This window comes from Azoarcus sp. TTM-91 (assembly GCF_012911025.1).
In the GTDB taxonomy this organism is placed as follows: domain Bacteria; phylum Pseudomonadota; class Gammaproteobacteria; order Burkholderiales; family Rhodocyclaceae; genus Azoarcus.
Window position 1 is genome coordinate 1 of sequence record NZ_WUEI01000022.1, and the last position, 56,545, is coordinate 56,545.

52 protein-coding genes, 2 tRNA genes and 2 pseudogenes (1 of these 56 cut by a window edge) are annotated in these 56,545 nt (G+C 62.9%); 23 read left to right on the forward strand and 33 right to left on the reverse strand.

Annotation, left to right across the window (positions count from 1 at the left end; all coding sequences use genetic code 11):
- Positions 1-141: 141 nt before the first annotated feature.
- Positions 142-1,203 (reverse strand): tRNA epoxyqueuosine(34) reductase QueG, encoded by a 1,062-nt coding sequence (gene queG / locus GRF61_RS08690; RefSeq protein WP_348982368.1) that lies wholly within the window; start codon positions 1,201-1,203, stop codon positions 142-144.
- Positions 1,204-1,224: 21 nt separating this feature from the next.
- On the opposite strand from queG, the gene tsaE reads away from it, so the two are divergent.
- The 7 genes from tsaE to ispH are packed head-to-tail and all read left to right on the forward strand — an operon-like array spanning position 1,225 to position 8,752.
- Entirely contained in the window at positions 1,225-1,758 is a 534-nt protein-coding gene (gene tsaE, locus GRF61_RS08695; RefSeq protein WP_169150274.1) for a tRNA (adenosine(37)-N6)-threonylcarbamoyltransferase complex ATPase subunit type 1 TsaE, read from the forward strand.
- Complete coding sequence (locus tag GRF61_RS08700; RefSeq protein ID WP_169150275.1) at positions 1,698-3,038, forward strand: N-acetylmuramoyl-L-alanine amidase; 1,341 nt, start codon at positions 1,698-1,700, stop codon at positions 3,036-3,038. Before tsaE ends, GRF61_RS08700 begins: the two co-directional genes overlap by 61 nt.
- 47 nt (positions 3,039-3,085) lie before the next feature.
- Positions 3,086-4,021: a bifunctional riboflavin kinase/FAD synthetase gene (locus tag GRF61_RS08705; protein ID WP_169150276.1), complete on the forward strand. Its 936-nt coding sequence runs from the start codon at positions 3,086-3,088 to the stop codon at positions 4,019-4,021.
- Between the two features lie 21 nt (positions 4,022-4,042).
- Entirely contained in the window at positions 4,043-6,844 is a 2,802-nt protein-coding gene (ileS, locus tag GRF61_RS08710; protein ID WP_169150277.1) for an isoleucine--tRNA ligase, read from the forward strand.
- Between the two features lie 10 nt (positions 6,845-6,854).
- Positions 6,855-7,355 carry a signal peptidase II gene (gene lspA / locus GRF61_RS08715; protein WP_211165846.1) on the forward strand — a complete coding sequence of 167 codons (501 nt, stop codon included), beginning with the start codon at positions 6,855-6,857 and terminating at the stop codon, positions 7,353-7,355.
- Positions 7,352-7,780: an FKBP-type peptidyl-prolyl cis-trans isomerase gene (locus tag GRF61_RS08720; protein WP_169150279.1), complete on the forward strand. Its 429-nt coding sequence runs from the start codon at positions 7,352-7,354 to the stop codon at positions 7,778-7,780. Before lspA ends, GRF61_RS08720 begins: the two co-directional genes overlap by 4 nt.
- A 33-nt stretch (positions 7,781-7,813) precedes the next feature.
- Positions 7,814-8,752, forward strand: a complete 939-nt coding sequence (gene ispH, locus GRF61_RS08725) for a 4-hydroxy-3-methylbut-2-enyl diphosphate reductase (RefSeq protein ID WP_169150280.1) — start codon at positions 7,814-7,816, stop codon at positions 8,750-8,752.
- A gap of 87 nt (positions 8,753-8,839) precedes the next feature.
- On the opposite strand, the gene GRF61_RS08730 is transcribed toward ispH, so the two are convergent.
- Complete coding sequence (locus tag GRF61_RS08730; protein WP_169150281.1) at positions 8,840-9,949, reverse strand: aromatic ring-hydroxylating dioxygenase subunit alpha; 1,110 nt, start codon at positions 9,947-9,949, stop codon at positions 8,840-8,842.
- A gap of 130 nt (positions 9,950-10,079) precedes the next feature.
- Between GRF61_RS08730 and GRF61_RS08735 the strand changes: the two genes are divergently transcribed.
- The 4 genes from GRF61_RS08735 (at position 10,080) to folE2 (ending at position 13,994) form a co-directional block, all read left to right on the forward strand.
- Positions 10,080-10,322, forward strand: coding sequence for an exodeoxyribonuclease VII small subunit (locus tag GRF61_RS08735; protein WP_169150282.1), 243 nt, complete (start codon positions 10,080-10,082; stop codon positions 10,320-10,322).
- A complete protein-coding gene (locus tag GRF61_RS08740; protein ID WP_211165843.1) occupies positions 10,319-11,215 on the forward strand; it encodes a farnesyl diphosphate synthase in 897 nt (298 codons plus the stop codon). Before GRF61_RS08735 ends, GRF61_RS08740 begins: the two co-directional genes overlap by 4 nt.
- A gap of 35 nt (positions 11,216-11,250) precedes the next feature.
- Positions 11,251-13,110, forward strand: coding sequence for a 1-deoxy-D-xylulose-5-phosphate synthase (gene dxs, locus GRF61_RS08745; protein WP_169150284.1), 1,860 nt, complete (start codon positions 11,251-11,253; stop codon positions 13,108-13,110).
- Positions 13,111-13,184: 74 nt separating this feature from the next.
- Positions 13,185-13,994 (forward strand): GTP cyclohydrolase FolE2, encoded by an 810-nt coding sequence (gene folE2, locus GRF61_RS08750; protein WP_169150285.1) that lies wholly within the window; start codon positions 13,185-13,187, stop codon positions 13,992-13,994.
- A 200-nt stretch (positions 13,995-14,194) separates the two neighbouring features.
- On the opposite strand, the gene GRF61_RS08755 is transcribed toward folE2, so the two are convergent.
- A tRNA-Arg gene (locus GRF61_RS08755) sits at positions 14,195-14,271 on the reverse strand.
- Positions 14,272-14,327: 56 nt separating this feature from the next.
- Positions 14,328-14,420, reverse strand: a tRNA-Ser gene (locus tag GRF61_RS08760).
- A gap of 157 nt (positions 14,421-14,577) precedes the next feature.
- Between GRF61_RS08760 and mltF the strand changes: the two genes are divergently transcribed.
- Positions 14,578-15,972: a membrane-bound lytic murein transglycosylase MltF gene (gene mltF, locus GRF61_RS08765; protein WP_169150286.1), complete on the forward strand. Its 1,395-nt coding sequence runs from the start codon at positions 14,578-14,580 to the stop codon at positions 15,970-15,972.
- A gap of 23 nt (positions 15,973-15,995) precedes the next feature.
- Here mltF and serS read toward each other — a convergent pair whose 3' ends face one another.
- On the reverse strand, positions 15,996-17,288 hold the full coding sequence (serS, locus tag GRF61_RS08770; RefSeq protein WP_169150287.1) for a serine--tRNA ligase: 1,293 nt from the start codon (positions 17,286-17,288) through the stop codon (positions 15,996-15,998).
- 262 nt (positions 17,289-17,550) lie between these two features.
- On the opposite strand from serS, the gene GRF61_RS08775 reads away from it, so the two are divergent.
- Complete coding sequence (locus tag GRF61_RS08775; RefSeq protein WP_169150288.1) at positions 17,551-17,814, forward strand: hypothetical protein; 264 nt, start codon at positions 17,551-17,553, stop codon at positions 17,812-17,814.
- A gap of 25 nt (positions 17,815-17,839) precedes the next feature.
- On the opposite strand, the gene GRF61_RS08780 is transcribed toward GRF61_RS08775, so the two are convergent.
- The 4 genes from GRF61_RS08780 to GRF61_RS08795 form a co-directional block, all read right to left on the reverse strand.
- Positions 17,840-19,162, reverse strand: coding sequence for a replication-associated recombination protein A (locus GRF61_RS08780; RefSeq protein WP_169150289.1), 1,323 nt, complete (start codon positions 19,160-19,162; stop codon positions 17,840-17,842).
- 3 nt (positions 19,163-19,165) lie between these two features.
- A complete protein-coding gene (lolA, locus tag GRF61_RS08785) occupies positions 19,166-19,813 on the reverse strand; it encodes an outer membrane lipoprotein chaperone LolA (RefSeq protein WP_248281166.1) in 648 nt (215 codons plus the stop codon).
- Positions 19,810-22,098: a DNA translocase FtsK gene (locus GRF61_RS08790; RefSeq protein WP_169150290.1), complete on the reverse strand. Its 2,289-nt coding sequence runs from the start codon at positions 22,096-22,098 to the stop codon at positions 19,810-19,812. Before GRF61_RS08790 ends, lolA begins: the two co-directional genes overlap by 4 nt.
- A gap of 120 nt (positions 22,099-22,218) precedes the next feature.
- Positions 22,219-22,890 carry a cyclic nucleotide-binding domain-containing protein gene (locus tag GRF61_RS08795; protein WP_133592156.1) on the reverse strand — a complete coding sequence of 224 codons (672 nt, stop codon included), beginning with the start codon at positions 22,888-22,890 and terminating at the stop codon, positions 22,219-22,221.
- Between the two features lie 223 nt (positions 22,891-23,113).
- Here GRF61_RS08795 and trxB point away from each other — a divergent pair, with 223 nt between their 5' ends.
- Both trxB and GRF61_RS08805 read left to right on the forward strand, forming a co-directional pair.
- Positions 23,114-24,067 (forward strand): thioredoxin-disulfide reductase, encoded by a 954-nt coding sequence (gene trxB / locus GRF61_RS08800; RefSeq protein WP_169150291.1) that lies wholly within the window; start codon positions 23,114-23,116, stop codon positions 24,065-24,067.
- Positions 24,068-24,279: 212 nt separating this feature from the next.
- A complete protein-coding gene (locus GRF61_RS08805) occupies positions 24,280-25,125 on the forward strand; it encodes a Smr/MutS family protein (RefSeq protein ID WP_248281167.1) in 846 nt (281 codons plus the stop codon).
- A gap of 45 nt (positions 25,126-25,170) precedes the next feature.
- On the opposite strand, the gene GRF61_RS08810 is transcribed toward GRF61_RS08805, so the two are convergent.
- Positions 25,171-25,509, reverse strand: a complete 339-nt coding sequence (locus GRF61_RS08810; RefSeq protein ID WP_169150293.1) for a P-II family nitrogen regulator — start codon at positions 25,507-25,509, stop codon at positions 25,171-25,173.
- A 61-nt stretch (positions 25,510-25,570) separates the two neighbouring features.
- Positions 25,571-27,187 carry an NAD+ synthase gene (locus GRF61_RS08815; RefSeq protein ID WP_211165844.1) on the reverse strand — a complete coding sequence of 539 codons (1,617 nt, stop codon included), beginning with the start codon at positions 27,185-27,187 and terminating at the stop codon, positions 25,571-25,573.
- Between the two features lie 100 nt (positions 27,188-27,287).
- Between GRF61_RS08815 and GRF61_RS08820 the strand changes: the two genes are divergently transcribed.
- Positions 27,288-28,424, forward strand: a complete 1,137-nt coding sequence (locus GRF61_RS08820) for a GNAT family N-acetyltransferase (RefSeq protein ID WP_169150294.1) — start codon at positions 27,288-27,290, stop codon at positions 28,422-28,424.
- An 86-nt stretch (positions 28,425-28,510) separates the two neighbouring features.
- Here the strand turns inward: GRF61_RS08820 and ppa are convergent, their stop codons facing one another.
- The gene (ppa, locus tag GRF61_RS08825) at positions 28,511-29,038 is read right to left on the reverse strand and encodes an inorganic diphosphatase (protein ID WP_133592145.1); all 528 of its coding nucleotides are present in this window, start codon (positions 29,036-29,038) and stop codon (positions 28,511-28,513) included.
- 246 nt (positions 29,039-29,284) lie between these two features.
- Between ppa and GRF61_RS08830 the strand changes: the two genes are divergently transcribed.
- Positions 29,285-32,164, forward strand: a complete 2,880-nt coding sequence (locus GRF61_RS08830; protein ID WP_169150295.1) for an EAL domain-containing protein — start codon at positions 29,285-29,287, stop codon at positions 32,162-32,164.
- Positions 32,165-32,186: 22 nt separating this feature from the next.
- On the opposite strand, the gene GRF61_RS08835 is transcribed toward GRF61_RS08830, so the two are convergent.
- The gene (locus GRF61_RS08835) at positions 32,187-32,399 is read right to left on the reverse strand and encodes a heavy metal-associated domain-containing protein (RefSeq protein WP_169150296.1); all 213 of its coding nucleotides are present in this window, start codon (positions 32,397-32,399) and stop codon (positions 32,187-32,189) included.
- Between the two features lie 26 nt (positions 32,400-32,425).
- Positions 32,426-34,858, reverse strand: a complete 2,433-nt coding sequence (locus GRF61_RS08840) for a heavy metal translocating P-type ATPase (protein ID WP_248281168.1) — start codon at positions 34,856-34,858, stop codon at positions 32,426-32,428.
- 73 nt (positions 34,859-34,931) lie between these two features.
- Here GRF61_RS08840 and GRF61_RS08845 point away from each other — a divergent pair, with 73 nt between their 5' ends.
- On the forward strand, positions 34,932-35,336 hold the full coding sequence (locus GRF61_RS08845; RefSeq protein ID WP_169150297.1) for a MerR family transcriptional regulator: 405 nt from the start codon (positions 34,932-34,934) through the stop codon (positions 35,334-35,336).
- A gap of 9 nt (positions 35,337-35,345) precedes the next feature.
- Here the strand turns inward: GRF61_RS08845 and GRF61_RS08850 are convergent, their stop codons facing one another.
- Positions 35,346-36,059 carry a sulfite exporter TauE/SafE family protein gene (locus GRF61_RS08850; RefSeq protein WP_169150298.1) on the reverse strand — a complete coding sequence of 238 codons (714 nt, stop codon included), beginning with the start codon at positions 36,057-36,059 and terminating at the stop codon, positions 35,346-35,348.
- 70 nt (positions 36,060-36,129) lie between these two features.
- Complete coding sequence (hemN, locus tag GRF61_RS08855) at positions 36,130-37,518, reverse strand: oxygen-independent coproporphyrinogen III oxidase (protein WP_169150299.1); 1,389 nt, start codon at positions 37,516-37,518, stop codon at positions 36,130-36,132.
- A 118-nt stretch (positions 37,519-37,636) separates the two neighbouring features.
- On the opposite strand from hemN, the gene fnr reads away from it, so the two are divergent.
- The gene (gene fnr / locus GRF61_RS08860) at positions 37,637-38,377 is read left to right on the forward strand and encodes a fumarate/nitrate reduction transcriptional regulator Fnr (RefSeq protein WP_169150300.1); all 741 of its coding nucleotides are present in this window, start codon (positions 37,637-37,639) and stop codon (positions 38,375-38,377) included.
- 35 nt (positions 38,378-38,412) lie between these two features.
- On the opposite strand, the gene GRF61_RS08865 is transcribed toward fnr, so the two are convergent.
- Positions 38,413-38,808 carry a SirB2 family protein gene (locus tag GRF61_RS08865; protein WP_348982369.1) on the reverse strand — a complete coding sequence of 132 codons (396 nt, stop codon included), beginning with the start codon at positions 38,806-38,808 and terminating at the stop codon, positions 38,413-38,415.
- Positions 38,809-38,832: 24 nt separating this feature from the next.
- A pseudogene (locus GRF61_RS08870) lies at positions 38,833-39,000 on the reverse strand (ISAs1 family transposase); the annotation flags it as partial.
- 70 nt (positions 39,001-39,070) lie between these two features.
- Here GRF61_RS08870 and GRF61_RS08875 point away from each other — a divergent pair.
- Positions 39,071-39,468: pseudogene (locus GRF61_RS08875) on the forward strand (transposase); the annotation flags it as partial.
- A 40-nt stretch (positions 39,469-39,508) separates the two neighbouring features.
- On the opposite strand, the gene GRF61_RS08880 reads toward GRF61_RS08875, so the two are convergent.
- Together GRF61_RS08880 and GRF61_RS08885 are read right to left on the reverse strand one after the other, a co-directional pair.
- Positions 39,509-40,596, reverse strand: a protein-coding gene (locus GRF61_RS08880; protein WP_169150302.1) for an IS3 family transposase whose coding sequence is annotated in 2 segments (ribosomal slippage) — positions 39,509-40,329 and positions 40,329-40,596 — 1,089 coding nt in all. Because the reading frame shifts where the segments join, the coding sequence is not laid out codon by codon here.
- A 132-nt stretch (positions 40,597-40,728) separates the two neighbouring features.
- Complete coding sequence (locus GRF61_RS08885; protein WP_169150324.1) at positions 40,729-42,366, reverse strand: alpha/beta fold hydrolase; 1,638 nt, start codon at positions 42,364-42,366, stop codon at positions 40,729-40,731.
- Positions 42,367-42,725: 359 nt separating this feature from the next.
- Here GRF61_RS08885 and GRF61_RS08890 point away from each other — a divergent pair, with 359 nt between their 5' ends.
- On the forward strand, positions 42,726-43,169 hold the full coding sequence (locus GRF61_RS08890) for a universal stress protein (protein WP_169150303.1): 444 nt from the start codon (positions 42,726-42,728) through the stop codon (positions 43,167-43,169).
- Positions 43,170-43,329: 160 nt separating this feature from the next.
- Here the strand turns inward: GRF61_RS08890 and GRF61_RS08895 are convergent, their stop codons facing one another.
- The 12 genes from GRF61_RS08895 to GRF61_RS08950 all read right to left on the reverse strand — a co-directional run bounded on the left by GRF61_RS08895 (position 43,330) and on the right by GRF61_RS08950 (position 53,995).
- Positions 43,330-43,575, reverse strand: coding sequence for a hypothetical protein (locus GRF61_RS08895; RefSeq protein ID WP_169150304.1), 246 nt, complete (start codon positions 43,573-43,575; stop codon positions 43,330-43,332).
- A 24-nt stretch (positions 43,576-43,599) separates the two neighbouring features.
- On the reverse strand, positions 43,600-43,749 hold the full coding sequence (locus GRF61_RS08900) for a DUF3149 domain-containing protein (RefSeq protein WP_169150305.1): 150 nt from the start codon (positions 43,747-43,749) through the stop codon (positions 43,600-43,602).
- A gap of 24 nt (positions 43,750-43,773) precedes the next feature.
- Positions 43,774-44,286 (reverse strand): FixH family protein, encoded by a 513-nt coding sequence (locus GRF61_RS08905; RefSeq protein WP_169150306.1) that lies wholly within the window; start codon positions 44,284-44,286, stop codon positions 43,774-43,776.
- A gap of 3 nt (positions 44,287-44,289) precedes the next feature.
- Positions 44,290-45,720, reverse strand: a complete 1,431-nt coding sequence (gene ccoG / locus GRF61_RS08910) for a cytochrome c oxidase accessory protein CcoG (protein ID WP_169150307.1) — start codon at positions 45,718-45,720, stop codon at positions 44,290-44,292.
- A gap of 76 nt (positions 45,721-45,796) precedes the next feature.
- Complete coding sequence (gene ccoP, locus GRF61_RS08915; RefSeq protein ID WP_169150308.1) at positions 45,797-46,693, reverse strand: cytochrome-c oxidase, cbb3-type subunit III; 897 nt, start codon at positions 46,691-46,693, stop codon at positions 45,797-45,799.
- On the reverse strand, positions 46,686-46,877 hold the full coding sequence (locus tag GRF61_RS08920) for a cbb3-type cytochrome c oxidase subunit 3 (protein ID WP_348982370.1): 192 nt from the start codon (positions 46,875-46,877) through the stop codon (positions 46,686-46,688). The genes ccoP and GRF61_RS08920 overlap by 8 nt, the downstream gene beginning before the upstream one ends.
- Before the next feature lie 22 nt (positions 46,878-46,899).
- Entirely contained in the window at positions 46,900-47,538 is a 639-nt protein-coding gene (ccoO, locus tag GRF61_RS08925; RefSeq protein ID WP_169150309.1) for a cytochrome-c oxidase, cbb3-type subunit II, read from the reverse strand.
- A 15-nt stretch (positions 47,539-47,553) separates the two neighbouring features.
- The gene (ccoN, locus tag GRF61_RS08930; RefSeq protein WP_169150310.1) at positions 47,554-48,972 is read right to left on the reverse strand and encodes a cytochrome-c oxidase, cbb3-type subunit I; all 1,419 of its coding nucleotides are present in this window, start codon (positions 48,970-48,972) and stop codon (positions 47,554-47,556) included.
- A gap of 380 nt (positions 48,973-49,352) precedes the next feature.
- Positions 49,353-49,583, reverse strand: a complete 231-nt coding sequence (gene ccoS, locus GRF61_RS08935; RefSeq protein ID WP_169150311.1) for a cbb3-type cytochrome oxidase assembly protein CcoS — start codon at positions 49,581-49,583, stop codon at positions 49,353-49,355.
- Between the two features lie 15 nt (positions 49,584-49,598).
- Positions 49,599-52,070: a heavy metal translocating P-type ATPase gene (locus GRF61_RS08940; protein ID WP_169150312.1), complete on the reverse strand. Its 2,472-nt coding sequence runs from the start codon at positions 52,068-52,070 to the stop codon at positions 49,599-49,601.
- Positions 52,071-52,189: 119 nt separating this feature from the next.
- The gene (locus GRF61_RS08945) at positions 52,190-52,957 is read right to left on the reverse strand and encodes a 3-hydroxyacyl-CoA dehydrogenase (RefSeq protein ID WP_169150313.1); all 768 of its coding nucleotides are present in this window, start codon (positions 52,955-52,957) and stop codon (positions 52,190-52,192) included.
- 126 nt (positions 52,958-53,083) lie between these two features.
- Positions 53,084-53,995 carry a LysR substrate-binding domain-containing protein gene (locus tag GRF61_RS08950; RefSeq protein ID WP_282447159.1) on the reverse strand — a complete coding sequence of 304 codons (912 nt, stop codon included), beginning with the start codon at positions 53,993-53,995 and terminating at the stop codon, positions 53,084-53,086.
- A 200-nt stretch (positions 53,996-54,195) separates the two neighbouring features.
- Between GRF61_RS08950 and GRF61_RS08955 the strand changes: the two genes are divergently transcribed.
- Together GRF61_RS08955 and fghA are read left to right on the forward strand one after the other, a co-directional pair.
- Positions 54,196-55,308, forward strand: coding sequence for an S-(hydroxymethyl)glutathione dehydrogenase/class III alcohol dehydrogenase (locus tag GRF61_RS08955; RefSeq protein WP_169150314.1), 1,113 nt, complete (start codon positions 54,196-54,198; stop codon positions 55,306-55,308).
- 8 nt (positions 55,309-55,316) lie between these two features.
- On the forward strand, positions 55,317-56,180 hold the full coding sequence (gene fghA / locus GRF61_RS08960) for an S-formylglutathione hydrolase (RefSeq protein ID WP_169150315.1): 864 nt from the start codon (positions 55,317-55,319) through the stop codon (positions 56,178-56,180).
- Positions 56,181-56,279: 99 nt separating this feature from the next.
- On the opposite strand, the gene GRF61_RS08965 is transcribed toward fghA, so the two are convergent.
- Positions 56,280-56,545 carry the 3' portion of an acetylornithine transaminase gene (locus GRF61_RS08965; protein ID WP_169150316.1) on the reverse strand. 916 nt of this gene lie beyond the right edge of the window, so only the last 266 of its 1,182 coding nucleotides appear in the window; the start codon falls outside the window, past its right edge; the stop codon is at positions 56,280-56,282.

Genomic DNA, 56,545 nt, shown 5'->3' on the forward strand with positions numbered 1-56,545 from the left:
TGCGTTTTTTATTTTTCACTTAAAAACCGCAGAACGCCTTGCTTCCCAAGCCCTTCAGCCCCGCCGCATTTCGCTGCAGCGCTGAAGAGGTGCGCATTATAGACACCGCTCACATAACGTCAACCCTAAAAACCAAAACTTTTACTTCGACTCAATGAGGCGCGCCAAGGCCCATTCCACATGCTCTCGAACCAACTGCGACGCATGGTCAGCGCGAGATTGCAGCGCGGCAATCAGCTCGGGTGAAGGCTGGGCATTGCCCAGGGCGACCGCAATGTTCCTCAGCCAGGAGATATAGCCGATTCGTCGAATGGGACTGCCGGCCATTCTTTCGTTGAAATCCGCTTCGGACCACATGAACAGTTCGCAGAGCTCAGCTCCATCCAAACCATGCCGGGGCAAAAAATCTGGCACTGCAGTCGGCTTAGCAAAGCGATTCCACGGACAGACCAACTGACAGTCATCACACCCATATATGCGATTGCCTATCAAGGGCCTCAGCGACTCCGGAATCGTTCCTTTTAGCTCTATCGTCAAATAGGAGATGCAGCGCCGGGCATCGAGACGATATGGTCCGATGATCGCCCCTGTCGGACAGGCTCCGATGCAGGCGCTACAGCTTCCACAATGAGGCGAGACCTCACAGGTCAGCGGCAGGGGAAGATCCGTGAAGATCTCTCCCAAGAAGAAATAGGAGCCAACGGAGCGATCCAGCAGCAGCGTGTGCTTGCCCCTCCATCCGAGACCAGTCTTGGCGGCAAGCGCCACCTCCATGACGGGAGCTGAATCGGTGAACACTCGGTAGCCATGAGGCGCGCACTCATGGATACGCTCCGCCAGGGCCTGCAAGCGAGCACGGAGCACCTTGTGATAGTCCCGGCCCAGCGCATAGCGAGATACATAGGCGAGCTTCGCATCTGCCAGTACCTCGTCCGGCTCCCGCCCCCCCGGCCAGTAGTTAAGCCGGGCCGTGATGATGCGTACCGTACCTGGCAGCAACTCCGCGGGCCGCGCCCGCATCAGCCCATGGCGGGCCATATAATCCATCTCCCCATGGAAGCCGGCAGCGAGCCATCGCAGCAGACCATCCTCCTGATCGGCGAGATCAACGCCCGCCACGCCAATGGATTCAAAGCCCAGCTCGGCACCCCAGCCCTGGATCTTCTTATATAGATCCGCCAGCTGGCCGCTGTCGGCAGCCACGTCTTTCTCCACGAGGTTTTCATGCTCAACACCATTCACCCCAGTGATGATAGCGGCGGCGCTTCAGTGACGCTCGCCCTTCAAGACGAGCCCGACACCCTCGCCTTGGGCGAAGCCATAGGCCGCAGCCTCGAGCCGGGATTGCAACTCTGGCTGCAAGGTAACTTGGGAGCGGGAAAAACCACGCTGACGCGCGGCATGCTCCGAGGGCTTGGTCATACGCAGAAAGTCAAGAGCCCCACCTATACCTTGATTGAACCTTACCTGGTTTCTAGATTAGACTTTTATCACTTTGATTTTTATCGCTTCGATTCGCCGGGCGAATACTTGGAGGCAGGCCTTGACGAATACTTCGCCGGACAAGGCGTTTGTGTGGTCGAGTGGCCAGACAAAGCCAGGCCTCACCTGCCGCAGCCAGATGTCGAGATCCATCTGTCCCTCGCCGGAGAGGGACGGCAAGCAACCGTCACAGCCAAGACCGCAACGGGGCACGCATGCCTGAACCGACTGGTGGAGCAATTGAATACGCCGGGCAGCGCCACCCGACCGGCCTGAGCCGACGCGACCTCCTCAAGCTCGCGGGCGCGTCGCTGGCCCTTCTGGTCAGCCCGAGCGGCTACGCGGCCGCCAACCTCCTTGCCGTCCGCGTCTGGCCAGCAGAGGAATACACCCGGATTACCCTGGAAGGCAGCACCGAACTCCGGTTCACCCATCTCCTGGTCAAGGATCCCGAGCGCCTGGTTGTTGATCTGGAAGGCGTTGAGCTGAACAGCGTTCTCCAGTCACTGCCTTCCAAAGTTCTGGAGTCTGATCCTTATATCCGGCTCATCCGCGCCGGCCAGAACCGGCCAGGGGTGGTCCGCATCGTTGTCGAGCTCAAGGCAGGCATCAATCCGCAGGTATTCACCCTCAAGCCGGTGGGCGATTACGGACACCGCCTGGTGTTGGACCTGTATCCAACCGAGCCGGTCGACCCGCTGCTCGCGCTCATCCGCAGCCCCTCCCCGATGGATGCGGCGGCGGGTGACGCCTCGGGCTCCACTAAAGCATCGGCCGCCGCCCCCCCGGCAACCGAGCCTCCCCAGACACGCGCCCCCCGGAATGCACCCAAGGTCGACCGCCTGTTCACTGTCGTCCTTGACCCCGGGCACGGCGGAGAAGACCCCGGCGCGATCGGTAGCCGTGGCAGCCATGAAAAACAGGTGACGCTCAATATTGCCCACCGGCTCAAGCGCAAGATCGATGCAATTCCGAACATGCGCGCCGTGCTGACCCGGGATGGTGACTACTTTGTGCCGCTCTACCAAAGGGTGGACAAGGCCCGCCGGGTACAGGCCGACCTCTTCGTCTCCATACACGCGGATGCCTTCGTACGCCCCGAAGCGCGGGGCAGCTCGGTCTTCGTACTTTCGGAGCGTGGTGCGACCAGTTCGGCTGCACGCTGGCTGGCGCAGAAGGAGAACGACGCCGACCTCATCGGCGGCGTGAACCTTGCCAAACAGGACGGACACCTTGCGCGCACGCTGCTGGACCTGTCACAGACGGCTACGATCAACGACAGCCTCAAGCTCGGCAAAGCCGTCCTTTCGGAATTGGGCGACATCAACACCCTGCACAAGGCCCAGGTTGAGCAGGCAGGATTCGCCGTGCTGAAGGCACCGGACATCCCCTCCATCCTGGTCGAGACCGCCTTCATCAGCAATCCGGAGGAAGAGCGACGCCTCAACGATGACGCTTATCAGGACAAGATGGCCGACGCCATCCTCCGCGGCATTCGCCGGTATGCAAGCGACAATCCGCCTGCGTCCCGCACCCGGGTCGCCCAGTTGGACTGAACCGGCCTCCGCCTTTCTCGCTATAATTACTGCTTTTTTGGGCAGTTATGCAGGTCTTTCGCGGGATTCCCGAACGGGCGGACCAGCCCTCGGTGCTCACCATCGGCAACTTCGACGGCGTTCACCGAGGCCATCAGGCCCTGCTCTCACTGCTCACCGAAAAAGCCCATGTCTTGGGGCTGCCGGCGGCCGTGCTTACGTTCGAGCCGCATCCGCGGGAGTATTTTTCGGCGGCGGACGCGCCTGCCCGCCTCTCCTCCCTGCGTGAAAAGCTGCTCCTGCTCGCCGCCAGTGGCGTCGAGCGCGCCTATGTCTGTCGCTTCAATGCCGCCTTCGCCGCGCTTTCCGCGGAGAACTTCATCGAAGACATCCTCGTCCGGGGGCTCGGGGTGCGCCATTTGTATATTGGCGACGATTTCCGCTTCGGTGCCCGCCGCCGCGGCGACTTCGCCATGCTGCAGGCAGCCGGCCGGGCGCATGGTTTCGGCGTGGAGTCCATGGCAACGCTGGATGTCGCCGGAGAGCGCGTTTCCAGTTCGGCGGTGCGTGCGGCGTTGGCCAAGGGCGAACTCGATCACGCTGCGGGGCTGCTTGGCCGGCCCTACAGCATCGCCGGCCGGGTCGCGCATGGGGACAAGCTGGGCCGCCAGTTGGGCTATCCCACCGCGAACATTCAACTGAAGCATCGCCGCCCTGCCCTGTCCGGAGTTTTCGCCGTCAGCGTCGAAGGACTGCTTGCCAGTCGCTCCGTCCAGGGCGTCGCCAACATCGGCACCCGGCCGACGGTGGATGGAAGCGGCCGGCCGCGGCTGGAAGTCCATCTGTTCGACTGGCAGCAGGAATGCTATGGCGCTCATCTGCGGGTGCATTTCCTGCACAAGCTCCGGCAGGAGCAGCGCTTCGAGTCCTTCGACGCCCTCACTGCCCAGATCCGTCGCGATGCCGACGATGCACGAGCCTGGCACGCCGCCCATACGAATTAGTCCGGAATTGAAGAAGACACCATGGCCGATTACCGCAAGACCCTGAACCTGCCCGACACCCCCTTCCCGATGCGCGGCGACCTGCCGAAGCGGGAGCCGGGCTGGATCGCCCAGTGGCAGCAGAAGCAGCTCTACGAGAAGATCCGCGCCGCCTCCGCCGGCCGGCCCAAGTTCGTGCTGCACGATGGCCCGCCCTACGCCAACGGTAATCTGCACCTGGGCCATGCGCTGAACAAGATCCTCAAGGACATCATCGTCCGCTCCAAGACGCTGGCGGGCTTCGACGCGCCTTACGTGCCGGGCTGGGACTGCCACGGCCTGCCGATCGAGCACAAGGTGGAAGTCACCCACGGCAAGAACCTGCCGGCGGGCAAGGTCCGCGAGTTGTGCCGCGCCTACGCGGCCGAGCAGGTGGACATCCAGAAGAAGGAGTTCATCCGGCTGGGCGTGCTGGGCGACTGGGACAATCCGTATCTGACGATGAACTTCGCCAACGAGGCGAACGAAATCCGCGCCCTGGCCGAGATGGTCAAGGCCGGCTATGTATTCAAGGGCCTGAAGCCAGTGAACTGGTGTTTCGACTGCGGCTCCGCGCTGGCGGAAGCCGAGGTCGAATACGCGGACAAGCCCTCTCCGGCGGTGGACGTCGGCTTCGTCTGCGCCGAGCCCCAGCGCCTTGCCGATGCCTTCGGCCTCGGGCCGCTCGCCAAGCCCGCCCTGGCCGTCATCTGGACGACCACGCCCTGGACCATCCCCGCCAACCAGGCGCTAAACATGCACCCGGAGATCGACTACGCGCTGGTCGATGTCGGCGAGCGCTACCTCATCCTGGCGCAGGACCTGGTTTCCTCCTGCCTGCAGCGCTACGGTCTGGATGGACGCATCGTGGCGACCACCAAGGGCGCAGCGCTGGATCACCTCTCCTTCCAGCACCCGTTCTACGACCGCCAGTCGCCGGTCTTCCTCGGCGACTATGTCACCCTGGACGCCGGCACCGGCATCGTGCACAGCGCCCCCGCCTACGGCCTGGAAGACTTCCAGTCCTGCCGCGCCAACGGCATGAGCAGCGATGACATCCTCACCCCGGTGATGGGCGATGGCCGCTACGCCTCCGACCTGCCGTTCTTCGGCGGCCTGAACATCTGGAAGGCCAACCCGGCGGTGATCGAGAAGCTGCGCGAAGTCGGCAGCCTGTTGGCCGACGCCAAGATCACCCACAGCTACATGCACTGCTGGCGCCACAAGACGCCGCTGATCTACCGCGCCACCGCGCAGTGGTTCGTCGGCATGGACAAGCAGGTCGCGGACGGCTCCACCCTGCGCGAACGGGCGCTGCGCGGCGTCGAGGCAACGCGCTTCTTCCCCGCGTGGGGCCAGTCGCGCCTGCACGCCATGATCGCCAACCGACCCGACTGGTGCATCTCCCGCCAGCGCAACTGGGGCGTGCCCATCCCCTTCTTCCTGCACAAGGAGACCGGCGAACTGCACCCGCGTACCGCGGAGTTGATGGAACAGGTCGCCCTGCGGGTGGAAAAGGAAGGCATCGAAGCCTGGTTCAAGCTGGACGCCAAGGAACTGCTGGGTGACGAGGCCGCCGCCTACGACAAGATCAGCGACACGCTGGACGTCTGGTTTGACTCCGGCACCACCCATTGGCACGTGCTGCGCGGCTCGCATTCCGACGGCCATGTGCAAGGCCCGCGCGCCGATCTCTACCTGGAAGGCTCGGACCAGCACCGCGGCTGGTTCCACTCCTCCCTGCTCACCGGCTGCGCCATCGACGGCCACCCGCCCTACCAGGCGCTGCTGACGCACGGCTTCACGGTGGACCAGCAGGGCCGCAAGATGTCCAAGTCCCTCGGCAACACCATCCTGCCGCAGGAAGTGTCCGAAAAGATGGGTGCCGAAATCCTGCGCCTGTGGGTAGCCTCCACCGACTATTCCGGCGAACTCTCCATCAGCAAGGAGATCCTGGACCGCGTGGTCGAGGTCTACCGCCGCGTGCGCAACACCCTGCGCTTCCTGCTCGCCAACACCGCCGACTTCGACATCGCCAAGGATGCGGTCGCGGTCGAGGAGTGGCTGGACATCGACCGCTACGCCCTCGCCCTCACCCGCAAGATGGCGACGCAGGCCGAGGCCGACTACGCCCGCTTCGAGTTCCACCGCATCGTGCAGGCGCTACAGGTGTTCTGCGCCGAAGATCTGGGCGCCTTCTACCTCGACATCCTCAAGGACCGTCTCTACACCACCAAGGCGGACTCCAAGGCGCGCCGCGCTGCGCAGACCGCGCTGTGGCACATCACCCAGACGCTAGTGAAGCTGATGGCGCCCATCCTCTCCTTCACCGCTGAGGAAGCCTGGGCCGTCCTCAACCCGGAGGCGAAGGACGACAGCGTGATGCTGCACACCTTCCACGCCCTGCCGGCGCAGGAAGCCGAGGCCGGGCTGGCGGCGCGCTGGGAGTTGATCCGCGCCGCCCGTTCCGATGGACTGAAGGAAATCGAAGCCCTGCGCACCGCCGGGCGGGTCGGCTCTTCCCTGCAGGCCGAACTGGAGTTGAAGCTGGCCGCCGACAAGTTCGCCGCGCTGGCCAGCCTGGAGGGCGACCTGCGCTTCGTCACCATGACCTCCGCCGCGGTGTTGAGCCAGGTGGGCAGCGCGGAGGAAGAGCGCATCGTCGCCACGCCAAGCGCCAAGGCCAAGTGCGAACGCTGCTGGCATTACACCGACGACGTCGGCTCCCACGCCGACCACCCGACGCTGTGCACTCGCTGCCACAGCAATCTGTTCGGCGAAGGCGAGCAGCGTGGCCACGCCTGAGGCAACGCCTTTGCGGGCACTCGCGCCCTGGCTGATCGCGGCGATTGTCGTCGCCGCGCTGGATCAGCTGACCAAGCAGCTGGTGCTGGCGAACCTGGACTACGGCCAGGCCATCCCGGTCACCAGCTTCTTTGACCTGGTACTGGTCTACAACCCGGGGGCCGCCTTCAGCTTCCTGGCGGAGCATTCCGGCTGGCAGCGCTGGTTTTTCACGGCGCTGGCGGTAGTGATTTGCGGATGGCTGCTGCGGCTGATGTACCAGCACCGCGCCGAGAAGCTGCTGCCGCTGGCCTTCGCGATGATCATCGGCGGCGCAGTCGGCAATGTCATCGACCGGCTGATCCACAGCGCGGTGGTCGACTTCCTCTATTTCCACGCCGGCCGCTACGGCTGGCCGGCCTTCAACCTCGCCGATTCGGCGATCACCGTCGGCGTCGTCCTGATGCTGTGGGGCCAGTTCCGCCACGACCGGCGCAACGCCCCCGACCCGACCGCGGAGAACCCCTCGTGAGCAACATCGTCGAAGCCAACAGCCTGGTCACCTTGCACTACCGCATCGCACTGCCGAACGGCCAGCCGCTGATCAGCACCTTCGAAGCCACGCCCGCCACCCTGCAGCTCGGCGCCAGCGAGATGCTGCCGGCCATGGAGCAGCTCATCATTGGCCTGGGTGTCGGCAGCCGGCAGGTCTTCGAGCTGGAGCCCGAGCAAGGCTTCGGCCCGCACCGCGCGGAGTTGGTCGAGCGGGTGAAGCGGGAGCATATGCCGGACGAGGCCATCGAGCCGATGAGCATCATGGAGTTCACCGCCCCCGATGGCTCGCGTTATTCAGGCCTCGTCCGCGAGATCGACGAGCAGTCTGCACTGATCGACTTCAACCATCCGCTCGCCGGCAAAGCCATCCGCTTCGAGGTGGAAGTGATCGGCATCCTGTAAGCCCACCGGCTACAGGGCAACAGAGAGAGCAGCATGACGGAAAACGAAATCCTCCTGGCCACGCCGCGCGGCTTCTGCGCCGGCGTGGAGCGCGCGATCGAAATCGTGGAGCGGGCGCTGACCCGCTTCGGCGCGCCCATCTATGTCCGCCACGAAGTGGTGCACAACAAGTTCGTGGTCGACGACCTGCGCGCCAAGGGCGCCATCTTCGTCGAGGAATTGGACGAGGTACCCACGGGTAACACGGTCATCTTCAGTGCCCACGGCGTGTCGCTGGCGGTGCGCGAAGAAGCGGAGCAGCGCGGCCTGCGGGTGTTCGATGCGACCTGTCCGCTGGTCACCAAAGTGCATATCGAAGTCGGCCGCATGCGGGAACAGGGCCGCGAGCTGATCATGATCGGCCACAAGGGGCATCCGGAGGTGGAAGGCACCATGGGCCAGGTCAAGGATGGCGTGCACCTGGTGGAGTCGCCCGCCGACGTCGCCGGGCTGCAGGTGGCGGATCCGGACAAGCTGGCCTATGTCACCCAGACCACGCTGTCGGTGGATGATGCGGCCACCATCGTCACCGCGCTGCGCGAGCGCTTCCCCAACATCATCGGCCCGAAGAAGGACGACATCTGCTACGCCACCCAGAACCGGCAGGACGCGGTGAAGTTCATGACGCCGCATGTGGACGTGGTGTTCGTCGTGGGCTCGCGCAACAGTTCCAACTCGAACCGCCTGCGTGAAGTGGCCGAACTGCGTGGCGTGCCAGCCTACCTGGTCGACAACGCCGAAGGCATCGACCCGGCCTGGGTGAGCGGCAAACGCCGCATCGGCGTCACCGCGGGCGCCAGCGCACCTGAGATCCTGGTGGAGCGGGTGATAGAGCGGCTGAAAGTGCTGGGCGGCGGCAGCGTGCGCCCGCTGGATGGCGTACCTGAGAAGGTTACCTTCCCGCTGCCGAAGGAACTGCAGACACCACGCTGAGCGTGGTCTTTGATCTCCGCCAAATAAAAACGCCGACTGTCTGCACAGTCGGCGTTTTTCATTTCAAGCCTGCCTGCAATGCAAGCCTCAGGCGCCGTCCAGGCCCGGCGCCATCAGGCGGCGGTAGAACTCGTGGAAGTGCTGCATGCCATCCTCGAAGGGAGACTGGTAAGGCCCCACCTCGCTGCGACCTTCCTTCATCAGCGCCAGCCGGCCGCGATCCATGCGCTCGGCGATGTCGTCGTCCTCGATCGCGGTTTCCATGTAGGCGGCCTGTTCCGCCTCCACGAATTCGCGTTCGAACTCGACGATGTCTTCCGGATAGTAGAACTCGACCACATTGGTGGTCTTGTTCACATCGGTCGGGATCAGCGTGCTGACCACCAGCACATGGGGATACCACTCCACCATGATATTCGGATAGTAAGTCAGCCAGATCGCGCCATGCTGCGGCCGCTTCTCGCCGTAATACTCCTGTACCGCCTTGTGCCACTTGCCGTAGGTGGCCGACCCCGGCTTCGCCAGCGAGGTGATGCCCACGCGCTGCACCGAATACCAGTCCCCGAACTGCCAGGTCAGGTCATCGCAGGTCACGAAGTTGCCCAGGCCCGGGTGGTAAGGCACAACGTGGTAGTCCTCGAGATACACCTCGATGAAGGTCTTCCAGTTGTAGTTGCACTCGTGGATCTCGACGCGGTCCAGCTTGTATCCGGAAAAGTCGAGCTCCTGAGCAACCTGCATCCCGGCCAGGTCGGCGTTCGCCGAGCGTGGCCCCTTGAACAGCAGGCCGTGCCAGTTCTCCAGCTTGTCCCGCTTCAGATTCAGGCAGGGATTCGACGGAAAATGCGGCGCTCCGATCAGGCTGCCCTGGTTGTCGTAGGTCCAGCGGTGAATCGGACAAACCACATGCTCGGTGCTGCCACTGCCTTGCAGCATGATGGCCTGGCGATGGCGGCATATGTTCGACAGCTGATGCACGCCATCGCCGGTGTGGAAGAGCAGCTTCGAATGGTCCAGCCATTCCAGGGAGCGGTAGTTTCCGACCTCAGGCACCATCAGCTCATGGCCGACGTACCCCGGACCGGCATCGAAGAGGAGTTTCTTCTCCAATTCGAAGACCTTCTCGTCGAAGTACCAGGACACCGGCAGTTGGGAAACAGCCGGGGCCAATTGAGCAGTGGAAGCGATATCGGACATCCCCGAACCTCCTATGCGGGACCAGAAATCCGGAAAAATAAACGGGTTAGTTTAAGCTAGACGCTGTTTGACCGCCAGACGCGCGATCGGTTATTTTCCCGTTTTTCCCCGCTTGCCTTTTATAGATCCAATGCCCAAGCCGGCGTCATCGCCCTCGTCGTTCGAAGCCGCCGTCTCCGAACTCGAAACCATCGTGCAGGACATGGAGTCCGGCAATCTCCCGCTGGAGCAAGCGCTGGAGTGCTACCAGAAGGGAGTCGGGCTGCTGAAGTACTGCCAGGAAACGCTGAACAAGGCGGAGCAACGGATACGCCAGCTCGAAGGAGACAAGCTGGTGGATTTCGGCCAGAGCGGCACTCAGGGGGATGCATGAACATGAGCAACTTCCAGACCTGGATGCAGTCGGTGCAGCAGCGGATGGAAAGCGCATTGGCCGACCTCCTGCCGGACGCCGCACTCGCCCCTGACCGCCTGCATGCCGCGATGCGCTATGCGGTGCTCGGCGGCGGCAAGCGGGTGCGCCCCCTTCTGGTTCACGCCGCCGGCGAGCTGGCAGGAGCCTCACCGCAAAGACTGGATCGCATCGGCTGCGCGGTGGAGTTGATCCACGCCTATTCACTCGTCCACGACGATCTGCCCTGTATGGACGACGACGTGCTGCGGCGCGGCAAGCCCACCGTGCATGTCGAGTACGACGAAGCCACCGCCCTGTTGGTCGGCGACGCCCTGCAAACGCTGGCCTTCCAGGTGCTCGCCGACGCCCCGCTCGCTGACAGCCACGCCACACAACTCAGCATGGTGACGCTGCTTGCCCAGGCGTCTGGCTCGCGCGGCATGGCCGGCGGCCAGGCAATCGACCTTGCAGCAGTCGGACAGCAATTGAGCCGGGCTGAACTGGAATTCATGCACATCCACAAGACGGGGGCGCTGATCCGCGCTTCCGTCCTGCTCGGCGCCCAGGCCGGCACGCCCTTGCCCACCGCAGAAATCGAACAGCTGGACCATTACGCCAAGCTCATCGGCCTGCTCTTCCAGGTGGTAGACGACATCCTCGACGCCGAAGCCGACACCGCCACGCTGGGCAAGACCGCCGGCAAGGATGCCGACAACGACAAGCCCACGTACGTGAGCCTGCTCGGCCTCGGCGAAGCCAAGCAACTGGCCGAAGACATGCTCGCCGAAGCTCGTGAGACGCTGGCCCCCATGGGTGGCCGCAGCGCGCGCCTCGAAGCGCTTGCCGACTACATCGTGCACCGCGCCTTCTGAACTCGAACATCACCCCATTTCTGCCGGACCGCTCAATGCCCTATCCGAACCTGGACCGCATCGCTTCTCCCGCCGATCTGCGCGCCCTGGAGCGGCGCGAGCTCGGTTCCATTGCCGAGGAATTGCGCGCTTTCCTGATCGAGTCCGTCTCCAAGACCGGCGGTCACCTGTCGTCCAATCTGGGCACGGTGGAACTCACCATCGCGCTGCACTACGTTTTCGATACCCCAGCCGACCGCATCGTCTGGGACGTCGGCCACCAGACCTACGGCCACAAGATCCTCACCGGCCGCCGCGAAGCAATGAGCGGGCTGCGCCACTGGGGCGGCATTTCGGGTTTCCCGCGCCGCTGCGAGAGCGAATACGACACCTTCGGCACCGCGCACTCTTCCACCTCCATCTCGGCCGCGCTGGGCATGGCGGTAGCGGCGCGGGATCGCGCCGATGACAGCCATGCCATCGCGGTCATCGGCGATGGCGCTATGTCGGCCGGGATGGCTTTCGAGGCGCTCAACAACGCCGGCGACATGGAAGGGATCAACCTGCTGGTGATCCTCAACGACAATGAAATGTCGATCTCGCCGCCGGTCGGCGCGCTGACCAAGATCCTCGCCCGCCTGATGTCCGGCTCCACCTACAACGCCGCCCGCCGCGTCGGCGAGAGGGTGCTGGGCGTGGCGCCGCCGGTGGCCGATTTCGCGCGCAAGGTCGAAGAACACGTGAAGGGCATGATCACGCCCGGCACGCTGTTCGAGGAATTCGGCTTCCGCTACTACGGCCCCATCGATGGCCACGACCTCGACACCCTCATCCCCACGTTGCAGAACCTCCGGAAGCTCAAGGGCCCGCAGTTCCTGCACGTAATCACCCGCAAGGGCCAGGGCTACAAGCTCGCCGAAGCGGATCCCATCCTCTACCACGGCGTCTCCAAGTTCGACCACACCGCCGGCATCCAGCCAGCGAAGAGCAGCGGCAAGCTCACCTACACCCAGGTATTCGGCGATTGGTTGTGCGACATGGCTGCGCGCGACCCCAGCGTCGTCGCCATCACCCCGGCAATGCGGGAAGGCTCCGGCCTGGTGCGCTTCGCCCAGGAGTACCCGGACCGCTACTACGACGTGGGCATCGCCGAGCAGCACGCACTGACCTTCGCCGCCGGCCTCGCCTGCGAAGGTCTCAAGCCGGTGGTGGCGATCTACTCCACTTTCCTGCAGCGCGCCTACGACCAACTGGTCCACGACATCGCCCTGCAGAACCTCCCGGTAGTGCTGGCGATAGACCGCGGCGGCCTGGTCGGCGCCGATGGCGCTACCCACCACGGCGCGTTCGACCTCTCCTATCTCGCCTGTCTGCCCAACCTCGTCATCATGGCGCCTGCCGACGAGAATGAATGCCGGCAGATGCTCTATACCGCTGTTCGCCATGACGGCCCCACGGCGGTCCGTTATCCGCGCGGCAGCGGGGCCGGCGTCGTTCCGGAACAGGAGATGACCGCTCTGCCCATCGGCAAGGGCGAAGTCCGCCGCAATGGCAGCAAGATCGCGTTGCTGGCCTTCGGCTCCATGCTGAGTGTTGCGCTGGAGGTCGGCGAAGCACTGGATGCCACCGTCGCCAACATGCGCTTCGTCAAACCGCTGGATGAGGCACTGATCGCCGAGCTCGCGCGCACGCACGATCTACTGGTCACGCTGGAAGAAAATGCGGTCATCGGCGGCGCGGGCTCCGAGGTTTCCCGCGCACTCGATGCCCTGCCACAACGGCCGCGGCAACTGCGCCTGGGCCTGCCGGATCGTTTCATCGACCACGGCGATCAGGCCCAGCTGCTCGCCTCCATTGGCCTGGACAAGGCCGGCATCCTCAGCGCGATTGAGGATGCCTATCCGAGCAATAGTTGAGTGGTTTTGTCGGGAATGCTAGCATCCCGACCACTATCGGTGCCTTTCAGCCGAATACAACAGAGAACAGCCCCATGAATGCCCCACACGCGGCACACGCCATTCCAGACGTCCAGAACCTGGCCGACAGCCGCCAGATCGCCATCAACAAGGTCGGCATCAAATCCATCCGCCACCCGGTGAAGGTGAAAGACAAGAATGGCGGCGTGCAACACACCGTCGCCGTCTTCAACATGTACGTCGGCCTGCCCCACAATTTCAAGGGCACCCATATGTCGCGCTTCGTCGAGATACTGAACAGCGACGAACGCGAGATCTCGGTCGAGTCCTTCGAGCCAATGCTGCGCGAGATGGTGAAGCGCCTGGAGGCAGAGACGGGCCATGTGGAGATGACCTTCCCCTACTTCATCAACAAGGCGGCGCCGGTATCCGGCGTGCAGAGCCTGATGGACTACGAAGTCACCTTTACCGGCGAAATCCACGAAGGCGGGCGTTATGAGTTCAAGATGAAAGTCGTGGTGCCGGTCACCAGCCTCTGCCCCTGCTCCAAGAAAATCTCCGCCTACGGCGCCCATAATCAGCGCTCCCATGTGACCGTGACGGCGACGCTGAACGATCACCTGTGGATCGAAGAGATGGTCCAGTTGGTCGAGAGCCAAGCATCCTGCGAACTTTATGGGCTGTTGAAGCGTCCCGACGAGAAGTACGTCACCGAGCGCGCTTACGACAATCCGAAGTTCGTCGAGGACATGGTGCGTGACGTGGCAGGCCTGGTGCATGCGGAAGCCCGCATCGACGCCTATGCCGTGGAATCCGAGAACTTCGAGTCCATCCACAATCATTCAGCATACGCATTGATTGAGCGAGACAAGCGGCAAGGCTGATTTCACCCGCGTAAATATGAGAAAAGCGGTGGACCCCAAAAGGCCACCGCTTTTTTGCTTTCCCATGCAAAGCGCAAACTGGCCCATTGCAAACTCGCTACCGACGGTGGCTGAGGCTGCGTGAGACGGACTCAATTCAAGCTTCTCGAACCCGAAAAACGAAAAACCCAGATGATTTCTCATCTGGGTTCTGAATTTTTTGGCGCGCCCGGAAGGATTCGAACCTCCGACCCCCTGGTTCGTAGCCAGGTACTCTATCCAACTGAGCTACGGGCGCTCCGTACTGCAGAGAAGAAAAATTATAGCAGCTTTTTTTTCTTCGTCAAATTTTTTTGGCGGAGAGGGTGGGATTCGAACCCACGTGCCAAGTTTCCCTGACCATCCGATTTCGAGTCGGCGCCGTTATGACCGCTTCGGTACCTCTCCGCGCTTCCTTGCAGGCTAGCCGCCGTAAAGGAGCGCGCATTATACGCACAAGGGCCGAGCTCTGCACCAGCACTTTTTCGCCGCCAGCCTCCGGCCGGGATTGGGCAATTGCCCTTCCCGTCGCCATCACGCAGAATCCGCCAGCCTTGAACCCACAATGCTCACCTTGCGCATCCTCCTGCTGGCGCTTTTCGCCTTCATTCTGTCGGGCTGCTCGCCCAACAAGCCCCCTCGCATCGCGGATTTCCGCAGCCTGGGCGAGTTGCGCGTGGCTACCCGCCTGGATGCAATTTCCTATCGCATGGATGAGGATGGGCGCCCTTCGGGATTCGAACATGACCTGCTCGAACGCCTGGGAGCGGAGTTGGGGGTACCAGTGCGTTTCGTCGTCTATCCGGATGCGACGCGCGCTCTGGATGCCGTGCTCAATGGCGAGGCACACCTGGCCGCGGCCGGCCTGGGCCTGAATGATCGCTTTCCCCTGAAATGGTCGGCTCCCCTGCGAGAGGTGGACTACGTGCTGGCGGGCCGCATCGATGCCCCCGAGATCGAAAAGGAAAGCGAACTGGCCGGGCGTGCCATTACCGTGCGCCGGGGGGCCTTGTCTGCCGACACGGTGGAGCAGATCCAGAAGCGGGTGCCCAACTTGACCATGCACCTGCAAGCCAAAGTGGATGATCAGACCCTGCTGGCTCAGTTGGCCGAAGGCAAGCACGACCTGATAGCGACAGACCGGGTCCATTTCGCACTCGCCGCCCAGATCTACCCTGCGCTGACCGTCGCCTACGACCTGCCGCTGAAGAGTCACATTGCCTGGGCCCTGCCAATGGAGCCCAATGATCCACTCGCGAATGAGGTCCAGATCTTCCTGGAAGAAGCGCGCGAGAGCGCACTCCTCTCCCGCATCGCCGATCGCTACTTCGGCCACGTCCGCCGCCTCGACGAGGCCGATATAAGCACCTTCTTCAGCCGCATCCAGGAACGGCTGCCTGCGCTGCGCCCACACTTCCATGATGCGCAGGCAAAGACGGGGATCGACTGGCGCTACCTCGCCGCGCTGGCCTACCAGGAGTCTCACTGGGATCCCTATGCCATTTCACCCACTGGCGTGCGTGGTTTGATGATGCTGACGGCGGACACCGCGGATCGGCTGGGAGTCAGCGACCGGCTGGATGCCCGCCAGAGCATCCTGGGCGGAGCGCGCTACTTTTCCATGCTCAAGGAGCAGTTGCCGGACGACATCGAGGATCCCGACAGGCAATGGCTGGCAACGGCCGCCTATAACCTGGGGATGGGACACTTGAACGGCGCGCGCGCGATTGCACGTGGCATGGGGCGAGACAACGCCTCTTGGTGGGACATGAAGGCCGTGCTGCCGCTGCTGTCACGCCCTCAATACGCTGCTCGCCTCAAGGCCGGGGCGGCCCGGGGGGGAGAAGCGGTGATCATGACGGAGAACATCCGCAATTTCTACGACATCCTGGTGCGGCTGGAGCCGGCTTACGAACCGCCCCTGACGCCGCCCAGGCTGCGGCTGAGCCAGCGCCCCTGAGCGCCAGCCCGCGCCGCTGAGCCTCAGCGTCGAGGTTCGAGCACCTCCAGCCCGCCCAGATAAGGCTGCAACGCCTTGGGCACGGCCACCGAGCCATCGGCGCGCTGATAGTTCTCCAGTACCGCCACCAAGGTACGCCCCACGGCCAGCCCTGAACCGTTGAGGGTGTGCACCAGTTCGTTCTTGCCCTGGGCGTTCTTGAAGCGCGCCTGCATGCGGCGCGCCTGGAAAGCCTCGCAGTTCGAGCAGCTGGAAATCTCGCGGTAGGTGCCTTGCGCCGGCAACCACACCTCCAGATCGTACGTCTTGGCGGCAGAAAAACCCATGTCGCCAGTGCACAGGGAAACGACGCGATAAGGTAGCTCCAGCCGCTGCAGTACCGCTTCGGCGTGGCCGACCATTTCCTCCAGCGCCTCGTAACTGCGCTCTGGATGGACGATCTGCACCATTTCGACTTTATCGAACTGATGCTGACGGATCATCCCGCGGGTGTCGCGGCCGGCGCTGCCCGCTTCCGAGCGGAAGCAAGGGCTGTGGGCGGTCAGCTTGATGGGCAGGGCCTCGGCGGCGAGCACCTGCTCACGCACGCTGTTCGTCAGCGAAATCTCCGAAGTCGAAATCAGGTACTGCTCCCGCACCTCGTCGTCGCCGCCGCGCAGCACCCAGAACATGTCCTCCTTGAACTTGGGTAGTTGCCCGGTACCTTCCAGTACCTCACGGTTAACGATGTAGGGGGTGTAGCACTCGGTGTAGCCATGTTCGCCGGTCTGAAGGTCGAGCATGAACTGGGCAAGCGCACGATGCAGGCGTGCGACCGGCCCGCGCATGAAGGTGAAGCGTGCACCGGAAAGCTTGGCACCGGTTTCGAAATCCAATCCGAGCGGACCGCCCAGGTCAACATGGTCCCGCACTTCAAAGTCATACACGCCGGGTGTACCCCAGCGCCGCACTTCCACATTGCCGCTTTCGTCTTCGCCCAATGGCACGCTCTCGTGCGGCAGGTTGGGCAGGCCGGCGGAAAAAGCGTTGATCTTCTCCAGCAGCACGGGCAGGGCTTGCTCACAAGCCTTCAACTCGTCCCCCAGCTTGCCGACTTCGGCCATCACCGCGCTGGCATCCTCACCCTTGGACTTCAGCATGCCGATCTGCTTGGACAGGCTGTTGCGCTGCGATTGCAGTTCCTGGGTACGGGTCTGCAGATGCTTGCGCTCGTCCTCGAGCGCAGTGAAGGCCTGAACGTCCAGCGCGAGGCCGCGTGTGGCCAGGCGGGCGGCGACTGTGTCCAGCTGGCCGCGGAGAAGTTGGATATCGAGCATTTAGTATTTCCTGAAACGTTTTTGCAATCAGTACCTTGGCGGGGGAAGCTGAAGCCCGTCCTGGGCTATATCCCGCAAGCGCCGGAGGGGAAAATCAAAAACTGCTCCGGCACCATTTTTCCGCAGCGCAAAAATAATCAATCGTATCAATTGCTTATTGATCAATTTCTCGGCGCTTTCCCTTGCTATTCCTCCCAGACGAAGTACCCTTCAGAGGGGACCACCAAGCCTCGCAGAAGGCAATTCGTAGGAGGAGTAGAGCATGCTATCTATTCGAGACTGCCTAGACTACTGCGACCTCACAGAGGATGAAGTGTCGCTGATCGCCGAACACACGGGCATTCCCGACGTTACCGCCGCCCAGATGGCTTGCGGCCTGGTGCAGACGCGCGAGGGCGTTCTGCTGTTGACCACCTACATGCTGGATCTCGTCGAGCAAGCCACCGAGCGCGGTGAATTCGAAAAGGCCGAGCATGCGAAGCTGCTGTGCGCACGATTCATGGCGGATCATCCGCTGACCCACTGAGTGAGTCCCGATCCCGGCGCGCCGCTCACCGAGCGCCGGGGTCTTCACCGGCCTCCTCGTCCAACTTCCTGAGACGGGCCAGTTTCTCCGCAATCTGCTGTTCCAGTCCGCGCGGCACCGGCTGATACCAGCCCGGTGGGGCCATGCCGTCCGGCAGATAGCTCTCGCCTGCGGCATAGGCATCCGGCTCGTCGTGCGCATAGCGATAGGCTTTGCCATAGCCAAGGTTCTTCATCAGCTTGGTCGGTGCGTTGCGCAGGTGCAGCGGAACCGGCCGCGAGCCGTCCTTGGAAACGAACTGGCGAGCGGCGTTATAGGCCTTGTATACCGCGTTCGACTTGGCCGCGCAGGCGAGGAAAATCGTCGCCTGCGCCAGGGCCAGTTCCCCTTCGGGCGAGCCCAGGCGCTCATAGGTGGAGCAGGCATTGAGGGTAATCTCAAGTGCACGAGGATCGGCCAGGCCGATGTCCTCCACCGCCATGCGCACCAGGCGCCGGCCGAGGTAGAGCGCATCCGCGCCGCCATCGAGCATGCGGCACAGCCAGTACAAGGCAGCGTCCGGATTGGAGCCGCGCACCGACTTGTGCAGCGCCGAAATCTGGTCGTAGAAGGCTTCTCCACCTTTGTCGAAGCGGCGCAGATTGCGTGACAGCGCCTCGTCGACGAATGTGGCCGTCACCGGCGCCACCTTGGCCGTTTCCGCCGCCACCTGAACCTGCTCGATCAGGTTCATCAATCGCCGCGCATCGCCGTCGGCAAAACCGATGAGCCGATCGCGCGCATCCTCATCGAAGCCGAGGCCGGGACAGGCATCGGCACGGGCGCGCTCGAACAGCGCCGCCATTGGCTGCTCACCGAGCGGCTCCAGTACGTAAACCGATGCCCGCGACAGCAGCGCCGAGTTCACTTCAAAGGACGGATTTTCGGTGGTCGCGCCGATGAAAGTCACCAGCCCCTGTTCGACGAAGGGCAGGAAAGCATCCTGCTGCGCCTTGTTGAACCGGTGAACTTCATCCACGAACAGGATGGTGTGGCGGCCTCGCGATTTTGCCGCCTGTGCCTGCTGGATGGCCTCGCGGATTTCCTTGACGCCGGAAAACACCGCGGAGAGCGCGACGAACTCGGCATCGAAACCCTGCGCCATGAGGCGCGCCAGCGTGGTCTTGCCGACCCCTGGCGGCCCCCACAGAATCATCGAATGCGGCTTGCCGGATTCGAAGGCCAGCCGCAGCGGCTTGCCCGGCCCCAACAGGTGTGCCTGTCCGGCTACCTCGTCCAGGCTCTGGGGCCGCATGCGTTCGGCCAGCGGGACGCGCGGCGGCTCCAGCGCCTCGAACAGGTCAGCCACCGCTCAGCGTCCGCCCTTGCTGGTATCGTCACCGATAACGTCTGCACCGGTCGGTGGAGTGAAGCGGAAGCGGCCGGCATCCACCGGCGGGTTGAGGACGAAGCGCGGAAAGAGCACCGTAGTCGTCTGGCCAAAGTTGTCGCGCATCTCCATCCGCTTCACTTGGGCACCAGCCAGGCCGATGCGCATCGCCTCGAAGCCACTGCCTTCCTGCCTGGGGCGCGCCTCTACCCAAGCCAGCCCCTCACTGTCGCCCCCTTCGGCGAGTTCGAAGTTCTGCTCCAGATCCCCACTGCCGAACAGGATGGCTGCCGGCGTCGCCCCCAGCGCGTCGCCGATGCGCTTCACCGTTACCTGATTGAGGTCACGATCCCAGATCCACAGCCGTTCACCATCGCCCACCAGTAGTTGCTGATAAGGCATCTGGTACTCCCAGCGGAACTTGCCCGGCCGGGAGAAGGCGAAGCTGCCGGCGGCCTGCTGCGGCTTGCGGCCAGACTTGGCGAGCACCGTCTGCTCGAACTCGCCCTCGGCACTGCGGGTTGCCTTCACGAACTGGCGCAGTTGCTCCACGCCGCCAGCCGCCCAGGACGCCGGGCCAGCCAGCAGCAGGCCCATCGCCATCACTGCGCCAGCAAAGACGCGCTTCATTCCGTCTCCTTCGCCGGGACCACGACTTCCCGGTTGCCATTGCTTCCCATGGAAGAAACCAGACCGGAGCGCTCCATCTGCTCGATCAGTCGCGCCGCCCGGTTGTAGCCGATGCGCAGATGCCGCTGGACCAGCGAGATCGAGGGCCGCCGCGTCTTCAGTACCACTTCGACGGCCTGATCGTAGAGCGGGTCGGCTTCGCCATCTTCCCCACCCTCGCCGCCACCGGCCGCCTCCAGATCGTCCTCCGCCGCGGCGAGGATGCCCTCGACGTAATCCGGTGGCCCCACGCGCTTGAGATGCTCCACCACCTTGTGCACTTCCTCGTCGGCGACGAAGGCGCCATGCACCCGCACCGGCAGGCCGGTTCCCGGCGCCAGGTAGAGCATGTCGCCCATGCCCAGCAGCGCTTCGGCGCCCATCTGGTCAAGGATGGTGCGCGAGTCGATCTTGCTCGACACCTGGAAAGCGATACGGGTCGGCACGTTGGCCTTGATCAGGCCGGTGATGACATCCACCGAGGGGCGTTGGGTGGCCAGGATCAGGTGGATGCCGGCGGCCCGCGCCTTTTGCGCCAGACGGGCGATCAGTTCTTCCACCTTCTTGCCCACCACCATCATCAGATCGGCGAGTTCGTCGATCACCACCACGATGTAGGGCAGGGTCTCCAGCGGCTCGGGGTTCTCCGGGCTGATCGAGAAGGGGTTTGTGAGCGGCTTCTCCGCCTTGCGCGCTTCGGTCACCGCTTTGTTGAAGCCGGCAAGGTTGCGCACGCCCACCGCCGCCATCAGTTTGTAGCGTTTCTCCATCTCGGCCACGCACCAGTTCAGCGCGTTGGCTGCGTGCTTCATGTCGGTGACCACCGGCGCCAGCAGGTGCGGAATGCCTTCGTAGATGGACAGTTCCAGCATCTTGGGGTCGACCATGATCAGCCGCACCCGCTCCGGTTCACTCTTGTACAGCAGCGACAGGATCATGGCATTGATGCCGACCGACTTGCCCGAACCGGTGGTACCCGCCACCAGCAGGTGCGGCATTTTCGCCAGATCAGCCACCACCGGCTGACCACCGATGTCCTTGCCCAACACAACGGTGAGCGGTGAGGCCATGTCGTGGTAGGCCTTGGAGCCGATGATCTCCGACAGGCGTACCGTCTGCCGCTTCGGGTTCGGCAGCTCCAGCGCCATGCACGACTTGCCCGGCACCGTCTCCACCACCCGCACCGACACCATGGACAGCGCGCGCGCCAGGTCCTTGGCCAGATTCATCACCTGGCTGCCCTTCACCCCGGTCGCCGGATCAATCTCGTAGCGGGTGATCACCGGCCCCGGATAGGCGGCCAGCACCTTCACCTCGACGCCGAAGTCGCCCAGCTTGGTCTCGATCAGCCGTGAGGTGAACTCCAGCGACTCGGCCGAAGGCGGCTCGCCATTGCCGCTGGGCGGATCAAGCAGCGCCAGCGGTGGAATCGCGCCCTCGGGCGCATCGGCGAACAGCGTTTGCTGACGCTCCTTCTCCACTTTCTCGGACTTCTGGATGACCGGCGTGGCTGGCTCGATGCGCAGCGGCGCAGGCTGTGCCTTCTCGGTCTTGCGCCGGCGGGTTTCAACCACCGCCTCCCGCTTTTGGGCGATCTCCTTGCCGGCCTGGCGATCCTGCCAGTTGCCAAAACCCGCCCGCGCGCGCAGCAGCGACTGTTCCAGCCAGAAACCCAGCCCCTCCACCACCGCCAGCCAGGACACGCCGGTGAACAAGGAAATGCCGCAAGCGAGCAGGGTCAGCAGCAGCAGGGTGCCGCCGGTGAAGCCGAAGGCGCCCTGCACCATCTGCCCCAGTTCCATGCCCAGCAATCCGCCGGGAGCCAGCGGCACCGCGGCGCCATGGCTATGAAAGCGCAGGGCCTCCAGCGCGCTGCTGGTCAACAGCACGACCAGGAAACCCGCGAGCACGATGAAGAAGGAGCGGCGATCCAGCGTCAGCTGGTTCTTCAGCCGGCGGAATCCCCACATCAGCCCGTAGCCGAGAAAGATCACCCACCACCACGCGGAAACGCCGAAGAGATAGAGCAGCAGATCGGCAAGCCAGGCGCCGAAGCGGCCGCCCGGATTGGCGACGCGCTCGACCTGCGCCGCATGCGACCAGCCGGGATCGGCCTTGGTATAACCGAGCAGCACCATGCCGACGTACAAGGACATCACGCCCAGGATGAGCCAGCGCGCCTCCTGCAGCAGCAGCGAGATCTTCTCCGGCAAGGGCTGGGAACGGGACGAGGAACGGAACAACATCAGGAGAGCCGGAGGGGAAACGACAGCGGGGGATTATATTCGATCGCTCTCCGCCGCCGTCCGGCCTTTGCCCTTGGTCACAAAGCGGGCTGTCGCCAAGGGCGGTTTCGTGCTTGAGCGTCAGACATCATTGAGGCGGCCGCGCAGCACCACGCCTTGGGCCGTCTCCTCGATCAGGCCCTGCTGGCCGAGGTCCTTCATCACCCGGCTCACCATCTCGCGGGAGGCGCCTATCATCTTGGCGATGTCCTGCTTGGATATCTTGCGCACCACCACCGCTTCGCCGTTCACATCCTCCGACATGTCCAGCAGCAGGCGGGCGACGCGGCCATAGACGTCCATCAGGGCCAGGCTCTCGATCTTGCGATCGGCGTTGCGCAGCCGCTCTGCCAGGTTGCCCATGATGCGCCAGGCGACCTCGAAGTTGTCCTGCATGATCTGACGGAAGTCCTGCTTGGCGATCATCACCAGGTCCGCCGGTACCACGGCGATCACCGAGGCCGAGCGCGGCTGCTCGCCGAACATGCCCATCTCGCCGAACAGTTCGCCCTGGCCAAGGATGGAAAGAATGACCTCGCGGCCATCCTCGTCGCTCACCACCACCTTGAGGCTGCCGGTAAGAACGAAATAGACGTAATCGGTTCGGTCGCCCGCCCGCACGACGGCCTGCCCGCGTGGAATGCGCCTCATCATGGCGACACGCGCGACTGCGGCCAGAACATCGTCCGTCAGTCCGTGGAACAGCGGGAAGGTCTTCAATGCGATGGTGGAAACAGCGGTCGGCTGGCTCATGAAGGCTCCTGCGGTCGGTTAGCACAAGATGCACTTTGGCATCGAGGCAAATGTCACGGAAGTATAGACGAATATCCTGTTACATCCGTGATCTCCCTGATGTATCTAATCCTCTTTAGCAGCAACCGGCAGCGATTGAACCTGCCTATCGGCGCCATTGGGCGGGCAATTCAAGGGCTCGCTATAATTCCGGCCATCCCCCAATCCGTCTCGGACAAGGCTCATGACCACAAAGCACGCCCGTTTGCTCATTCTCGGTTCCGGCCCCGCCGGCTATACCGCCGCGGTATACGCCGCGCGCGCCAACCTGGCACCGGTACTCATCACCGGCCTGGCCCAGGGCGGCCAGCTGATGACGACGACCGAGGTGGACAACTGGCCTGCCGACGCGGACGGCGTCATGGGGCCGGACTTGATGACCCGCTTCCAGAAACACGCCGAGCGCTTCAACACCGAGATGATTTTCGACCACATCCACACGGTGAAGCTGGGCGAGCGGCCCTTCCGCCTGGTCGGCGACAGCGGCGAATACACCTGCGACGCGCTCATCATCGCCACTGGTGCCACCGCCAAGTACCTTGGCCTGCCGTCTGAGGAGAAATTCGCTGGCCGCGGCGTGTCCGCCTGCGCCACCTGCGACGGTTTCTTCTACCGCAACCAGGACGTCGCGGTCATTGGCGGCGGCAACACCGCGGTCGAGGAAGCGCTGTACCTGGCCAACATCGCCAAGAAGGTCACCTTGGTCCATCGCCGCGAGAAGTTCCGCGCCGAGAAAATCATGATCGACAAGCTGATGGCGCGGGTAGCCGAAGGCAAGATCGAACTGGTGCTGGACTCGACGCTGGGCGAGGTACTGGGCGACAGCTCCGGCGTGACCGGCATGCGGGTCAAGAACCTGAAGAGCGGCACTACCCAGGACATCGCCCTCCAGGGCGTGTTCATCGCCATCGGCCACAAGCCCAACACCGACATCTTCGAGGGTCAGCTGGAGATGGAGAACGGCTATATCGTCACCCACGGCGGCCGTAGCGGAAACGCGACCCAGACCAGCGTGACCGGCGTGTTCGCCGCCGGCGACGTGCAGGATCATGTCTACCGTCAGGCGGTCACCTCTGCCGGTACCGGCTGCATGGCGGCGCTGGATGCAGAGCGCTACCTGGACACCCTGGACGTCTGACCATGCCGCGCCGTCGCCAGGCCGCCTCCCCGCCTGCGGCGGCGCCCCGCACCAAAACGTCCGAGAGCCCCTTCCACGCCCTGTCCGGGCTCAGGCTGGACAGCAAACCCAAAGCTGGATCGACTCCGGTCCGGGCCAGTAGGCCAGCGCTCCCCTCTCCCACGGCAGGCACGGCCGCATCCGATGACGAGGAAGCGCTGTTCCGGCAGGCCATGCAGGGCGCCCGTCCGCTGGACCGAAACGACAGGGTGGAGCTGGAACGCCCTCGCCCCGCCCCCATCCCCCGCGCCAAGTCCACGACCGAAGAGGCGGACGAAGCCACTTCGCCCCGCCAGGCGCCGCTGGATCCGCTCTATGCCGCCTATGCGGACGTCACCCCGCTACGCGACAGCGGCAGGGTCGAGCTCGGGCCCGCCCCTCGCCGCGCCACGGTGGAAGCGGAGAAGCAGCACGCGATGCGCGCCAAAACGGGTGAAACCTCCTCCCTCATCCTGCCGCCTGAGCACAGCTCGATGGATGACCTCGAGTTGTTCCGCTACATGGCGCGCGACGCCCAGCCGGTGGACACCCGCAACCGGGTGGAACTGGAACGCACACCGCCCCTGCCGGCGCCGGTGAAACGGGAAGCAGACGAACGCGCCGCACTGGACGAATCCCTGAACACGCCGCTCAGCTTCGAGGACCGGCTGGACATGGGCGACGAAGCCGCCTTCCTGCGCCCCGGCCTGCCACGCCGCGTGCTGTCCGACCTCAGGCGCGGGCGCTGGGTGCTGCAGGGAGAGATCGACCTGCACGGCTACACCCGGGACGAAGCGCGTGCAGCCCTGGCCCAGTTCCTGACCCACAGCCTGCAGCAGGGGCGACGCTGCGTTCGGGTAATACACGGCAAGGGCCTGGGGTCGCCCGGACGTGTCTCCATCCTGAAACAGCTCTCCCGCGGCTGGCTGGCACAACGGGAAGAAATCCTCGCCTTCTGCCAGGCGGGGCCGCACGACGGCGGCAGCGGTGCCCTGCTGGTGCTGATGCGGGCTCAGAACGGTACGCCACCCCGGAAATGAAAGCGGCCCGCAAGGGGCCGCATGTCTTCCAGAGCCGTGGGAAGCTCAGATCGCCGCTTCGTCGGTCTCGCCGGTGCGGATGCGCACCACTTGCTCCACCGCGCTGACGAAGATCTTGCCATCGCCGATCTTGCCGGTGCGGGCCGCCTTGATGATGGCCTCCACCGCCTGCTCGGCGATGTCATCGGTCACCACGACCTCGATCTTGATCTTGGGCAGGAAATCAACGACGTATTCCGCGCCACGGTAAAGCTCGGTGTGCCCCTTCTGCCGGCCGAAACCCTTCACCTCGGTCACCGTCAGGCCGGCGATGCCCACCTCGGAAAGCGCCTCGCGCACCTCGTCGAGTTTGAACGGTTTGACGATGGCTTCAATCTTCTTCATCTCGGGTCTCCTTGTTCGGGATGGCATGCCGGCCTGTGCCCGGCACTGCGTCCTCTGTCATTCAAAACTCGTCTTGATAGCGGGATGTTATCGGATAACGCCAATCCCTGCCGAAGCCCCGCTGCGTCACCCGGATACCCACCGGCGCCTGGCGGCGCTTGTATTCGTTGCGCTTCAGCATGGCGACGGTCCGGCGGACCTCGGCTGCCTCGTAGCCGCGGGCGATGATCTCGCGTGGCGACTCATCGCGCTCCATATAGGCTTCGATGATGGCGTCCAACACCTCGTATGGAGGCAGGCTATCCTGGTCCTTCTGGCCCGGCTTGAGCTCAGCGGAGGGCGGACGGTCGATGATGTTCTTCGGGATCACCGGGCTGACGGTGTTCCGCCAGGCCGAGAGGCGATAGACGAAGGTCTTGTACAGATCCTTCAACACCGCGAAGCCACCTGCCATGTCGCCATACAGGGTTGCATAGCCGGTGGCCATTTCGCTCTTGTTGCCAGTGGTCAGCACGATGGCGCCGGTCTTGTTCGACAGCGCCATCAGGATCATGCCGCGGATGCGGCTTTGTAGGTTCTCTTCGGTGGTGTCTTCCGCCAGGCCGGCGAACTGGGGCGCCAACATCTCGCCGAATACCCTCATCGCCGGTTCGATGGCGATTTCGTCGTAGCGCACGCCCAGGCGTCTCACCATCTCGCGCGAGTCGTCCAGGCTCATCTGCGCGGTGTAGGGCGAAGGCATCATCACTGCGCGCACCCGCTCCGCCCCCAGCGCATCCACCGCAATCGCCAGCGTCAACGCCGAGTCTATGCCGCCGGAGAGGCCGATCAGCGCGCCGGGAAAACGGTTCTTGCCCAGGTAGTCCCGCACGCCCAGCTTCAGCGCCTCGTAAACCTCGGACTCCAGCGGGCCAGGCTCCGCCTTGCCACCGCCTTGCCAGTTGCCTGCTTCCAGCCGCAGGAATGCCAGGCCTTCGGTAAAAGCAGGCGCCTGGTAGGAGAGTTGCCCGTCGCGGTCCAGCGCAAAGGATGCGCCGTCGAATACCAGTTCGTCCTGACCACCCACCAGGTTGCAATACAGCGCCGGCAACCGGGTTTCCTCGACGCGCTCGCGCAGCACCTGCTGGCGCAGCGCCAGTTTCTTCATGTGATACGGCGAAGCATTGAGCGACAGCAGCACCTCTGCCCCCGCCGCCCGCGCCAGCACTGCCGGGCCGGGGGCCCAGATGTCCTCGCAGATCAACACGCCCACCCGCACACCCTTCAGTTCGAAGACACAGGGCGCGGAGCCGGGTTCGAAGTAACGCTCTTCGTCGAACACCTCCACATTGGGCAACAACTGCTTGTGGTAAGTCGCGAGCAAACGTCCATCCAGGAATACGGAAGCGGCGTTGTAGCGCATGCCTTCCCGCTCCTGCGGGTGGCCAAGCACCAGGCCGATACCGGTCGTGGCCGCGGCAACGCGCGCCATCTCCCGCTCGCAGGCCCGATAGAAATCGGGCCGGAGCAGCAGGTCTTCCGGCGGATAGCCGGATAGCGCGAGTTCGGGAGTCAGCAGCAGATCGGCGCCGGCGGCTTTCGCCTCGGTCAGCGCGGCGATGAGGCGATCCGCGTTGGCCACCAAGTCGCCAACGGTGAAATTGAACTGGGCAACAGCGATGGAAAGCGTGGTATTCATGGCCTCAACTATACCGCTTCATGATGAGCGCCGCGCCTTGGCCGCATGCCCGGGATGACGCAGCCGCGCCCTTTCAAGCCCCCGGCCAGAGAAGACCACGATGCCCTTTGCGGATGGATTTCACCTGCTCTCCAGCCTCGACCAAGTACCCGCCCGAGACTGGAACGCCCTTGCCGGCAGCCAGGCCTGCCTCTCCCACGCCTACCTGCACACCCTGGAAGCCACCGGTTGCGCCAACGCGGAAACCGGCTGGACACCCCGCCACGCGACGCTGTGGCGGGACGGCACGCCCCTGGCCGCCTTGCCCTTGTATGCCAAGCAGCACTCCTACGGCGAATACGTGTTCGACTGGGCCTGGGCAGACGCCTACCGGCGCCACGGGCTGGACTACTATCCCAAGTGGTTGTCCGCCGTGCCCTTCACTCCCATCCCCGGCGCCCGGCTGCTCGGCCAGAGCGCCGACAGCCGCCAGCAGTTGCTCGCGGCCACGCTGGAGATGGCGCGTCAAAGCCGGCTTTCCTCCCTGCACCTGCTCTTCCCCACCGAGGAGGAGGCGGCGTGGATGCGCGACGCCGGACTGCTGATCCGCCACGGCGTGCAGTTCCACTGGCGCAATGCCGGCTACCGCGATTTCGACGATTTCCTCGCCAGCCTCAATCACGACAAGCGCAAGAAAATCCGCCAGGAACGCCGCCGCGCCGGCGAGCATGGCCTGGCCCTGCGCTGGCTGGACGGCCGCATGGCGAACGCCGAAGACTGGGCCTTCTTCTACCGCTGCTACGCCACCACCTACGCACTGCACCGCTCGACGCCCTATCTCAGCCCGGCTTTCTTCACCCGGCTGGCCGACAGCCAGCCGAGCCAGGTCCGCCTGCTGCTGGCCGAGCGCAATGGCGAGCGGGTCGCAGGCGCCTTCTTCCTGTGTGACGAAGAGGCCCTCTACGGCCGTTACTGGGGGGCGACCGAGCATCTGCCCTTCCTGCACTTCGAGCTCTGCTACTACCAGGCAATCGAGTACGCCATCGGCCAGGGCCTCTCGCGCTTCGAGGGTGGCGCCCAAGGCGAACACAAGCTGGCGCGAGGACTAGAACCGGTTCCCACTCGCTCAGCGCACTGGATCGCCGACCCGCGCTTCCGCGACGCGGTCGATCGCTTCCTCGCCCAAGAGACCGAAGGCATGCGCTTCTACCTGGACGAGTTGTCGGAGCGCACCCCTTTTCGGCGCGAAAACAGCTGAAACCCAGCCGAAAAAGAACAGGGGCCCGCCAAAGCGGGCCCCGCGGTGCCGCAGCCTCCCGGCCGCAGGCACATCACCAGCCGAGCTTACTTGGCGGCCTTGGCGATGCCGTCCAGGATCTCCTGGCGCGCTTCGTCCAGCGAACCCCAGCCGACGACCTTAACCCACTTGCCCGGCTCCAGGTCCTTGTAGTGCTCGAAGAAATGCACCGTCTGCTTCATCAGCAGCTCGGGCAGGTCGTCGATGCTCTGCACCTTGTCGTACAGCGGGGTCAGCTTGGACACCGGTACCGCCACCACCTTGGCGTCAACACCGGACTCGTCTTCCATCTTCAGCACGCCCACCGGACGGCAGCGGATGACCACCCCGGGCAGCAGCGGGAAAGGCGTCACCACCAGCACGTCCACCGGGTCACCGTCGCCGGCCACGGTGTGGGGCACGTAGCCGTAGTTCAGCGGATAGCGCATGGAAGTGCCCATGAAACGGTCAACGAAGACCGCGCCACTGTCCTTGTCCACCTCGAACTTGATCGGATCCGCCTGCGCCGGAATCTCGATGATCACGTTGATGTCGTTCGGCACGTCTTTGCCAGCCTTCACGAGGTCGAAGCCCATATACCCTCCCATGGAAAAAGTGGCCCGGATTATAAGAGCAAATCCCACGCCTCACCTGTCTCGCCAGAGCACGGTCCGCCCCTTGGTTCCGGCCGCCCTACTTCCATCGCCGCAGGCGGTCCCGCCACCCATCCTTCCTACTCACTGTGAATCGGGTCACGAAGCGCTCGCAAACGGCTGGCTTGCATATATCAAAAGTCTTATTCTGCACGACCACTTCCCTCCGCCGGCTGCGCCGCCTCCAAATTGCTCCTCAGCCGCCTGTTCCGCCTCAACGAACGCAGCCTGCCCCACCTGTTGACGGCGGGCATGCTGTGCCTGGTCGTCGCGATGGCGGGCACGATAGGCATTCTCTCCATCCTCCACGACAGCAGGGAGCTGGAGACCCGCCTTGCCAGCCAGGAGGAAGAAACGCTGGCCGCCCACGAGGCCCACCTGCGCGATGAACTTGCCGCACTCGCGAACTATCTGGAGTTCCAACGCGCCAGCCGCGAAGAAAAGGCCAAGACCGCGCTGCGCGAACATGTGGATCAGGTGACCGACATGGTCGAACGCCTGTACGCGCGGGAGAAGGACCGCCTTCCGCCCGACCGGCTGCGCGCCCTCATTGTCGAAGCCTTGCGGCCGATGCGCTTCCTCCACGGCCGCGGCTACTACTTCATCGACGATCTCCAGGGCAATTGCGTGCTGCTGCCGACCGACCCGGCGCGGGAAGGCAGCTCGCTGTGGAACAACCGCGACGACACCGGCCGCTACATCATGCGGGGGCTGGTGGACGCGACCAAGAACCCCGAAGGCCGCGGCTACTCCCGCTACCGCTGGTACCGGCCCGACCGCCCGAACGAGATGGCGGACAAGCTGGCCTACGTACGCCGCTTCGAACCCCTGGGCTGGGTGATAGGCGCCGGCGAATATCTGCACGAGGTCGAGGCCGACCTGCAGCGTGAGGCATTGGCCCGCATCGCGGCGCTGCGCTTCCATCCGGACGGGGTGGTCGGCGTGCTGACGCTGGCAGGCGACGTTCTGCTCGAACCCCGCCTGCCCACCGAGCAGAGCGGGCTGCGGCCCGCGGCCCTCGGCCCCGCTGCCGACTGGACCAAGCAGGCCCTCGACATCGCCCGGCACGGCGGTGGCAAGCTGGAGTTGGTGCAGAGCACCGCCCACGGCAGCCAGCGCCGCCTGGCCTATGTCAGCCAGCATGAACCCTGGGGCTGGTACTTGGTGGCCAGCATCGGCCTGAATGAACTGGACGGCATCCTGGAGCGCGAGCGCGTGGCCTTGCAGCAGAGCGCCCACCAACGGCTGCGGCTGGCGCTGATCGCGCTCGGCCTGTGTACCGCCACCACGCTGCTGCTCGGGGTATTGCTATCGCGCTGGCTGTCCGGGCGCTTCGCCATGTATCACAACGAGCTGGCCCTCAGCAGCGCGGCGCTGCGGGAGAGCAACCGCCAGCTGCAACTCTCCTCACGGGTATTCGAATCCGGCAACGAGGCAATGATGGTGCTGGATGAGCGCTTCCGCTTCCTGTCGGTCAATCCCGCCTTCCTCCGGCTTACCGGCAACCAGCCCGAACTGGCCGGCCCCGGCACCTGCGCTGCGGACCTCATCAGCGTCGGCGACCAGGGCCTCGCCCCGGTGCAGCGCGCCCTGGCCCAGGCCGGCGCCTGGAATGGCGAAGCCACCCTGCGCTTGGGCATGCAGAGCAAGCTGCCGGTCCAGTTGTCGATCAACGCGGTCGCCAATGAAGAAGGCCAGATCGCCCATTACGTCGGCGCGCTGGCAGACATCAGCGCCCGCAAAGAAGCCGAGGCCCGGTTGCGCCGTCTGGCCGAGTTCGACCCGCTGACCGAGTTGCCCAACCGCGCCCTGCTGCGGCAGCGGATGGACGAGGCCATCGAAGCCGCCCGCCAGGACGGCACACCGGCGGCCCTGCTGTTCATCGATCTTGACCGCTTCAAGAACGTGAACGACTCCCTTGGCCACGGCGTGGGCGACGCCCTGCTGCAGCAAGTCGCCGCCCGGCTGCGCACCCTCGCTGGCGACGGCGACACCGTGGGCCGCTCCGGCGGCGACGAGTTCATCCTGGTGCTGCGCCATACCGGCGCAGCAACCGAAATCGCCAGCCACGCCGAGCGCATCGTCCGCCAGTTCGCCGCGCCCTTCCTGATCGGCCGCTACGAGCTCTCGGTCACCCCCAGCATAGGCATCGCCGTGTGGCCGCAGGACGGCGAAGACGCAGAAACGCTGCTGCGCAACGCGGATGCGGCGATGTATCACGCCAAGTCCGCCGGCCGTAACACCTACAAGTTCTTCACCGCGGAGATGAACCTCCAGGTCAGGGAGCGGTTGGAGCTGGAAAATCTGCTGCGCCAGGCGGAAGCGCGCCAGGAGCTCTCCGTGCACTACCAGCCCCAGGTAGATCTCGCCAGTGGCCGCTTGATCGGCTGCGAAGCGTTGCTGCGCTGGCACGCAGGCGAACGGGGCAACATCCCGCCCGGCCGCTTCATCCCGGTGGCGGAAGATACCGGCCTCATCGTTCCCATCGGCCGCTGGATCCTGAAAACCGCCTGTGCCCAGGCCCAGGCCTGGCGACAGGCGGGGCTGGGCGACCTCCAGGTGGCCGTGAACGCCTCGGCGATACAACTGCATCACGGCGACTTCGTCGAGACGGTGGCAACTGTGCTGGCGGAAACCGGCCTGCCGGCTGAACTGCTGGAAATCGAACTGACGGAAAGCACCCTAATGACCGACGCCGACAGCGCGGCCGCCACACTCAGAGCCCTGAAGGTGCTGGGTGTGGGCCTTGCCATCGACGACTTCGGCACCGGCTACTCCAGCCTCGCCTACCTGAAGCGCTTCCAGCTGGACCGGCTGAAGATAGACCGCTCCTTCATCAACGATCTGCCCGCCGACAAAGACGATGCCAACATCACCCGCACCATCGTCGGCATCGCCCGTAACCTCGGCCTGAGCGTGCTGGCCGAAGGGGTGGAAACCCCGGCGCAGCAGCAGTTCCTGCTGGAGCATGGCTGCGACGAAGGTCAGGGTTACCTGTTCTCCCGCCCCTTGCCGGCCGGGGACATGGAGGCCCTGCTGCGGGCGACCGGTACCCGCGGCAGCGCCTAGCCCGCTGAGGGCAGGGAAAAGGTCAGGCGCTGGCAGCCTCGAAGCCAGCGTCGTCCACCGCCTGGCACAGGTTCTCCACCGAGACCTTGGCCGGATCGAACGCCACCTTGGCCTCTCCGGCCTCCAGCGACACCTCAGCCCGCTCCACCCCCGGCAGCGCCTGCAGCACGCCAGTCACGTTACGTACGCAGCCGCCACAGCTCATACCGGCGATCTTGATCGTCACTTCACTCATTGCACCACTCCTTCTGGATAAAGAAATCAGGCCCGGGGCCGCCAGCGACGCAGCAACAAGGAATTGCTCACCACGGAAACCGAACTCATCGCCATGGCGGCGCCGGCAATCACCGGATTCAGCAGTCCCAGCACCGCCAGCGGGATGCCCACCACGTTGTAGATGAAGGCGAAGAACAAGTTCAGCCGGATGCGCCGCAGTGTCGCCCGCGACAGCGAGATCGCATCCGCTACGCCAGCAAGGCTGTTACGCACCAGCGTGATGTCGGCCGCCTCCACCGCAATGTCGGCGCCCACGCCCACCGCGAAGGACACGTCCGCCGCTACCAGCGCAGGCGCATCGTTGATGCCATCACCCGCCATGCCGACCCGCTCGCCGCCGTGCTTCAGTGCCTCGACTGCCGCCGCCTTGTCGCCCGGCAGCACATTGGCTTGCCATTCTTCGACGCCGGCTTCGGCGGCGATTGCCCGCGCGGTAGCTTCATGGTCGCCAGTCAGCATCACCACCCGCAGGCCAAGCTCGCGCAGACGCCTCACCGCGGCCGCCGAATCCGGCCTCAGACGGTCGGCGACACCGATCACCCCGGCGCAGGCGCCATCCACCGCCACCGCCACCAGGGTCTGCCCCCGGGCCGCCAACGCCGCTACCTCAGCGGCTGGCAACGCAATCGCACGCTCCTCCAGGAAGGCAGGCGAGCCGACCAGCACCCTCTGCGCCCCCAGGCGCCCTTCGATGCCGCGTCCGCCCACGGCGCGGACATCCCGCAATTCATCCGTCGGCATGGTTACCCCTTCCGCGGCGGCCAGGATGGCCTGGGCGATGGGGTGGCTGCTGGTTCGCTCCAGCGCCGCCGCCAGGGCCAGCAGCCCATCCCGCGTCCGGCCTTCGGCCGGGCGGACGTCCACCACTCTCGGCGCGCCTTCGGTGAGCGTGCCGGTCTTGTCCACCGCCAGCACCGAGATGCGCTCCGCCAGTTCCAGCGCAGCCGCGTTCTTCACCAGCATGCCGGCGCGCGCGCCCTGCCCGGTCCCGACCATGATGGCGGTTGGCGTCGCCAGTCCCAGTGCGCAGGGGCAGGCAATCACCAGCACTGCCACCGCGTTGATCAAGGCCTGGGAGAAATCGCCGGCATACAACCACCAGCCAATGAAGGTGAGCAACGCGATGCCGACGACCACCGGCACGAATATCGCCGAGATGCGGTCCGCCAGCCGCTGCACTGGCGCCTTGGAGCCCTGCGCCTGCTCCACCAACCGGATGATGCCGGCCAGCAGGGTCGCGGCCCCCACTCCTGTCGCCCGACAGCGCAGCACCCCCTCGCCGTTGAGAGCCGCGGCATAGACCTCGTCGTCCGCCTGCTTGTCCACCGGCAGGCTTTCGCCAGTGAGCATGGCCTCATTGACCGCCGAACGGCCTGAGACGACGACGCCATCCACCGGCACTGCGTCGCCAGGGCGCAGGATGAATTCGTCCCCCGGCTGCAGGCTATCCACCGGAACCTCCACCACCGCACCGTCCCGCTCCACCCACGCCCGCCGAGGCTGCAGGCGCAACAGCGCATCCAGCGCGGCGCCCGTGCGCGCCTTGGCTCGCGCTTCCAGCAACTTCCCCAGCAGCACCAGGGTGATGATGGTGGCCGACGCTTCGAAATACACATGGAGCCCATGCCAGCCGCCCAGCGTCACCACCAAGCTGTAGAAGTAGGCCATGCTGGTTCCCAGCGCCACCAGCACGTCCATGTTGGCCCCTCCGCCGCGAACGGCTGAGAAGGCGCCGCGGTAGAAGCGGGCTCCGATCCAGAACTGGACCGGCGTGGCAAGAATCAGTTGCAGCCAGCGCGGCACGATGTCGTAATGCCCCTCTCCACCCCAGCCGGCGCCGAACATGACGGGCATCTGTGCCAGCAAGGGCAGCGACAATAGCGCCGCGATGCAGAAGCGCCTCAGTTCCGCATTCCAGGCCCGCTTCTGGCGGTCCCGCTCTTGCTCCCGCTGGGCAGTGCTGGTCTCGTGCGCCTCGAATCCTGCACGCGCAACCGCGGCCTTGACGCCCTCCACAGTCGATAACCCCGGGGTGTAACGCAGGCTGGCCCGTTCACTAGCGAAGCTGACGCTGGCCTGCACGCCGGGAAGCCGGTTCAGCACCTTCTCGAGCCGGGTCGCACACGCGGCACAACTCATCCCGGCTATCGCCAATTCCAGATCAGCGTCCGGCACCTGAAAGCCCGCCTTGCGGATGCTGCCGATTACCGCGTCGGCGTCGGCCTGCCCGCCCTCCAGCGTCACATGGGCTTTCTCGGTGGCGAGATTCACCGTCGCCGCAACCCCTGGCAGGCGGTTGAGCACCTTCTCGATACGAGTGGCACAGGCAGCGCAGGTCATGCCGGCAACCGGCAGATCCAGCGTGCGCGCGTTCTCGGCGGCCCCTTGCGAGCCAGCGGCCAAGGAGTGGCTTGCCATAGCGATCCTCTTGCGGATAAAGCAGTCAGGATGCAGTCTAAACACCGTACTCAAGTACGGAGTCAACCCCACCATGGCTACCCTCTCCTCCAGCTACACCATAGGCACCCTCGCACGAGCAGCGCAGGTCAATGTGGAAACCATACGCTACTACCAGCGACGCGGCCTGCTGCCTCGGCCAGCAGTGGTCGGCGGCGGCTATCGCACATACAGCGAAACGGACCTCGCCCGGCTGCGGGCCATCAAGCGCGCGCAGCATCTAGGTTTCTCGCTGGAAGAGATCGAAACGCTGCTGTCGTTGAACGAGGAGACGGATCGGGTGAAGGCGCGCAATCTGGCTCAGGACAAGGTGAGCCTCATCGACGCCCGGATTGTTCAGCTGATGGAAATGCGCAATGCACTGGCAGAACTGGTGGATTGCTGCCGCCACGGCGATACCGCGGCCCCCTGCCCCATCCTCCGCGCCCTCAGTGCCTGAAGCGGCGGCTCAAACCACGCAAAGCACGCCATTCCACAAGCTGCCGCCAAGCGAGGGAGCATGGATGAGGCCGAAAACGCCGAAGCCCATCACCATCAGCCCTGCGGCTAAACGAACCCGACTGTTCCGGGTGATATCCCGAAAGCGCTTGAACAGCAACCCGGCGAGCAACAGGTTCGGCAAGGTTCCCAAGCCAAAAGCCAGCATCAGGCCGGCACCCCGGGCCGCAGAGCCCGTCACCAACGCGGCTGCAAGCACGCTATATACCAGGCCGCAGGGCAGAAACCCCCAAAGCAATCCGAGTGGAAAAGCCTGCTTGGGCGAATGCGCCGGCAGAAAGCGCCGGGTCGCTGGCTGCACCTTGCGCCAAAGCCGATGCCCCATACGCTCCACTGGCGCCAACACACGGGTAAAGCCTGTGAGATACAACCCGAGGGCCACCAGCATCAGATTGGCCAGTACATACAGAGTGATCTGTACCGGCAATACCCCGCTATACAGCAAGCCAACCGAACCAATTGCGCCCAGCAGCGCGCCCACAACCGTGTAGGTAGTGATGCGGCCGAGGTTGTACGCCAGATGGATAGGCCACTGACGGGCCTGCTCGGACGGCAGCTTAACCTGCACGCTGAGCGCCCCGACGATGCCACCGCACATGCTGACGCAATGGGTACCGCCAAGGAGGCCAATCAGGAATACGGCGAAATAGCCGGTTTCAGGCATGAATGAGGCTCAAGGACACGAAAGAGTGCAACCGCCACGGGCCGCCCATTCTACCCGGCCGCCCGTCGTGTCAGATCACCCTGGAGTAACGCGCGCGCTCGCGATCAGCCCGAAGATAACGGTCAAAGATCATTGCGATCCCGCGAACGAGCAGGCGCCCGGCGGGCATCACGCTGATCCAGTCGCCGTCCATCTTGACCAGCCCGGCCGCCTCCATCTCCACCAGATCGGTCAGCTCCTCGGCAAAATAGCTGCGGAAGTCGATCAGGTGTGCAATCTCGATGGACTGGATCGAGAGTTCGAAGTGGCACATCAGCGCCTGGATGATGGAGCGCCGCAGCAGATCGTCGGCGGTCAGCTCAATCCCGCGCAGCACCGGCAGCTCATCGCGGTCCAAGGCGTCGTAATACTCGTCCAGCGTTTTCACATTCTGGGAGTAGACCGGTCCGATCTTGCCGATGGCAGACACGCCAAAGGCAAGCAGATCGCACTCCGCCTGAGTGGAATAACCCTGGAAATTGCGGTGCAGCCGGCCTTGCCGTTGGGCCACGGTGAGCTCATCATCCGGCTTGGCGAAATGGTCCATCCCAATGTAGACATACCCCGCCTCGGTCAGGCGGCGGATGGCCAGTTGCAGTATCTGCAGCTTGGAGTCCGCCGACGGCAACTGGATCGGGACGATGCGCCGCTGAGGCTTAAACAAACCCGGTAGATGAGCATAGCTGTACAAGGAGATGCGGTCAGGCGCTAGCTCCAGTACCTGCTCGATGGTGCGATTGAAGCTGATGACGTTCTGCTTGGGCAAACCGTAGATGAGGTCCAGGCTGATGGAGCGGAAACCGGTTGTCCGCGCAGCATCGATGACCAGCTTGGTCTCCTCGAAACTCTGGACACGGTTCACCGCCTCCTGAACATCCTCCGCAAAATCCTGCACGCCCACGCTCATGCGGTTGAAGCCGAGATCCGACAGGAAAGCGATGGTGTCGTACCCGACCTTACGGGGATCCACCTCAATCGAATACTCGCCGTTCGGTACCAGGTTGAAATGCGCACGCACAGAATCCAGCAGTTGCTGCATTTCCTCGTGGGACAGGAAGGTCGGCGTGCCGCCACCAAGATGCAGTTGGGTGACCTGCTTGGTCCCCTCGAGGCTGGCCGCCTGCATCTCTATTTCTTTCGCCAAGTACTTGAGGTACTTGCTCGAGCGGGCATGATCCTTAGTGATGATCTTGTTGCAGGCGCAGTAGTAGCAGATCGTGTTACAGAAAGGGATGTGGAAGTATAATGAAAGCGGTCTACTCATCCCTCCCACTGCTCGCTTACCGAGCCAGTCCTGCAGGGCGCTGGCATCGAAAGCCTCGACGAAGCGGTCTGCAGTGGGATACGACGTGTAACGCGGTCCGTTTATATCGAACCGGCGAATCAGTTGGGGATCGAAGATTAGGTTCTTAGTAGTCATGGTCGTATACAGGCAATTTCTGATGAAAGATGGCAGAAAGCCCTGATTGTGTGTTTGATGTGGATCAACGGTAGCCCCATGATCCGCTAGCCGGAGACGGAGCGAGTTTATTGTGCAAATGAAGGCAACGGTACCGGTAACGGTAGCCGGGTTAAAGACAGCGTGCTCGCAGTGCAATCTGGTGGAGCTCTGTCTGCCCTTCGGCATGTCGGAGAACGAGCTCGACCGGCTGGACGAGCTGGTCGGTGCTCGCCGCAAAATCAAGCGGCAGCAGAATCTTTACCGTGCCGGCGATCCCTTCGAAGCCATCTATGCGATTCGGGCCGGCTCATTCAAAACCGACGTCTTGCTTGAAGATGGTCGCGAGCAGGTCACGGGCTTCCAGATGACTGGAGAAATCCTCGGACTGGACGGCATAAGCACCGAGTTGCACTCCTGCAATGCGATCGCGCTTGAGGACAGCGAAGTCTGCGTGATTGCATACGCCAAGCTGGAGGAGCTATCACGTGAGGTTGAAGGGCTGCAGCACCAGTTTCATAAGGTGATGAGCCGGGAGATTGTACGTGATCATGGTGTCATGATGCTGCTCGGCTCAATGCGGGCAGAAGAACGGCTGGCAGCCTTCCTGCTCAATATGTCTCAGCGCTTCACCGCTCGGGGATTCTCGGCAGCCGAGTTTCACCTGCGAATGACGCGTGAAGAAATCGGCTCGTACCTGGGTCTGAAGCTGGAAACGGTTTCCCGCGCTTTCTCGCGCTTCCAGGACGAGGGCTTCGTTGCCGTCCAACAAAAACACATTCGTATCTTGGATAACGCCGGCCTCAAGCGCCTGATTCAGCACCAACCCTGCGGACGCTGATAGGAATCCCGGACGGTAGCCCGCAGCATCGCGTCTTACAGAAGAACATCTAGAAAACCCAGAGGCTGACGGCTTAGCGCCACTGAAATAATCCAGCCAAAAACCATCAAAGCCATAACAAGGGCCAGCACACGCTGGCCCTTTGTTCGTCCACGCCGTAGGGCAAACGCACCCAGAATTATGTAGAGCACCAAACCACTCAGCTTTGCGGTAAGCCAGCTGTCTCTGAATGGATATTGATGGCTGGCAAACGCCAACCAAACCGCACTGGCAAGCAGGACCGTATCGACAACGTGCGGAATGACTCGAGCCAGGCGAGATCGCGACAACCCGCTGCCCATTACCATCCAAAGGCCTCTTAAGACAAAGCCCGCACCACTCAGCACAACACACGTAACGTGGATATGCTTGATAGTCAGATAGCTAAGCACATTTCCCCCAGGGCAATCGCACCCTCATATCATGAATTCGAGCAATTCGGCACGGAACGCATCCGAGGTAGCGGCCAGCATCCGCTTGGTCTTGGTGCTGCCCTTGCGCGGCGTATTCAGGCGAAGCAGGTTCATCACGATGTGGCGAACGATGGCGAGATTGTTGGCGGCGAATCCGGTGCGCACGGTGGATGAGCAGCCCCACGAATTTCGTCTTCCAACGTAGTCGTCGTACGTTCGACGCAACGGGAGGAAGAACGACGTGAAACGCATCCCGAAGCAGGAATACACGGCCGAGTTCAAGGAGCAGGCGGCCAAGCGAGCCGACGAGATCGGCAGCATCGCCCGAGCCGCGGAAGAGCTGGGGCTGGTCGAACAGACGCGACGCAACTGGGTCAAGGCGGCGAAGGCGGGCAAGCTCAATCCGGCCGGCGCCAAGCAGATCACAGCCGAGCAGATGGAGCTGTCGCAGTTGCGCGCCCAGGTAGCGCGCCTCGAGATGGAAAATGAGATCCTAAAAAAAGCGACGGCATATTTCGCGAAGGAGCGGCTGTGAAATATGCCTGGATCGAGAAGCAGCGCAGATCCTTCCCGTTGCCGGTCCTGTGCGACGCCCTGCCGGTGAGCCAAAGCAGCTTTCGAGCCTGGCAGGCGGGCGGCACGGGTAATCCCCCATTTTCAGGGGCAGCCAGAAGTAGAGCTATGCGGCCATGGCCAGCCGCTGCTTTAGGGTGATGCCGCCCAAGGCCATGTTGGGGCGCTCGTGATTGTAGAGCCAGAGCCAGCGGGTAGCGTAATCCTGGACCTCGGCGATCGACTCGAACAGGTAGTGACCGAGCCAGTCGTAGCGTACGGTGCGGTTGAAGCGCTCGACGTAGGCGTTTTGCTGCGGCTTTCCGGGCTGGATGTAATCGAGCCGAACGCCGTTCTTCTGTGCCCACTCGGTCAGCATCTTGCCGACATACTCCGGTCCGTTGTCGCTGCGGATCGCCGTTGGCTTGCCTCGCCATTCGATCACCTGTTCGAGCGCGCGCACGACCCGCTCTGCGGGCAAGGACAGATCGATGTCCATGGCGAGCGCTTCGCGGTTGAAGTCATCAATGATGTTGAGCAGCCGGAAACTGCGCCCATCGGCCAGCTGATCGTGCATGAAGTCCATCGTCCAGCACTGATTGATCGCCTCGGGCACCGCCAGCGGTTCGGGCTTCTCGCGCACGATCCGCTTTCGCGGCTTGATGCGTAGATTGAGCTCGAGCTCGCGATAGATCCGATACACCCGCTTGTGATTCCAGCGGTAGCCCTTCACGTTTCGCAGGTATAAGAAGCACAGGCCAAAGCCCCAGTTGCGCTGGTTGTGGGTCAGGCGGATCAAGTGATCGGCGATCTCGGCATTCTCGGCCGAGCACTTCGCCTGGTAGCGATAGCAGGTCTCGCTGATCCCGAATGCCGCACACGCCACGCGTATGCTCGCGCCGCGCTGCTGCACGGCTTGGTGAGCCATCTCGCGCCGGCGAGATGGCTCACCACTTTTTTTTCGAGGGCCTCGTTGACGATCTCCGCCTTCAGCCGTTCTTCTGCATACATCTTCTTGAACCGAGCGTTCTCCGCTTCGAGCTCCTTGAGCCGCGCCATGAGCGACGCATCCATGCCACCAAACTTGGCCCGCCACTTGTAGAACGTCGCCGAGCTGATGCCGTGCTCCCGGCACAGCTCCGGAACCGGCTTGCCAGCCTCCGCCTGCTTGAGCGCGGCGATGATCCGGCTGTCTGAAAACCTCGATGTCTTCATCTTGTAGAACTCCCTCGATCCGAAAAAATTCTACTTCTGAGCGCCCCTATTTGCCGGGGGAATACCGGTAGCCTGAGAGCGACCCGTTGGAAGGCGGAAAACGTAGGGCACCTCAGTCATTTGACGCCCTGCTTATCTCTCCTGCACATAATCGCCAGGAGCCGCCGCCAGCGCAGGGAATGCTTTCGTCGCAGCCATGCGGGCGTCCACCAATTCTCCCGCCTTGGGCTTTAACCAAGCCATCCAGTCTTCCCACCAACTGCCCTCCCATTTCGACGCTTTCGCCTTCCACTCTTCCACGGTCTCGCCCCGCTCGACATCCGCTGCCCGAAAACGTCTCTTTGGGGGCGTAACTACGGGGTTTACGATACCTAAGATGTGCCCAGAACTCGACAGGATATAGCGCTTCGACCCAGAGACGTGGCTATTGATCCGGAAGGTCTCCTGCCAGGGCGCAATATGGTCGTCCTCTGCCCCCACCGCATAAAGAGGCTGCTTGACCTGCCCCAGATCCAGCCTCTCGCCAGCCACGAACAGAGAGTCCTTCTTTATCAGCCGGTTGTGTAGATACAACTCGCGCAGATACCAGGCATGCATCACCTCGGGCATACGGGTGATATCCATGTTCCAGTAAAGGACATCAAAAGGCTGTGGCTTTTCTCCATACAACCAGCCGTGCACCACGTAGTGCCAAATCAGACTGTTGGAGCGCAGCAGTCTGAATGCCGCTGCCATCTGCTTGCCATCCAGATAGCCGGTCCGGGCCATGCTTTCAGTCAAGTAGCGAATGCTGCTCTCATCGATGAAGACCTCGATATCGCCAGGCCTCCGGAAATCCACCAGGGTGGCAAAAAGGGTCCAATCGGCGACAGGCTGCTCTTTCTCGGGGAAACGCCGTGCCGACCATGCCATATACATGGAAAGTGCGGTTCCACCTATGCAGTAACCAACCGCGTGAACCTGTTTGGCTCCGGTGAACTTCCTTGCCGTTTCGACCAGTTCATGGATGCCTTCACTCAAATAATCATCGAATGAGACGTTGCGCATCGACGCGTCTGGGTTTTTCCAACTGGTAATGAAAACATCCAACCCCTGATCCAGTAGAAAACGCACCATGCTTTTCTTCTGGGTCAAATCCAGGACATAGAATTTATTGATCCAAGGCGTCACAATAACAACCGGCTCAGCATGGATTTTTGTCTGAGTGGCCCCGTAGTGAATCACCTCGAGAAGCTGATTGCGGAAAACCACAGCTCCTGGAGTCGTAGCAAGGTTCTCCCCCACCCTGAAATCGTCAGGGTCCGTCATCCGGATATCACCGGCGTGCATGTCATCCAGAAAGTTCCGCAAACCGCATGCGAGGCTCTCACCTCTGGACTCCACTGCCTTACGAAGCGCGACCGGATTCGTCCAAAGACTGTTGGTCGGCGCCACCGCATTCAGCCATTTCCGCCACCAAAAGGCTGCCTTTCTGCGCTCCTGGCTTCCCAGCCCGGGGGTGTCGTAAAGCATGTCCTGCATGTGGTGAGTGAAAGCAAGATACCACTCCTTAGCAAGATCCCAGGTCGGTGACTCCGTCCAGACAGGATCAGCGAAACGATTGTCATCTGGATTAGGTTTTACCGGATCCTCGCTGACCTGCCCCATCACCCTCGCGAGGGTATGCCATTGCAAGCGCCAGAGATCGGAAGAGAGCCTGACGCTCCTCTCGACAAGTTCCTGAGGATGAGCCACCCACGCCAATTGGGCATGAATGATGGGTGCCATCATTCCCAGCGGATCCCAACTACCTTCGAGCAATCGGTGATACTCCCCTAGCGCCCGGTGGAGAATTTCCGCGGGGTTTTCGGGAACGTCATAAGCATGGGAGGCGTCACTGCTCACCTCTTTTTCGTTGTCAGCACTTAATCTTTCCATGACACCTCCAAAGGAATAGGTCCTGCAACAGGTATTCGTACGCACCCAATGTGGACGTCGGTTAACAGTCAGATCACGGATACACAAGATGCAAAATACATTCTAGCAACTCATCGTTGAGAGTCACGACGAACCCTTGACCTCCATCAGCGCAGCACACCACGCTGGACAGCTATAATTAGTTACCGAAGTCACCCAAAGGGAGTCTCCAAATGTTCAAACACATCCTTGTACCTACGGATGGTTCGCCCCTCTCCGAAAGCACCGTTTCGCGGGCGGTTTCCTTTGCCAAAGATGCTGGCGCCCGAATCACCTTCTTCTACGCTCAACCAGATTTCCCGATGCCCATTTATGGGGAGGGTGCTCTGATCGACCCCACCACTCCAGAACAGTTCGCCAAAGCAGCAAGCCAGGAAGCAGCCCGCATCCTTGAACGAGCCACGGCCGCGGCGAGCGCTGAAGCCGTCGTCAGTGCCACCGACACTGTCGTCAGCGAAGTTCCCTATGAGGCAATCATAGAAGCAGCAGATCGACATGGTTGCGACCTGGTTTTCATGGCCTCTCACGGACGCAAAGGTATTGCAGGCCTGCTTCTCGGTAGCGAGACGCAGAAGGTTCTTACCCACAGCAAGACCCCGGTGCTCGTCTATCGATAGCCTGCGACAGCAGCTCTGCATTGCCTTCCGCAATCAAAACGCGCCAATTGCTCCAGCCGTGCGCAAATCCAGAAAATAGCGGACGGGCAATGCAGACCTAAGCCTGAAAGAAAAAGGCCGCCCGGTTATGGGCGGCCTTTTCTATGGCGAAGCATTTCCTCTAGGTCTGCTCTGAGTGATGGTTCAACTCCACCGCACTACGCTGAAGGAAAATGGTAGTCAGGCTCGAAGCAGCGCAAATCAGCCAGAAACCAAAAAATCCGATCGAGTATGTCGTTAGTGGTGAGTAGTAGACCGGTTCGCCAAAGAGAAAGAGTTCTTGAGGATCAATGACCATGAAGAACACCATTTCCGCCAGCGCAGCCACCATGAACGATGGCCACAGGACCTGCAAGCACTTGCGCATCACCACCTCCTCATTCCAAGAGGGTCATTGATGACTGGCTTTCGCTCTCTCCTCATCTTCCGCGATATGCCGTGAGGCAAAACGGTAGATATAAACACCCATCACCACTACGAAGCCAATCGTAAAGAGGCTGAGCAAGCCGGTATCGGTACGCAGCAATTCACTCCAAGCCATGGTGAACCTCCTTCTAGGGACGATTTAGGAATCAGATGGATCTATCCTTACTTCCGTCTCCGTCGGGAGATAAGCGGCCCCGTTCAAACGCCAAGTTCGGGACTCATCTTCTATTTGGAACAACCAGCGCCCTGTCGCTAGAGGCGACATCGCCCCCTCGAAGACACCACCATCCCCACTAAGGACCAGATGTTGGTCTGCCCCCTCTCGCGTAGGATGAGTAATGGAGACAAGCACCTTCTGGGGGATATCTTTGAGATCAGTGTCATTGATCTCAATTCTCAATACATCGGTACGGATGTTCAGCTTCGCCGACAACCCCAACTCCCTAGCATGCTCTGTCCGTCCAATGGTTTTTACTATAGCTCGCCCTTCCTTGTAGTAATCATCCACTACAAGCCCATCCCAGGTTTTGACCGCGATCACAAAAGTAATCGCCCCAGCCACGACTGCGGTCGCAGGCAATGCTATCAGAAACCAAGGCCACCCTTGCTTGTACCAAGGGAGAGGAGACTTGTCATTCAATGCTGCGTTCATTCGTCAATCCGGAAACAGAAAAGTGGATTTCTCACGGAGTCGAAGCCCAGGGTCATCGACTGCATGAATCTCAAAGTACATTTCATTTGCACCCGGCCTGCCCGATTCAGCTGGGGCACGGACCAAAAGCGTTACCGACTGGATCGCCGCGGGTCCAACCTCGACTTTCTGCGTACCTTCGATTCGCACATCCTTCAAGCCCGTCACCCCGAACTCGAATATACGACTACGCTCAGTCATGTTCATGACCTGCAGACGGTACACATTCTCGATCTCTCCATCATCCACTTCTCGCGCGAGAGATGCACGGTCTCGGATCACATCCACCCTTAACGGTTCCCGAATCGCCAGCCCCCAGACGAAAGCAAGCGACACGGCAGCAAGAATGCCGCCATAAATCAAAGTCCGGGGCCGCAGGACATGGTTGAAGATATCCTTCCGCCCCCAGTGCAGCTTCACTGCGTTCTCGGTGGAGTAGCGGATCAAACCGCGTGGATAGCTCATCTTGTCCATGACGTCATTACAGGCATCAATGCAAGCGGCGCAGCCTATGCATTCATACTGAAGACCCTGGCGTATATCAATACCGGTGGGGCAGACCTGGACGCAAATGCCGCAGTCGACACAATCCCCCTTGCCGACAGAGCTCGGCTCAACCCCCTTCCTACGCGCGCCACGAGGCTCGCCACGCTCTTCATCATAGGTAATGACCAAGGTGTCAGGATCAAACATGACTCCCTGAAAACGTGCATAGGGGCACATGTACTTGCATACCTGCTCCCGCATCACTCCGGCGAAGAGGTATGTGAAGCCACCGTAGAAGAGAATCCAGAACAATTCCCACGGCCCGAATGCAAAAGTTGAAACAGAAGCGAGCAACTCATGCAGCGGCGAGAAGTAGGAAACGAAAGTGAAGCCCGTCCAAAGGGCGACGCCTCCCCAAACCACGTACTTCAGAACCTTGATCCCAAGCTTCCGTGGATTCAAGAGCTGCTTGTCGAGTTTCATCCTCTTCGCGCGGTCACCCTCGATCTTCTCCTCTATCCACATGAAGATTTCGGTATAAACCGTCTGGGGACAGGCGTAACCACACCACAGACGGCCGGCAATCGCGGTGAAGAAGAACAGGGCGTACGCGGAAATAATCAGCAGTATCGCTAGAAAGAAAACATCCTGAGGCCAGAATACCCAGCCAAAGATGTAGAACTTACGTTCACTAAGATGAAACAGCACAGCTTGCCGATCATTCCAGGTCAGCCAAGGCAGACCGTAAAACAGTAGCTGGGTAAACCAGACCAGAGCCCAACGCCAGCGCGCAAAATTTCCGCTAACCGAGCGAGCGTAGACTTTTTGCCGGGCGGCAAACAGGGAGGAACCGGAAGATGGGGAGTCGGCACCCTGCCCTGACTTCGTATCAGGCTTTGTACTGGTCATAATCGGCTTATTAGTGGATTCTTATTATTTAAGGAAGAAAGACCCCGGGGTTACCCCCGGGGAGCCGGATGCAGCCTTACTTCTTGTTCAGGCTGAGCACATAGGCAGCAAGCAGGTGGACCTTGGCCTCGCCGAGGAATTCCTTGAAGGCAGGCATCTGATTGACCCGACCATTGGTCACCGTCTCAATGATGGTGGCCTCAGAGGAGCCATACAGCCAGGACTTGTTCGTCAGGTCCGGAGCGCCCAGAGCCTGATTGCCCTTGCCTTCGGCACCGTGGCAAGCCACGCAGTTCTGGGCAAAGAGTTCCTGCCCGCGTTGGGCACGCAGCGAATCGTTGGCTAAGCCGGAAAGCGATCGCACATAGTTAGCCACGTCCTTAACGCCCTCAGCACCGAGCGCGGGACCGAACGGCGGCATCACGCCCATGCGACCACCGAGGATGGTCGTCTTGACTACATCCGGCTCACCACCGTGCAGCCACTCATCGTCGGTCAGGTTCGGGAAACCTTTTGCGCCCTGCGCGGCGGAGCCGTGGCACTGCGCGCAATAGGTCAGGAACATGCGCTGCCCCATTGCATTAGCCTCCGGATCTGCAGCCACCGTCAGGAGGTCTTGCTCCAGATACTTATTGAAAATGGGTGCATAACGCTCGTCGGCCTTGGCGACCTCGCTTTCGTACTGACCAATCGCACTCCACTGGAAAATACCTTGGCGGTTACCAAAGCCAGGGAATACGACCAGATAGCCGATAGAGAAAATCACCGTCGCCCAAGCGAGATAGAGCCACCACTTGGGCAGAGGGTTGTTGTACTCGGCAATCGTCTCGTCCCAGACGTGGCCGTGCAGTTGTACAGGCCCCTCTTCTCGCTTGGTCATGTTCGAAGCGAGGATGAATACACAGAACAGCAAGCTCAGGGCGACTAGGCCCATCACGTACACGTTCCAGAAACTGCTAACAAAGTCAGCCATTTGTTTTCCCTTCTTGTCCTTGCCGGCCCTTCTCAGCCGGCGGATCGTCATCGGTCAGGGGCAGACGTGCGGCCTCATCGAACCCGGACTTTGCATGCTTGCTGTAAGCCCATACACAAATTCCCAGGAAGCAGAGAAAGCCCAGCACCGTAAGCAAGCTACGGAACTCGTTGATATGTTCCACCGCACATTCCCCTTCAGAGTCTTTACCTAACGTTCTTCAGCGCCAGGCCCAGGCCCTGCAGATAGGCAACCACCGCATCCAGTTCGGTCTTGCCCTCGACCGCTGCACGCGCACCCGCGATTTCCTCTTCGCTGTACTTGTGCAGACCAACTTTGTTGAGAGCATGCATCTTGGCTTCGATGTCATCCACCTTCGCCGGACGATCCAGCCAGGGATAGGCCGGCATGTTCGATTCCGGCACGACGTCGCGGGGATTACGCAGGTGGGCGCGCTGCCACTCGTCGGAGTAGCGACCACCGACACGGGCCAGATCCGGACCGGTGCGTTTGGAGCCCCACTGGAACGGATGGTCATAGATGGACTCACCCGCGACAGAGTAGTGACCGTAACGCTCCGTCTCCGCGCGGAACGGACGGACCATCTGCGAATGGCAGTTGTAGCAGCCTTCCCGGATGTAAATATCCCGCCCGACCAGACGCAAAGGCTCATACGGCTTCACATCCAACTGATTGCCCTTCTGGTCGATCGCACTGGTGGTGGACTTCTGGAAGAACAGCGGAACGATTTCCACCAAGCCGCCGACGCTGATGGTGAGCAGCGTAAGGACGATCATCAGGAAAACGCTGCGCTCAATGAGCTCGTGCTTCGTTTTTGCAGCCATCTTGAATATCTCCGGTTAGGCGTGCGCGGGGGTCAGGACGGGCGCGTCGTACGCCTTTTGGCCGGCGATGGTCTTAACCATGTTGTAGAACATGATCAGCATGCCGAAGAGGAAGAGCAGACCACCGACCAATCGGATCGTCCAGAACGGATAGCTTGCCTTCACACCTTCCACGAAGGAGTAGGTGAGGGTGCCATCGGCATTGGTGGCGCGCCACATCAGACCTTGCATCACACCAGCAATCCACATGGAGGCGATGTAGAGCACCACACCGATGGTCGCCACCCAGAAATGCGCATTGATGAGCTTGACGCTGTACATCTCGGTCTTGCCATAGAGACGCGGCAGCAGGAAGTACACCGAGCCGATCGAAATCATCGCCACCCAACCCAGCGCGCCAGAGTGCACATGGCCAACAGTCCAGTCCGTGTAGTGAGACAGCGCATTCACCGTCTTCACCGACATCATGGGGCCTTCGAAGGTCGACATGCCGTAAAACGAAAGCGCAGTGATCAGGAACTTGAGGATCGGATCAGTACGCAGTTTGTGCCAGGCGCCAGACAAAGTCATGATGCCATTGATCATGCCACCCCAGGACGGTGCCAGCAGGATCAGAGAGAAAAGCATCCCGACAGACTGGGTCCAGTCAGGCAGGGCGGTGTAATGCAGGTGGTGCGGACCAGCCCACATGTAGGTGAAGATCAGCGCCCAGAAGTGAACCACCGACAGGCGATAGGAATAGACCGGGCGCTCGGCTTGCTTCGGCACAAAGTAATACATCATGCCAAGGAAGCCTGCAGTCAGAAAGAAGCCCACCGCGTTGTGCCCGTACCACCACTGGATCATCGCATCCTGCACGCCTGCATAGGCCGAGTAGGACTTAGTCATGCTGACAGGGATTGCAGCACTATTGACGATATGCAGCAGAGCAACCGCCAGGATGAATGCGCCGTAGAACCAGTTCGCCACATAGATGTGGGAAACCTTGCGCTTTGCGATCGTTCCAAAAAAAACAACCGCATAGGACACCCAAACCACAGCGATCAGGATGTCAATCGGCCACTCCAGCTCTGCATACTCCTTACCGGACGTCAGGCCCAGCGGAAGCGTAACGACGGCAAGCAGAATAACCAGTTGCCAGCCCCAGAAGGTGAAGCTAGCCAGCCACGGGGCAAACAGCGATGTGTGGCTGGTACGCTGAACGACATAATAGGAAGTCGCAAACAGCGCACAGCCGCCGAAAGCGAAAATTACCGCATTGGTATGCAGCGGACGAAGCCGCCCATAACCCAACCACTCGAGAACGTTCAGTTCGGGCCACACGAGCTGTGCTGCGGCAATGACGCCAACCAGCATGCCCACGATGCCCCACACCACCGTCATGATGGCGAACTGGCGCACGACTTTGTAGTTATAAGTCGCTTGCGATTGCATGTGAGTCACCTCTTAGTTTAAAAACCCCTGCGTAAAGCCTTTTCGACCTCGAGGCGCAGCCCCGGCATCGTCGCGGCAAGAATACGCCGCAGCAGGCTACTCAATTTGATACAGATCAACATTGTATTGCACCGCCGCGGTGCAGAAAAGCGCGCCGGCATTGGCTTTTGAAGACATTCGGACGCAGGGTCGGGGCAAGGCGTGAACAAAAAAAAGGGTGCGCTTGTGACGCACCCCCAACCCCAACAGAGAGACTTGATACCTTGCTGACGCCCCCGCGGTGCCTAGCACTTTGGGTCCGTCGAAAACCATGTGTGCAGTATGACGTCGTGGCCGGAAAACGCTTTGACTTAGATCAAACAACTTTCCAGTCCCCTGTCTCACTGGTTTCCCCTGTCGTCTTGGGATGCACCAATTTTGGGCGAAGGGGTATTCTCGCCGCTCTGCCGGCTCGAGTCCACAGGCAACTCATCCTTGTCATCTAGAAGCAGGCGATAGGCCGGGCCTTCCAGATCGTCGAACTGGCCATGTCGCAAAGACCACCAGAACAGGATGCCAATGGCGAACACGAGCAAGACAGACAGGGGTACGAGAAGGTAAAGGCTTTCCATCGGTATCTCTTATGGTCAGGTGCGCGGCAATCGCTGTAGTCTCATCGCATTTACCACGACGAGGAGAGAGCTGCCGGCCATGCCGATGCCTGCCATCCAAGGCGTTACCAAGCCGAGCATTGCCAATGGTACTGAGGTGAAGTTGTAGGCAAAGGACCACCAGAGGTTCTGCCGGATGATGCGCAAGGTTTTCCTGGAAAGCACGATGCCCCGGCCGAGCTGCCCCAGGTTCTCGTTCAACAGCACGATGTCCGCTTGGTTCCGCGCGAGATCGGTGCCGCCCCCCATCGCAACCGAGACATGCGCCTGCGCCAGAACCGGTGCGTCGTTGACCCCATCGCCGACCATTGCAACTACCACCCCCGGCTTCTGCTGCAGGGCGGCGAGATAATCCTGTTTGCCCTGCGGCGTCAGGCCACCGTGAGCATCCTCTATACCTATGCTGCCAGCCAGCGCCTGAGTGACAGCAGGCGCATCACCGGAAAGTACCGTTACACCGGCATGCTCCGCTAGCAACTGGCGCAGCAGGCCCTCAGCCTCGATACGGGCAACGTCCGCCAGCCGGAACAATGCCAGCCATTGGTCAGCGGCCCCCAGCGCCACCACGGTTCCGCCCTTTTGCACCATCGCATCCAGTTCGGCGGGAAGGGGAAGACTTATGTAACCCGCAACAAAATCCGGTCGCCCCAACCACAACCCCCGACCTTCGATCTCACCATAGACGCCTCCGCCGGTATGCGCTTCGGAAGCGCGTACCGTGGGCAGCGCCCGCTTCTCCGCGGCCTGACGCAGGCCTTCTGCCACCGGATGCTCCGAGCCCTGTTCCAGGGCTGCGGCCCACGCCTTGAGCTCCACCTCGCCAGGGGACGCAAGAGGCAGAACCTCTTCCAGAGTCATTCGACCGTAGGTCAGGGTGCCGGTCTTGTCGAATACGAAGTGATTGGCCTTTGCCAGGGTTTCGATGGCGTGCCCCCGGGTCACCAGCACGCCCAGCCGCGCCAGGGCATCGGTGCCGACCGTCAGCGCGGTCGGCGTCGCCAGGGACAGCGCGCAGGGGCAGGCCACCACCAGTACCGAGACGAAGACCCACAGCGCCCGCTGCGGATCGATGAAGTACCAGGCCACACCCGTCACAACCGCGAGCAGCAGCAGGACGATGATGAATACCACCGCCACCCTGTCGGAGACCGCCGCAATCTTCGGCTTCTCGGTAGCCGCCCGTTCCATCAGGCGCCGTATGGCCGCCAGGCGGGTTTCCTCGCCCACCTGCTCGACCCGGAACACCAACGGGCTGGAGATGTTGATGCTCCCGCCAGTCAGCAGCGCATCGCCCTCCTTCGTCACCGGCCGGCTCTCGCCGGTCAACAATGCCTCGTTGACCGAGCCGCGCCCGTCCACCACGACGCCGTCCGCGGGAATCACTTCGCCCGGACGCACCCGCACCAGGTCGCCCGGCACCAATTGCGATACCGGCACCCGCTCCGCCGCCGCTGCCGGCCAGGCCGTGATCCGCTCGGCGAAAGCCGGCAACACCTTGCCCATTTCCTCGACGCCCCGCACTGCCTTCTGCCGCGCCAGCATCTCCAGGTAGCGGCCGCCGAGAAGGAAGAAGACGAACATGGTCACCGAGTCGAAGTAGACCTCGGGGCCGTCGGTCAATGTCGCCCAGACGCTGGCGGCGAAGGCGCTGCCCACGCCCAGGGCGACCGGCACGTCCATGCCCAGCCGGCGCAGACGGATGTCGCGTAGCGCGCGCTGGAAGAAGGGCGCCGCGGAGTAGAGCACCACTGGCAGGGTCAGCAGCAGGCTGGCCCAGCGCATCATCAGGGCGATGTCCGGCGTCATGTCGCCCTCGCCCGCCAGGTAGGCGGGAACGGCGTACATCATGACTTGCATCATGCCGAAGCCGGCGACGAAAACCCGCCACAGCATGGAGCGGCGCTCGCGGTGTGCGACCTGCTCGGAGCGCTCGGCGTCGTAGGGATAAGCGCGGTAGCCGATGGCCTGCACCGCGCCCAGGATGTCCGACAGTTTGATCTGACGCTCGTCCCAGCGCACCCGCGCCCGCCGCGTGGCGTAGTTGATCTCGATGGCGGACACACCGGGCTGCTTTGCCACATGGCGCTCGTTCAGCCACACACAGGCCGCGCAGGTGATGCCTTCGAGGATCAGCGAGGCCTCGCGCTCATGCTCGCCCACCGGCCGCACGAAGCTCTTCTGGAAATCCGGGTGATCGAACAGGCCAAGTTCCTGCAGCTCCGGCGGCATCGCCTCGCGGCGGCTCTCCGGCATGGCGTCGCGGTGGCGGTAGTAGTCGGTGAGGCCGTTGTCGACGATGGACTGCGCCACCGCCTCGCAGCCGACGCAGCACATGCGCCGCTGCCGGCCTTCGATCTTCACGTAGTGATGGGCCTCCTCCGGAATGGGGAGGCCGCAGTGATAACAATCGCGGTCGGCCGCGACGGGGGAGAGTTCGGCTGTGGTCATCGCCAGGGCTCGCAGCGAGCAAAGGCGCCCGCCCGGTCATGCGTGGGAAGGCGCTCTTGTAGCACATTTCCCCTACCCCACCAATTGCGCGAGGACAAGCCTCGCCGCAATCGCCCGGCCTACTTCGGCGCCATGCGGATGGCGCCATCCAGGCGGATCACCTCACCGTTGAGATAGGAATTCTCGAAGATGTGCCGCACCAGCGCGGCGAATTCCGCCGGCCGCCCCAGGCGCTGCGGGAAAGGCACCATGCGGCCCAGCGAGGCCTGCACCTCCTCCGGCATACCGGCCAGCATGGGCGTCTCCATGATGCCCGGCGCGATGGTCATCACCCGGATGCCGTAGCGCGACAGCTCCCGCGCCGCCGGCAGCGTGAGGCCGACGATGCCAGCCTTGGACGCCGCATAGGCCACCTGCCCGACCTGGCCATCGTAGGCCGAGACCGAGGCGGTGTTGACGATGACGCCACGCTCCCCGCCCGCATCCGGCTCGTTGCCCGACATCGCCTCCGCGGCCAGCCGCAGCATGTTGAAGCTGCCGACGAGGTTGACCGATAGCGTGCGCGCGAACGATGCCAGTCCATGCGGCCCCTCGCGCCCCAGCACCTTTTCCGCAGGCGCGATGCCGGCGCAATTCACCAGCCCATGCACCACGCCGAAATGCTGGCGTGCCTGCTCGAAGGCGCCGCGGGCGCTGGCCTCGTCGCTGACATCCACCCGGACGAAGCGCGCGCCCTGCCCCAGTTCGGCGGCCACCGCCTCGCCGCGCTCCCGGTCGATGTCCGCCAGCAGCAGTCGCGCCCCCGCCTGTGCCAGCACGCTCGCCGTTGCCGCGCCCAGGCCAGAGCCTGCACCGGTTACCACGATTACCCGGCCATCGATGTCCATTTGTCGCACTCCCGGTCGCCATCGGTTTAAAAGCACCATAGCAATGGTGACGTTAACGTCAACGTTACCGGGACAACGCGGCTGCCCTCGCTCTATCGGCAATAGGCAGAGAACCCGCCGGCAGCGTCAGGCCGCCCCGCCACCTTCCCGGTACTCCGGCCGCCCCGCCAGTCCTTCCCGCAGGTGATCCACCAGCAGCCGCACCTTGGGCGAGAGGTGGCGCTGCTGCGGGAACAAAGCCCACACCGCGGTGTGCGGCGGCTGGAAAGCAGGCAGCAGGATGCGCAGATTGCCGCGGCGGAAGTGCTCCAGCACGTAGTAATCCGGCAGCTGTGCGAGGCCGAAGCCGCGCAGGGCGGCGTCCAGCACCGCCTGGCCGCTGTTGCAGCGCCAGTTGCCCTGCACCCGGATGAACTGCTCCTTGCCCTCGACCAGGAAACTCCAGGTATCCGAACTGCCGATGAGGCAATTGTGGGCGGCCAGATCGGACGGATGCACCGGCTCTCCGCGACGTGCGAGGTAGGAGGGCGCCGCGCACAGATACATCACCCGCGGCGCGATCCGGGTCGCCACCAGGCTGGAGTCGGCCAGCCGGCCGAGGCGGATGGCGAGGTCGTAGCCCTCGTGCACGATGTCCAGCGCCCGGTTGGTCAGGTCTATCTCCACTTTCAGCTCGGGATAGCGCTCGACGAAGTCATTCACCAGCGGCACGACGAAGCGCTCGCCGTAGGTCACCGCGCAGGTCAGGCGCAGCAGGCCCTTGGGCGTGCCACCGAGGTCCTGCACCGCGCGGCGGGCCTCGTCGAAGCCGTCCTGCAGGCGGCGGCAGTGCAGCAGGAAGGTCTGGCCGGTTTCGGTCAGCGTCACCCGCCGGGTGCTGCGGTAGAACAGCCGCGTCTGCAGCCGCTCTTCCAGGCGGGCGATCTGGCGGCTGATGTGCGAGGTCGAAACCCCCAGCCGCTCGGCGGCGGTGGCGAAGCGGCCGCAGTCGGCCACGGCGACGAAGGCATCCAGGCCTTCCCAGCGATCCAGGCTCATTATTGCCAATGAACAACAATATTTTTCCGAAGCCCGGATTATCCCAGCCTCGGCGTTTTTCTAGAATGCCGGGCTAGCTTCCGGATTCCCCGGACGTCCCCGTCCTCCCGCATCCCGGACAAACTTTTGCCCCGCCGCGCTGCCATACGGCTCGGCCTCGCCCCGCTAACGAGCCTGCTCGATTCCAAGGAGAACAAGACATGATCAAATCCCGCGCCGCCGTCGCCTGGGCCGCTGGCAAGCCGCTCGAAATCACCGAAGTCGATGTTGCCCCGCCCAAGGCGGGCGAGGTGCTGGTGCGCATCGTCGCCACCGGCGTCTGCCATACCGATGCCTTCACCCTGTCCGGCGCCGATCCGGAAGGCATCTTCCCGGCCATCCTCGGCCATGAAGGCGGCGGCATCGTCGAAGCCATCGGCGAGGGCGTGACCTCGGTCGCGGTCGGCGATCACGTCATTCCGCTGTACACGCCGGAATGCGGCAAGTGCAAGTTCTGCCTGTCCGGCAAGACCAACCTCTGCCAGGCCATCCGCAGCACCCAAGGCAAGGGCTTGATGCCGGACGGCAGCAGCCGCTTCTCCAAGGACGGCCAGCCCATATACCACTACATGGGCACCTCCACCTTCTCCGAATACACCGTGCTGCCGGAAATCTCGGTGGCCAAGATCCAGAAGGAAGCGCCGCTGGACAAGGTCTGCCTGCTGGGCTGCGGCGTCACCACCGGCATCGGCGCGGTGCTGAACACCGCCAAGGTCGAAGCCGGCGCCACCGTCGCCGTGTTCGGCCTTGGCGGCATCGGCCTGTCGGCCATCATCGGCGCGGTCATGGCCAAGGCCTCGCGCATCGTCGCGGTGGATGTGAATCCGGCCAAGTTCGAGATCGCCAAGCAGTTGGGTGCCACCGACTTCGTCAACCCGAAGGATTACGACCGCCCCATCCAGGAGGTCATCGTCGACCTCACCGACGGCGGTGTGGATTACTCCTTCGAGTGCATCGGCAACACCCAGGTGATGCGCTCCGCGCTGGAGTGCTGCCACAAGGGCTGGGGCGAATCCATCATCATCGGCGTGGCCGGCGCCGGCCAAGAGATCTCCACCCGTCCGTTCCAGCTGGTCACCGGCCGGGTATGGCGCGGCTCCGCCTTCGGCGGCGTGCGTGGCCGTACCGAGTTGCCCAGCTACGTGGCCAAGGCGCAGACGGGCGAAATCCCGCTCGACACCTTCATCACCCACCGCATGGGCCTGGAGGACATCAACCACGCCTTCGACCTGATGCACGAAGGCAAGAGCATCCGCTCGGTCATCATCTACTGAGCCCGGCCATGACGCTGTCCGCTTCCCTCGAACAGGTCGCCGCCAACCGCAGCTTCGGTGGCTGGCACAAGCGCTTCCGCCACCGCTCCGCCGCCCTGGGCTGCGACATGGTGTTCGCCATTTACTTGCCGCCTCAGGCGGAGGAAGGTCCGGTGCCGGTGCTGTACTGGCTCTCCGGCCTCACCTGCAGCGACGAGAACTTCATGCAGAAGGCCGGCGCCCAGCGGGTGGCGGCGGAACTCGGCATCGCCATCGTCGCGCCGGACACCAGCCCGCGCGGCACCGACGTGCCGGGCGACCCGGACGGCAGCTGGGACTTCGGCCACGGTGCCGGCTTCTACGTCAACGCCACCCAGGCGCCGTGGAACGTCCATTACCGCATGTACGACTATGTGGTCGCCGAGCTGCCCTCGCTGGTGGAGGCCAACTTCCCGGTCACCGACGCCCGCGCCATTGCCGGCCACTCCATGGGCGGCCACGGCGCGCTGGTGTCGGCGCTGAAGAACCCGGGCCGCTACCGCTCGGTGTCCGCCTTCGCACCCATCAGCCATCCCACCGCCTGCCCCTGGGGCGAGAAGGCTTTCTCGCGCTATCTCGGCGCCGACCGGCAGAGCTGGAAAGCCTGGGATGCCTGCGAGCTGATCGCCGCCCTGCCGGAAGGCGTGGAGCGGCTGCCGCTGCTGGTGGACCAGGGCGAGGCGGACGGCTTCCTCGCCGAACAGCTGAAGCCGGCCGACCTCGAAGCCGCCTGCGCCGAAGCCGGCCATCCGCTGACGCTGCGGCTGCAGCCGGGCTACGACCACAGCTACTACTTCATCGCCAGCTTCATCGAGGACCACCTGCGGCACCACGCCGCCGCGCTGCAGGACTGAGCCCGGCCTGCGCCCAGCAAAAAGCCCCGCGGACCATGACGGCCCGCGGGGCTTTTTTCCTTCCTTCCCCGCCTGCCCGCAAACGGCAGGCGAAGCGCCTCAGGCCTTCAACAGCGCATCCAGCATGGCAGTCATCTGGTCGATCTCCGCCTCGCTCACCGTCAGCGACGGCATGAAGCGCAGCAGGTTGGGGCGCGGCGCGTTCAGCAGCAGGCCGGTGGGCGAACCTTCCAGCGCCGCCTTAACGATGGCCGGGGCGCGGTCGCTGTCCAGCACCAAGGCGCGCAGCAGGCCGAAGCCGCGCTCGCCCACCAGGCCGTGGCGTGCCACCAGTTCGCGCAGGCGGGCGGCCAGGTACTCGCCGC

Coding starts and splice junctions, on each gene's coding strand:
- tsaE (WP_169150274.1), top strand. CDS start 1,225: ATGCTCAACACCATTCACCCCAGTGATGATAGCGGCGGCGCTTCAGTG.
- GRF61_RS08700 (WP_169150275.1), top strand. CDS start 1,698: ATGCCTGAACCGACTGGTGGAGCAATTGAATACGCCGGGCAGCGCCAC.
- GRF61_RS08705 (WP_169150276.1), top strand. CDS start 3,086: ATGCAGGTCTTTCGCGGGATTCCCGAACGGGCGGACCAGCCCTCGGTG.
- ileS (WP_169150277.1), top strand. CDS start 4,043: ATGGCCGATTACCGCAAGACCCTGAACCTGCCCGACACCCCCTTCCCG.
- ispH (WP_169150280.1), top strand. CDS start 7,814: ATGACGGAAAACGAAATCCTCCTGGCCACGCCGCGCGGCTTCTGCGCC.
- GRF61_RS08730 (WP_169150281.1), bottom strand. CDS start 9,949: ATGTCCGATATCGCTTCCACTGCTCAATTGGCCCCGGCTGTTTCCCAA.
- GRF61_RS08735 (WP_169150282.1), top strand. CDS start 10,080: ATGCCCAAGCCGGCGTCATCGCCCTCGTCGTTCGAAGCCGCCGTCTCC.
- GRF61_RS08740 (WP_211165843.1), top strand. CDS start 10,319: ATGAACATGAGCAACTTCCAGACCTGGATGCAGTCGGTGCAGCAGCGG.
- dxs (WP_169150284.1), top strand. CDS start 11,251: ATGCCCTATCCGAACCTGGACCGCATCGCTTCTCCCGCCGATCTGCGC.
- folE2 (WP_169150285.1), top strand. CDS start 13,185: ATGAATGCCCCACACGCGGCACACGCCATTCCAGACGTCCAGAACCTG.
- mltF (WP_169150286.1), top strand. CDS start 14,578: ATGCTCACCTTGCGCATCCTCCTGCTGGCGCTTTTCGCCTTCATTCTG.
- serS (WP_169150287.1), bottom strand. CDS start 17,288: ATGCTCGATATCCAACTTCTCCGCGGCCAGCTGGACACAGTCGCCGCC.
- GRF61_RS08775 (WP_169150288.1), top strand. CDS start 17,551: ATGCTATCTATTCGAGACTGCCTAGACTACTGCGACCTCACAGAGGAT.
- lolA (WP_248281166.1), bottom strand. CDS start 19,813: ATGAAGCGCGTCTTTGCTGGCGCAGTGATGGCGATGGGCCTGCTGCTG.
- GRF61_RS08790 (WP_169150290.1), bottom strand. CDS start 22,098: ATGTTGTTCCGTTCCTCGTCCCGTTCCCAGCCCTTGCCGGAGAAGATC.
- GRF61_RS08795 (WP_133592156.1), bottom strand. CDS start 22,890: ATGAGCCAGCCGACCGCTGTTTCCACCATCGCATTGAAGACCTTCCCG.
- trxB (WP_169150291.1), top strand. CDS start 23,114: ATGACCACAAAGCACGCCCGTTTGCTCATTCTCGGTTCCGGCCCCGCC.
- GRF61_RS08805 (WP_248281167.1), top strand. CDS start 24,280: ATGCAGGGCGCCCGTCCGCTGGACCGAAACGACAGGGTGGAGCTGGAA.
- GRF61_RS08810 (WP_169150293.1), bottom strand. CDS start 25,509: ATGAAGAAGATTGAAGCCATCGTCAAACCGTTCAAACTCGACGAGGTG.
- GRF61_RS08815 (WP_211165844.1), bottom strand. CDS start 27,187: ATGAATACCACGCTTTCCATCGCTGTTGCCCAGTTCAATTTCACCGTT.
- GRF61_RS08820 (WP_169150294.1), top strand. CDS start 27,288: ATGCCCTTTGCGGATGGATTTCACCTGCTCTCCAGCCTCGACCAAGTA.
- ppa (WP_133592145.1), bottom strand. CDS start 29,038: ATGGGCTTCGACCTCGTGAAGGCTGGCAAAGACGTGCCGAACGACATC.
- GRF61_RS08835 (WP_169150296.1), bottom strand. CDS start 32,399: ATGAGTGAAGTGACGATCAAGATCGCCGGTATGAGCTGTGGCGGCTGC.
- GRF61_RS08840 (WP_248281168.1), bottom strand. CDS start 34,858: ATGGCAAGCCACTCCTTGGCCGCTGGCTCGCAAGGGGCCGCCGAGAAC.
- GRF61_RS08845 (WP_169150297.1), top strand. CDS start 34,932: ATGGCTACCCTCTCCTCCAGCTACACCATAGGCACCCTCGCACGAGCA.
- GRF61_RS08850 (WP_169150298.1), bottom strand. CDS start 36,059: ATGCCTGAAACCGGCTATTTCGCCGTATTCCTGATTGGCCTCCTTGGC.
- hemN (WP_169150299.1), bottom strand. CDS start 37,518: ATGACTACTAAGAACCTAATCTTCGATCCCCAACTGATTCGCCGGTTC.
- fnr (WP_169150300.1), top strand. CDS start 37,637: ATGAAGGCAACGGTACCGGTAACGGTAGCCGGGTTAAAGACAGCGTGC.
- GRF61_RS08885 (WP_169150324.1), bottom strand. CDS start 42,366: ATGATGGCACCCATCATTCATGCCCAATTGGCGTGGGTGGCTCATCCT.
- GRF61_RS08890 (WP_169150303.1), top strand. CDS start 42,726: ATGTTCAAACACATCCTTGTACCTACGGATGGTTCGCCCCTCTCCGAA.
- GRF61_RS08895 (WP_169150304.1), bottom strand. CDS start 43,575: ATGCGCAAGTGCTTGCAGGTCCTGTGGCCATCGTTCATGGTGGCTGCG.
- GRF61_RS08900 (WP_169150305.1), bottom strand. CDS start 43,749: ATGGCTTGGAGTGAATTGCTGCGTACCGATACCGGCTTGCTCAGCCTC.
- GRF61_RS08905 (WP_169150306.1), bottom strand. CDS start 44,286: ATGAACGCAGCATTGAATGACAAGTCTCCTCTCCCTTGGTACAAGCAA.
- ccoG (WP_169150307.1), bottom strand. CDS start 45,720: ATGACCAGTACAAAGCCTGATACGAAGTCAGGGCAGGGTGCCGACTCC.
- ccoP (WP_169150308.1), bottom strand. CDS start 46,693: ATGGCTGACTTTGTTAGCAGTTTCTGGAACGTGTACGTGATGGGCCTA.
- ccoO (WP_169150309.1), bottom strand. CDS start 47,538: ATGGCTGCAAAAACGAAGCACGAGCTCATTGAGCGCAGCGTTTTCCTG.
- ccoN (WP_169150310.1), bottom strand. CDS start 48,972: ATGCAATCGCAAGCGACTTATAACTACAAAGTCGTGCGCCAGTTCGCC.
- ccoS (WP_169150311.1), bottom strand. CDS start 49,583: ATGGAAAGCCTTTACCTTCTCGTACCCCTGTCTGTCTTGCTCGTGTTC.
- GRF61_RS08940 (WP_169150312.1), bottom strand. CDS start 52,070: ATGACCACAGCCGAACTCTCCCCCGTCGCGGCCGACCGCGATTGTTAT.
- GRF61_RS08945 (WP_169150313.1), bottom strand. CDS start 52,957: ATGGACATCGATGGCCGGGTAATCGTGGTAACCGGTGCAGGCTCTGGC.
- GRF61_RS08950 (WP_282447159.1), bottom strand. CDS start 53,995: ATGAGCCTGGATCGCTGGGAAGGCCTGGATGCCTTCGTCGCCGTGGCC.
- GRF61_RS08955 (WP_169150314.1), top strand. CDS start 54,196: ATGATCAAATCCCGCGCCGCCGTCGCCTGGGCCGCTGGCAAGCCGCTC.
- fghA (WP_169150315.1), top strand. CDS start 55,317: ATGACGCTGTCCGCTTCCCTCGAACAGGTCGCCGCCAACCGCAGCTTC.